Origin of the sequence: Comamonas sp. UBA7528, from assembly GCF_002479375.1 — a bacterium.
Taxonomy (GTDB): domain Bacteria; phylum Pseudomonadota; class Gammaproteobacteria; order Burkholderiales; family Burkholderiaceae_C; genus Comamonas.
The window spans coordinates 57,672-115,078 of record NZ_DLMU01000006.1 but is presented as its reverse complement, the minus strand read 5'-3'; the positions used below and the strand labels follow the sequence as shown (position 1 = coordinate 115,078).

General features: G+C 66.1%; 52 protein-coding genes (2 of these 52 cut by a window edge). 40 read left to right on the top strand and 12 right to left on the bottom strand.

The genetic code is table 11. The annotated features are described in order from the left end of the window. A protein-coding gene (locus B3349_RS08505) for an O-linked N-acetylglucosamine transferase, SPINDLY family protein (RefSeq protein WP_291588234.1) crosses the window boundary here: on the bottom strand, positions 1-1,333 show its 5' portion. The gene continues 326 nt to the left of window position 1, outside the view; 1,333 of the gene's 1,659 nt are visible here — the first part of the coding sequence; it begins with the start codon at positions 1,331-1,333; its stop codon lies beyond the left edge, outside the window. Positions 1,334-1,494: 161 nt separating this feature from the next. On the opposite strand from B3349_RS08505, the gene motA reads away from it, so the two are divergent. The 9 genes from motA to B3349_RS08460 all read left to right on the top strand — a co-directional run bounded on the left by motA (position 1,495) and on the right by B3349_RS08460 (position 10,985). Then, complete coding sequence (gene motA / locus B3349_RS08500; protein ID WP_291588233.1) at positions 1,495-2,355, top strand: flagellar motor stator protein MotA; 861 nt, start codon at positions 1,495-1,497, stop codon at positions 2,353-2,355. A 32-nt stretch (positions 2,356-2,387) separates the two neighbouring features. Next, positions 2,388-3,326: a flagellar motor protein MotB gene (motB, locus tag B3349_RS08495; protein ID WP_291588232.1), complete on the top strand. Its 939-nt coding sequence runs from the start codon at positions 2,388-2,390 to the stop codon at positions 3,324-3,326. A gap of 71 nt (positions 3,327-3,397) precedes the next feature. After that, positions 3,398-3,784, top strand: coding sequence for a chemotaxis response regulator CheY (gene cheY, locus B3349_RS08490; protein ID WP_066541731.1), 387 nt, complete (start codon positions 3,398-3,400; stop codon positions 3,782-3,784). A 4-nt stretch (positions 3,785-3,788) separates the two neighbouring features. Continuing rightward, entirely contained in the window at positions 3,789-4,481 is a 693-nt protein-coding gene (locus B3349_RS08485; RefSeq protein WP_291588231.1) for a protein phosphatase CheZ, read from the top strand. 291 nt (positions 4,482-4,772) lie between these two features. Then, positions 4,773-5,945 (top strand): flagellar biosynthesis protein FlhB, encoded by a 1,173-nt coding sequence (gene flhB, locus B3349_RS08480; protein WP_291588230.1) that lies wholly within the window; start codon positions 4,773-4,775, stop codon positions 5,943-5,945. Further along, positions 5,942-8,050 carry a flagellar biosynthesis protein FlhA gene (gene flhA, locus B3349_RS08475; RefSeq protein WP_291588229.1) on the top strand — a complete coding sequence of 703 codons (2,109 nt, stop codon included), beginning with the start codon at positions 5,942-5,944 and terminating at the stop codon, positions 8,048-8,050. Before flhB ends, flhA begins: the two co-directional genes overlap by 4 nt. Continuing rightward, a complete protein-coding gene (flhF, locus tag B3349_RS08470) occupies positions 8,047-9,516 on the top strand; it encodes a flagellar biosynthesis GTPase FlhF (RefSeq protein WP_291588228.1) in 1,470 nt (489 codons plus the stop codon). Before flhA ends, flhF begins: the two co-directional genes overlap by 4 nt. Further along, positions 9,509-10,264, top strand: a complete 756-nt coding sequence (locus B3349_RS08465; RefSeq protein WP_066541724.1) for a hypothetical protein — start codon at positions 9,509-9,511, stop codon at positions 10,262-10,264. The genes flhF and B3349_RS08465 overlap by 8 nt, the downstream gene beginning before the upstream one ends. Before the next feature lie 4 nt (positions 10,265-10,268). Next, positions 10,269-10,985: an RNA polymerase sigma factor FliA gene (locus B3349_RS08460; protein WP_066541721.1), complete on the top strand. Its 717-nt coding sequence runs from the start codon at positions 10,269-10,271 to the stop codon at positions 10,983-10,985. Positions 10,986-11,134: 149 nt separating this feature from the next. Here B3349_RS08460 and B3349_RS08455 read toward each other — a convergent pair whose 3' ends face one another. The 3 genes from B3349_RS08455 to flgA all read right to left on the bottom strand — a co-directional run bounded on the left by B3349_RS08455 (position 11,135) and on the right by flgA (position 12,806). Then, entirely contained in the window at positions 11,135-11,515 is a 381-nt protein-coding gene (locus B3349_RS08455) for a hypothetical protein (RefSeq protein ID WP_066541719.1), read from the bottom strand. A gap of 141 nt (positions 11,516-11,656) precedes the next feature. Next, a complete protein-coding gene (flgM, locus tag B3349_RS08450; protein WP_066541717.1) occupies positions 11,657-11,977 on the bottom strand; it encodes a flagellar biosynthesis anti-sigma factor FlgM in 321 nt (106 codons plus the stop codon). A gap of 91 nt (positions 11,978-12,068) precedes the next feature. After that, positions 12,069-12,806, bottom strand: coding sequence for a flagellar basal body P-ring formation chaperone FlgA (gene flgA, locus B3349_RS08445; protein WP_291588227.1), 738 nt, complete (start codon positions 12,804-12,806; stop codon positions 12,069-12,071). Between the two features lie 210 nt (positions 12,807-13,016). Between flgA and flgB the strand changes: the two genes are divergently transcribed. The 18 genes from flgB (at position 13,017) to B3349_RS08355 (ending at position 31,692) form a co-directional block, all read left to right on the top strand. Beyond that, on the top strand, positions 13,017-13,442 hold the full coding sequence (gene flgB, locus B3349_RS08440) for a flagellar basal body rod protein FlgB (RefSeq protein ID WP_291588226.1): 426 nt from the start codon (positions 13,017-13,019) through the stop codon (positions 13,440-13,442). Between the two features lie 30 nt (positions 13,443-13,472). Then, positions 13,473-13,877: a flagellar basal body rod protein FlgC gene (gene flgC / locus B3349_RS08435; protein ID WP_291588225.1), complete on the top strand. Its 405-nt coding sequence runs from the start codon at positions 13,473-13,475 to the stop codon at positions 13,875-13,877. Between the two features lie 29 nt (positions 13,878-13,906). Continuing rightward, a complete protein-coding gene (locus B3349_RS08430) occupies positions 13,907-14,554 on the top strand; it encodes a flagellar hook assembly protein FlgD (protein WP_291588224.1) in 648 nt (215 codons plus the stop codon). 35 nt (positions 14,555-14,589) lie between these two features. Then, entirely contained in the window at positions 14,590-15,834 is a 1,245-nt protein-coding gene (flgE, locus tag B3349_RS08425) for a flagellar hook protein FlgE (protein ID WP_291588223.1), read from the top strand. Positions 15,835-15,867: 33 nt separating this feature from the next. Next, on the top strand, positions 15,868-16,605 hold the full coding sequence (gene flgF, locus B3349_RS08420; RefSeq protein ID WP_291588222.1) for a flagellar basal-body rod protein FlgF: 738 nt from the start codon (positions 15,868-15,870) through the stop codon (positions 16,603-16,605). Between the two features lie 43 nt (positions 16,606-16,648). Further along, complete coding sequence (flgG, locus tag B3349_RS08415) at positions 16,649-17,431, top strand: flagellar basal-body rod protein FlgG (RefSeq protein ID WP_291588221.1); 783 nt, start codon at positions 16,649-16,651, stop codon at positions 17,429-17,431. 126 nt (positions 17,432-17,557) lie between these two features. Then, the gene (locus tag B3349_RS08410; protein ID WP_291588220.1) at positions 17,558-18,301 is read left to right on the top strand and encodes a flagellar basal body L-ring protein FlgH; all 744 of its coding nucleotides are present in this window, start codon (positions 17,558-17,560) and stop codon (positions 18,299-18,301) included. Between the two features lie 21 nt (positions 18,302-18,322). Next, positions 18,323-19,468: a flagellar basal body P-ring protein FlgI gene (locus tag B3349_RS08405; protein ID WP_291588219.1), complete on the top strand. Its 1,146-nt coding sequence runs from the start codon at positions 18,323-18,325 to the stop codon at positions 19,466-19,468. Next, on the top strand, positions 19,465-20,448 hold the full coding sequence (gene flgJ / locus B3349_RS08400; protein ID WP_291588218.1) for a flagellar assembly peptidoglycan hydrolase FlgJ: 984 nt from the start codon (positions 19,465-19,467) through the stop codon (positions 20,446-20,448). The genes B3349_RS08405 and flgJ overlap by 4 nt, the downstream gene beginning before the upstream one ends. Positions 20,449-20,460: 12 nt before the next feature. Next, positions 20,461-22,443 (top strand): flagellar hook-associated protein FlgK, encoded by a 1,983-nt coding sequence (gene flgK, locus B3349_RS08395; RefSeq protein WP_291588217.1) that lies wholly within the window; start codon positions 20,461-20,463, stop codon positions 22,441-22,443. Between the two features lie 17 nt (positions 22,444-22,460). Then, positions 22,461-23,744: a flagellar hook-associated protein FlgL gene (gene flgL / locus B3349_RS08390; RefSeq protein WP_283339808.1), complete on the top strand. Its 1,284-nt coding sequence runs from the start codon at positions 22,461-22,463 to the stop codon at positions 23,742-23,744. 29 nt (positions 23,745-23,773) lie between these two features. Then, a complete protein-coding gene (locus B3349_RS08385; protein WP_291588216.1) occupies positions 23,774-24,997 on the top strand; it encodes an HDOD domain-containing protein in 1,224 nt (407 codons plus the stop codon). Positions 24,998-25,262: 265 nt separating this feature from the next. Continuing rightward, entirely contained in the window at positions 25,263-25,862 is a 600-nt protein-coding gene (locus B3349_RS08380; RefSeq protein ID WP_291588215.1) for a LysE family translocator, read from the top strand. Between the two features lie 283 nt (positions 25,863-26,145). Then, complete coding sequence (locus tag B3349_RS08375; protein WP_291588214.1) at positions 26,146-27,330, top strand: aminotransferase-like domain-containing protein; 1,185 nt, start codon at positions 26,146-26,148, stop codon at positions 27,328-27,330. 115 nt (positions 27,331-27,445) lie between these two features. Continuing rightward, positions 27,446-28,396, top strand: a complete 951-nt coding sequence (locus B3349_RS08370) for a PhzF family protein (protein WP_291588213.1) — start codon at positions 27,446-27,448, stop codon at positions 28,394-28,396. 127 nt (positions 28,397-28,523) lie between these two features. Continuing rightward, positions 28,524-29,195, top strand: a complete 672-nt coding sequence (locus tag B3349_RS08365; protein ID WP_280012813.1) for a histidine phosphatase family protein — start codon at positions 28,524-28,526, stop codon at positions 29,193-29,195. A 115-nt stretch (positions 29,196-29,310) separates the two neighbouring features. Further along, positions 29,311-29,949: a hypothetical protein gene (locus tag B3349_RS08360; RefSeq protein WP_291588212.1), complete on the top strand. Its 639-nt coding sequence runs from the start codon at positions 29,311-29,313 to the stop codon at positions 29,947-29,949. A gap of 120 nt (positions 29,950-30,069) precedes the next feature. Further along, positions 30,070-31,692, top strand: coding sequence for an alkaline phosphatase D family protein (locus B3349_RS08355; RefSeq protein WP_291588211.1), 1,623 nt, complete (start codon positions 30,070-30,072; stop codon positions 31,690-31,692). Between the two features lie 225 nt (positions 31,693-31,917). On the opposite strand, the gene B3349_RS08350 is transcribed toward B3349_RS08355, so the two are convergent. Further along, the gene (locus B3349_RS08350) at positions 31,918-32,805 is read right to left on the bottom strand and encodes a creatininase family protein (RefSeq protein WP_291588210.1); all 888 of its coding nucleotides are present in this window, start codon (positions 32,803-32,805) and stop codon (positions 31,918-31,920) included. A gap of 202 nt (positions 32,806-33,007) precedes the next feature. Here B3349_RS08350 and B3349_RS08345 point away from each other — a divergent pair, with 202 nt between their 5' ends. From B3349_RS08345 to B3349_RS08330, 4 genes are all read left to right on the top strand, one after another. Continuing rightward, positions 33,008-34,489, top strand: coding sequence for an MATE family efflux transporter (locus B3349_RS08345; protein ID WP_291588209.1), 1,482 nt, complete (start codon positions 33,008-33,010; stop codon positions 34,487-34,489). A 137-nt stretch (positions 34,490-34,626) separates the two neighbouring features. Further along, on the top strand, positions 34,627-36,915 hold the full coding sequence (locus tag B3349_RS08340) for a protein-disulfide reductase DsbD family protein (protein ID WP_414646864.1): 2,289 nt from the start codon (positions 34,627-34,629) through the stop codon (positions 36,913-36,915). Positions 36,916-37,223: 308 nt separating this feature from the next. Continuing rightward, complete coding sequence (locus B3349_RS08335; protein ID WP_291588208.1) at positions 37,224-37,769, top strand: hypothetical protein; 546 nt, start codon at positions 37,224-37,226, stop codon at positions 37,767-37,769. 100 nt (positions 37,770-37,869) lie between these two features. Then, positions 37,870-38,325 (top strand): CoA-binding protein, encoded by a 456-nt coding sequence (locus B3349_RS08330; RefSeq protein ID WP_291588207.1) that lies wholly within the window; start codon positions 37,870-37,872, stop codon positions 38,323-38,325. Positions 38,326-38,436: 111 nt separating this feature from the next. Here the strand turns inward: B3349_RS08330 and B3349_RS08325 are convergent, their stop codons facing one another. Together B3349_RS08325 and gltS are read right to left on the bottom strand one after the other, a co-directional pair. Then, the gene (locus B3349_RS08325; protein ID WP_291588206.1) at positions 38,437-39,273 is read right to left on the bottom strand and encodes a GNAT family N-acetyltransferase; all 837 of its coding nucleotides are present in this window, start codon (positions 39,271-39,273) and stop codon (positions 38,437-38,439) included. A gap of 184 nt (positions 39,274-39,457) precedes the next feature. Beyond that, entirely contained in the window at positions 39,458-40,687 is a 1,230-nt protein-coding gene (gltS, locus tag B3349_RS08320; protein ID WP_291588205.1) for a sodium/glutamate symporter, read from the bottom strand. 293 nt (positions 40,688-40,980) lie between these two features. On the opposite strand from gltS, the gene hemE reads away from it, so the two are divergent. From hemE to B3349_RS08305, 3 genes are all read left to right on the top strand, one after another. Further along, positions 40,981-42,093 carry a uroporphyrinogen decarboxylase gene (gene hemE, locus B3349_RS08315; RefSeq protein ID WP_291588204.1) on the top strand — a complete coding sequence of 371 codons (1,113 nt, stop codon included), beginning with the start codon at positions 40,981-40,983 and terminating at the stop codon, positions 42,091-42,093. Positions 42,094-42,542: 449 nt separating this feature from the next. Further along, a complete protein-coding gene (priA, locus tag B3349_RS08310) occupies positions 42,543-44,762 on the top strand; it encodes a replication restart helicase PriA (RefSeq protein WP_291588203.1) in 2,220 nt (739 codons plus the stop codon). A gap of 422 nt (positions 44,763-45,184) precedes the next feature. Continuing rightward, complete coding sequence (locus B3349_RS08305) at positions 45,185-46,249, top strand: type II asparaginase (RefSeq protein WP_083520660.1); 1,065 nt, start codon at positions 45,185-45,187, stop codon at positions 46,247-46,249. Between the two features lie 201 nt (positions 46,250-46,450). On the opposite strand, the gene B3349_RS08300 is transcribed toward B3349_RS08305, so the two are convergent. After that, a complete protein-coding gene (locus tag B3349_RS08300; protein ID WP_291588201.1) occupies positions 46,451-47,407 on the bottom strand; it encodes an AEC family transporter in 957 nt (318 codons plus the stop codon). A 421-nt stretch (positions 47,408-47,828) separates the two neighbouring features. Between B3349_RS08300 and B3349_RS08295 the strand changes: the two genes are divergently transcribed. The 4 genes from B3349_RS08295 to B3349_RS08280 all read left to right on the top strand — a co-directional run bounded on the left by B3349_RS08295 (position 47,829) and on the right by B3349_RS08280 (position 52,244). Next, complete coding sequence (locus B3349_RS08295; RefSeq protein WP_291588200.1) at positions 47,829-49,895, top strand: ATP-dependent helicase; 2,067 nt, start codon at positions 47,829-47,831, stop codon at positions 49,893-49,895. Between the two features lie 17 nt (positions 49,896-49,912). Beyond that, a complete protein-coding gene (locus B3349_RS08290) occupies positions 49,913-50,365 on the top strand; it encodes a hypothetical protein (protein ID WP_291588199.1) in 453 nt (150 codons plus the stop codon). A gap of 18 nt (positions 50,366-50,383) precedes the next feature. After that, positions 50,384-51,607 (top strand): phospholipase A, encoded by a 1,224-nt coding sequence (locus tag B3349_RS08285; protein WP_291588198.1) that lies wholly within the window; start codon positions 50,384-50,386, stop codon positions 51,605-51,607. Positions 51,608-51,845: 238 nt separating this feature from the next. Beyond that, positions 51,846-52,244 (top strand): hypothetical protein, encoded by a 399-nt coding sequence (locus B3349_RS08280; protein WP_291588197.1) that lies wholly within the window; start codon positions 51,846-51,848, stop codon positions 52,242-52,244. Between the two features lie 75 nt (positions 52,245-52,319). On the opposite strand, the gene B3349_RS08275 is transcribed toward B3349_RS08280, so the two are convergent. After that, the gene (locus B3349_RS08275; protein ID WP_291588196.1) at positions 52,320-52,835 is read right to left on the bottom strand and encodes a universal stress protein; all 516 of its coding nucleotides are present in this window, start codon (positions 52,833-52,835) and stop codon (positions 52,320-52,322) included. A 121-nt stretch (positions 52,836-52,956) separates the two neighbouring features. Between B3349_RS08275 and tgt the strand changes: the two genes are divergently transcribed. Then, on the top strand, positions 52,957-54,129 hold the full coding sequence (gene tgt, locus B3349_RS08270) for a tRNA guanosine(34) transglycosylase Tgt (RefSeq protein ID WP_291588195.1): 1,173 nt from the start codon (positions 52,957-52,959) through the stop codon (positions 54,127-54,129). 118 nt (positions 54,130-54,247) lie between these two features. On the opposite strand, the gene B3349_RS08265 is transcribed toward tgt, so the two are convergent. The 3 genes from B3349_RS08265 to B3349_RS08255 all read right to left on the bottom strand — a co-directional run bounded on the left by B3349_RS08265 (position 54,248) and on the right by B3349_RS08255 (position 56,683). After that, a complete protein-coding gene (locus B3349_RS08265) occupies positions 54,248-55,354 on the bottom strand; it encodes a serine endopeptidase (protein WP_291588194.1) in 1,107 nt (368 codons plus the stop codon). Positions 55,355-55,422: 68 nt separating this feature from the next. After that, a complete protein-coding gene (locus B3349_RS08260; RefSeq protein ID WP_291588193.1) occupies positions 55,423-56,238 on the bottom strand; it encodes a DUF2145 domain-containing protein in 816 nt (271 codons plus the stop codon). A gap of 31 nt (positions 56,239-56,269) precedes the next feature. Continuing rightward, on the bottom strand, positions 56,270-56,683 hold the full coding sequence (locus B3349_RS08255; RefSeq protein ID WP_291588257.1) for a hypothetical protein: 414 nt from the start codon (positions 56,681-56,683) through the stop codon (positions 56,270-56,272). 358 nt (positions 56,684-57,041) lie between these two features. Between B3349_RS08255 and B3349_RS08250 the strand changes: the two genes are divergently transcribed. Next, positions 57,042-57,407: the start of a DUF3047 domain-containing protein gene (locus tag B3349_RS08250; RefSeq protein WP_291588192.1), read on the top strand. 375 nt of this gene lie beyond the right edge of the window; 366 of the gene's 741 nt are visible here — the first part of the coding sequence; it begins with the start codon at positions 57,042-57,044; the stop codon falls past the right edge of the window.

Genomic DNA, 57,407 nt, shown 5'->3' with positions numbered 1-57,407 from the left:
ACGTAACAACAGGCATGCCCATCCACAAGGAATGCAAAGTTGTCGTACCTCCTGATATAGGAGCCGTATCCAGCATGATGTCGGCGATATGCCCCACTTCCATGAAATGGTTAAGTGGTTGTTGGTGCATCACCGATACCCGGTCCAGCGGAAATCCTGCCGCTTCCACACGCGGCTGCATATCGGCCTGGGCGGCATCGGCATCCCCCTCCTTCACCATGATGATGAGCCGCGCATCCGTGCGCTCATGGAGAATACGGGCCCACAACCGCAACATCTGATCGGTGATCTTGGCCGAGCTATTGGGCGACACCAGCGTCGGATAGCCATTGCGCACCATCGGCGGGACTTCGCACAAGGGTGCGTAAGCGGGAGGCTCATAGCAAGCCGACGCCTGCAACTGGAAAAGTGCTTCGGAAAAGTACGGAGCCAAAGAAGGAGGCACTAAACCTGGAGCCACTAGCCGGTAGTCCATCGCCTTCATGCCCAATGGCTGGATATAACCCACCCATGTCGCCTGCACAGGCGCCGCCCTCTGTGCAAAAACCCCCAATCTGTGACCCTGCGTATATCCAGACAAATCGACCAGCACATCGATTCCATCATCCCGAATCTTCTGCGTGAGCTCCTTGTCGGACAGCTCCATCACATCGTCCCAATGCTGAACATGCATCCGCAGCTTCGGCGTGAAGTGATCCCATGGCCCGTTGGAGTACACATGAATTTCATACTCCTCATGGTTATGAAATTTCAGTACGGGCTCCATGAAAAATGCCACCGAATGCTCTCGAAAATCGGCCGTGACGTAACCGATCTTTAACTTCTTCCGTGGACTGCGATCCCGCACCACCAGCGGCTTGGCCTTGCGTGTGAGCGGATCGGCAAAACGGCGCCCCCAGTCCTGTGCGACCTTCAGCGCCACCTCCGAACTGCGGGAGGAATGTGCATGGATGTACGCACGTAGCATCCACGCGTTGTTTTCCTTAGAGCGCTTGCACGCCTCATCCACCATCTGGCAGGCTTGCTCCCGCCGACCGATGCTGAACACCGCCAGCGCCAGCAATGGGTGAGCGCCCTGCACCCGTTCATCCAGTGCAATGGCTGTTTCCAACGCCCCGATGGCGGCCGTCCAGTACGACATCCGCGCGTACACCACACCGATCACTAACCATAAGTTAGCGCTCGTCACATGGTCCTTGGTCAGGCACATGAGCTCGGTCAGCGCCGGCAAGAACTTGTTCTTCCCGATCAGCCTGACATTGATGTCATTCAGCACATGGGAGAGGGCCGGCACCGGCTCGGAAGCAACCACAGCTTGGTCAAGCGTTGTCATATAGCAAGTGATGAAAGAAATCGAAATATCTGTTGACCAGAATACACTTCTAGCCTAGCCAAGTCTCCCTCGATAAGATCCTCCCCAAGCGCCGAAGATGCGCATTTTTCCGCCGCTTCTTCCCCCCTTAGCTCGGCCTGCTGACTGACAGAATCCTCCTCATGCTTGTCCTCATCGGTTACCTCGTGGCCTTCGGCTGCATCTTCGGCGTCTACGCTCTGCACGGTGGCAACATGTCCGTGCTGGGCAAGGCACTGCCTTTTGAAATGGCCACCATTGGTGGCGGGGCGTTTGGCGCCTTCATCGTGAGCAATCAGCCCAAGGTGCTGAAGGCCACAGCAGCTGCCATTCCGCTGGCCATCAAAGGCTCCAAGTACACCAAAGCCCGGTTCATGAGCCTGCTGGCCCTGCTGTACGACCTGCTGCAGAAGGCCCGCAAGGAAGGCCTGATGGCCATCGAGTCGGACGTGGAAGAGCCCAACGAATCGCCGTTGTTCCAGAAGTACCCTGACATCCTGGCCGACCACCATCTGGTGGAATTCATCACCGACTACCTGCGGATGATGGTCTCCGGCAATCTCAATTCGCACGAAATTGAGACGCTGATGGAGAACGAAATCGAAGCCCACCACCAGGAAACCCACCGCCCTGTTGCGGCCTTGCAACGTTTGGCTGGGGCGCTGCCCGCCTTCGGTATCGTGGCCGCGGTGCTGGGGGTGGTGAACACCATGGGCTCCGTGGGCCAGCCTCCGTCCGTGTTGGGCGGCATGATCGCGTCCGCCCTGGTGGGGACGTTCCTCGGCATCTTGCTGGCCTATGGGCTGGTGGAGCCGCTGGCCGGCGTGATCGAACAGATTTTCCAGGACGGCTCCAAGGAGCTGGAATGTGTGAAGTGCACGCTGATCGCCAGCATGCAGGGCTACAACCCGCCCACAGCCATTGAATTCGGCCGCAAGGTGCTGTTCTCGACCGAGCGTCCCGGCTTTGTGGAGCTGGAAGAGCACGTCAAGGGCCAGAAGTAAGCCTCCAGCGGTAAAGAAGAAGGCCCACGCACATGGCGACCGAAAAAAAACTCCAGCCCATCATCATCAAGCGCGTCAAGAAAGCCGCCCACGGCGCGCATGGCGGAGCCTGGAAGATTGCCTACGCTGACTTCATGACGGCCATGATGGCCTTCTTCCTGCTGATGTGGCTGCTGGGCTCCACCGCCAAAGGCGATCTGCAGGGGATTGCGGCCTATTTCAATTCGCCGCTGAAGGTCTCGATGGCCGGCGGCGATGGCTCGGGCAACAGCTCCAGCATCATTCCCGGCGGCGGCAATGACCTGGCCAAGGTGCACGGTCAGATCCGCCGCTCCGACGCGGACGAAAACAACGACCGCCGCAAGATGGACAGCACATCGCGCCAGATCCGCGCGCAGCAGGATGCCCAGCGCATCAAATCCCTGCGCGCCAAGATCGACGCCATGATCAGCAGCAATGCCACGCTGAACGAATACAAGTCGCAGATCCGCATCGATGTCACCCCTGACGGCCTCCAGATCCAGATCGTGGACGAACAGAACCGCCCCATGTTCGACATCGGCAGCGCCATCCTCAAGCCCTATATGCGCGACATCCTGCGCGAAGTGGGGACCGCCATGGGCGGGGTGGAAAACCGCATCAGCCTGGCCGGCCACACCGACTCGGCCCCCTATGGCAATGGCCAGCGGGGCTACAGCAACTGGGAGCTCTCCTCCGACCGCGCCAATGCCTCGCGCCGCGAATTGGTGTCATCCGGCATGCCTGACGACAAATTGGCCCGCGTGGTGGGCCTGGCTGCCAGTGATCTGCTGTACCCGGACCAACCGCGCGCGCCCCAGAACCGCCGCATCACCATCACCGTACTGACCCATGAGGCCGAAGAACGGCTGCTGGGCAAACATGCGGTCAAGGAACCTATTGAACCTGCCGATAAGCAGGACAATCCTGTACCGAGCGCGCCATCTTTGTGACAATTTGTCGCTTAGTATGCGCACCGGCACATCATTGATAACAGAGCTATTTCGACCGAAAGGGTCCTCACGTGGCCAATCCCCTTCGCTTTTTGATCGTTGACGACTTCTCCACCATGCGCCGTATCGTGCGCAATCTGCTCAAGGAAAGCGGCTTCACCGAAGCCGATGAGGCCGAAGATGGCGTGGTAGCCCTGCACAAGCTGCGCAACAGCAAGTTCGACTTCGTGGTGACCGACATCAACATGCCCAATATGAACGGGTTCCAGTTGCTGACCGAAATCAAGGCCGACGAGAAGCTCAAGCACCTGCCGGTGCTGATGGTGACCGCCGAAGCCCGCAAGGAAGACATCGTGGCGGCCGCCCAGGGTGGCGCTGCAGGTTACATCGTCAAGCCTTTCACCAAGGCCACGCTGGAAGAAAAAGTCAATCTGGTGCTGAAAAAGATGGGGATGTAAGCCCATGGATGAAGCGCCGAATACACCTCTCCCCGGGGGTTACGACCAGGGAGATGTGCACAACAAGCTGGGCCTGCTGACCCGGCAGTTGCACGATTCGCTGCGAGAACTCGGCTACGCCGACCGTCTCCAGGGCTCCGTGAATGCCCTGCCGGATGCCCAAAGCCGCCTGACCTACATCGCCCGCCTGACCGGCGAAGCAGCGGAAAAGGTGCTGGGCATTGTGGATACGGCCAAGGACGAACACAGCCAGATCGTGGAGCAGACGCAGAAAATGCGTGAGGCCCTGGTGGCCGATCCCGTGGCGGCCGTGGCCAAAGGCCATGTGATGAACCACCTGGAAGCCATGGACGCGGCCAACGCCCGCCTGGACAGCCGCCTGACCGAAATCATGATGGCCCAGGACTTCCATGACCTGACCGGCCAGGTGATCGCCAAGGTGGTCAAGCTGACGTCCAGCCTGGAAGAGCAGCTGGTCGAACTGCTGCTGCAGACGGCACCCGTGCACAGCGCACCGGCAGCGGCAGCGGTGCTGGCGACCGTCCCGGAGGTGGAGCCTGCTGCTGCACCGGCTGCCGAGTTCACGGCCGACGGCCACCCGGCGCTGCAAGGCCCGGTGGTGGACCCGGACAACACGCCCAACGTGGTCACCTCCCAGTCGGAAGTGGACGACCTGCTGGCCAGCCTGGGTTTCTGAGCTGCGGCGGCACTGCCGCCCGGCTTGCGCCTCCCCCGACTGGGCTCGGCCCTGCGCCACCGGTGTCCGCACCGCGAAGCACCCGTCGCGCTCACCCGGATGACGGGGTGCAGCGACGCGCAAAGCGCCCGTTAGGGGAGCCATCAGCAGGCTCATGTCTGCCGACGCTAGCAGACTCCAGCGGTTTTTCGGCGTCCGCTATCCGGGAATAACGCACCCCCGACCCCGCTTTTCACGGCATCGCCGCAGACACCGCTGCGGACAATGGCATGGACATTCCCCCATGCCGCCATGGAATCCAGCCAAGACAAAAACCTACCCGCTACCGAGCGAAAACTGCAGAAGACCCGCAAAGACGGTCAGGCTGCACGCTCCCGCGACCTCGGTCACCTGACGGTGATGGGCGTCGGCGCGCTGGCGGTCCTGGCTGGCGGCCCTTCACTGGTCGGCCACATGCACGAAGCCATGGCGCGCCAGCTGTCCTTCAACGCCAGCACCATCCTGTCGCCCCAGCTGATGGTGGAACGCCTGGTGGACATGTCCATCCTGGCTCTGACGGCCGTGCTGATTCTGGGGGTGCTGATTTCGGCCGCCTCCATCATTTCTGGCGTGCTGGCCGGTGGCTGGGTGCTCAGCTTCAAACCCATCACCCCCCAATTCAACCGCATCAACCCGCTGTCAGGCATCAAGAACCTGGTGTCCATGCAGCAGTTGGTCACGGCCGCCAAGAATGTGCTGCTGACCATCGTGCTGGCCTTCGTGGGCTGGTTCTATCTGCGCTCCGGCATTCCCGAACTGGCCACCCTGCCCCTGCAGCCCAGCCGCTCGGCGCTGTCCAAGGTGGGCGACTGGATTGCCGGCGGCATGGCCTTGATGCTGGTGGTGGTCTTCATGGTCGCCATCATCGATGTGCCGCTGCAGAACTTCCTGTTCAAGCGCCGCCTGAAGATGAGCCACCAGGAAGTCAAGCAGGAACACAAGGAATCCGAAGGCAGCCCTGAAGTCAAGGGCAAGATCCGCCAGAAACAGCGTGAAATGGCACACCGCGCTTCCGTCTCCCGCGTGCCCAAGGCCGACTTCGTGGTCACCAACCCCACCCACTACGCCGTGGCCCTGCGCTACGACGAAGCCACCATGGCCGCCCCCCAGGTGATCGCCATGGGAGCCGATCTGGTGGCACTGAAGATCCGCGAAGTGGCCAAGGCCCACGACATTCCAGTGCTCGAATCGCCCATGCTGGCCCGTGCGCTCTACGCCAACGCCGAACTCGACCAAGCCATCCCGTCCACGCTGTACACCGCCGTGGCCCAGGTGCTGGCCTATGTCTACCGTCTCAAGGCCTCGCTGCGCGGCGAAGCCCCGCCCCCGGGCGAACTGGTGCAACCGCCAGTCCCGCCTGAATTGGACCCGCACACCAAGCTGCGCACCGCCCCTGAACCCACCACGGAAAGCACCGCACCATGAGCTCCGCAATGATCAAGAACATCCAGCAGATGGCAGGCAAGCATGGCAGTGCACTGCAGGGCATGTCGGCCCCGATTCTGGTCATTGCCATCCTGGCGCTGATGGTGCTGCCCATTCCACCCTGGTTGCTGGACACCTTCTTCACGCTGAACATCGCCATTGCATTGATGGTGATGATGGTGGCGGCCTACATGATCAAGCCACTGGACTTTGCTGCCTTCCCTTCGGTGCTACTGCTGACCACCCTGATGCGCCTGTCGCTGAACGTAGCCTCCACCCGGGTGGTGCTGATGGAAGGACATACCGGCCCCGGCGCGGCGGGTGCAGTGATCGAGGCCTTCGGCCACTTCCTGATCGGTGGCAACTTTGCCGTGGGTCTGATCGTGTTCGCCATCCTGGTGGTGATTAACTTCGTGGTGATCACCAAGGGTGCAGAGCGGATTGCCGAAGTCTCGGCCCGCTTCACCCTGGACGCCATGCCCGGCAAGCAGATGGCCGTGGATGCTGACTTGAATGCCGGCCTGATCGACGAAGCCGAAGCCAAGCGCCGCCGCGCCGAAGTGGGCGAAGAAGCCAATTTCTTCGGTTCAATGGACGGTGCCTCCAAGTTTGTGCGCGGCGATGCCGTGGCCGGCATCCTGATTCTGGTGATCAACATCATTGGCGGCTTCATCATCGGCATGGCCCAGCACGGCCTGTCGGCGGGCGACGCCGCCAACAGCTACATCCTGCTGGCCGTCGGTGACGCGCTGGTGGCCCAGATTCCCGGCCTGCTGATTTCCGTGGCCTCGGCGATGGTGATCTCCCGCGTGGGCAAGGACGGCGACACCGGCAAGCAGATTGCCACCCAGATGTTTGCCTCGCCCCGTGCGCTGGGCATCACTGGCGCCATTCTGGTGCTGCTGGGCCTGATCCCCAACATGCCCCACGTCGTGTTCCTGGCCATGGGTTCAGCTTTCGGCTACGCCGCCTGGCTGGCCCACCGCAAGCAACAGCAAAAGACCGAACAGGCCGCCGGTGCCACCCAGAAGCAGGCCGCCGTGGCCGCCACCCAGCAAGACAGCGAAGCCACCTGGGACGATCTGCAGCCCGTGGACCTGCTGGGCCTGGAGCTGGGCTACCGCCTGATTGCACTGGTGGACAAGAACCGCCAGGGCGACCTGCTGACCCGCATCAAGGGTGTGCGCCGCAAGTTTGCCCAGGAAGTGGGCTTCCTGCCCCCCGCCGTGCATGTGCGCGACAACCTGGAGCTCAAGCCCAGCGCCTACCGCATCACCCTGCGCGGCGTGATGGTGGGCGAAGGCGAAGCCTTCCCCGGCATGTACTTGGCCATCAACCCGGGTGGCATCAGCACGCCGCTGATCGGAACCCCCACCACCGACCCCGCTTTCGGACTGCCGGCCCACTGGATCGATGAGCGCCAGAAGGAAGCGGCGCAAATGGCTGGTTTTACGGTCGTTGATTCGGAAACTGTGATGGCGACGCATTTGTCACACTTGATGCAAGTCCAGGCTTCCAAGCTGCTCAGCCGCACTGAGGTGCAGCAGCTGGTGGAGCATGTTGCCAAGTTGGCACCCAAGCTGATCGAAGAAGTCATTCCCAAAATGGTGTCCATCACGACGTTCCAAAAAGTGCTCCAGCTGCTGCTGGAGGACTCGGTGCACATCCGTGACATCCGCACCATCATCGAAACGCTGGCCGAGCATGCAGGCTCGACCCAGGACCCCATGGAACTGGCCCGCCGCGTGCGCATTGCGCTGTCGCCCGCCATCGTCCAACAAATTTACGGCCCGACCCGCGAACTGAACGTGATCGCCATCGAGCCCGGCCTGGAACGCCTGCTGGTTCAGGCCCTGGCCAACCCCGCAGCGCCCTCGCTGGACCCCGGCGTCGCCGACGTCCTGACCCAGCGCGCCGCCGAAGTGGCCAACCGCCAGGAAGAAATGGGCATGCCCGCCTGCCTGCTGGTTCCAGACTCCATTCGCAACACCATTGCCAAGTTGGTGCGCCGTGTCGCTCCTCGACTGCAGGTGCTCGCCCACAGCGAGATCCCCGAAACGCACACCATCCGCATTGGTCCCATTCTTAAAGGTGCATCCGCATGAACATCCAACGCTTTACCGCCCCCACCTCCCGTGAGGCCCTGGCCAAAGCGCGGGCCGTCTTTGGGGAAGGCACACTGATCCTTGCCAACCGCGCCACCTCCACCGGCGTGGAAGTCATGGCCACGTCGGAAGACGGTCTGGGCAAGCTGGACCAAGGCAACCGCACCAGCAACCGCCTGCAGGCAGCCATCCAGGCGCGCGATGCCGATGAAACCCGCCCCCCCAAGGCGCTGCAGGCCTCGGCCAAGCAGTCCGTGGCAGAAGATACCGAACAGCTGAGCATGAGCACCCTGTCCTTCCAGGACTATGTGCGCGAACGCATGCTGCGCCGCCGTGGCCCCGATGCCCAGATGGAAGAAGAAGTGCCGGCACTGCCCACTTTTGCCCGCAAGAACCGTCTGGATGCCGTGCGCGACACCGCACCGCTGCCCACCACCCCCACGGTGGTCAAGCACAACCCGCTGCGCGGCATGGCCATTGAACTGCCGGTCGAGACGCGCAAGCCCGCCCCGGCCGCCCCTGCGCTGAACACCCAGGTGATGGGTGAGCTGCAGTCTATGAAGGACCTGATTGAAGAGCGCTTCAACACCCTGTCGTGGCTGAACCAGACGCGCCAGAGCCCGCTGCACTCGAACCTGATGGTCAAGCTGATCCGCGCCGGCTACTCGCCCGCGCTGGGCCGCACCCTGCTGGAGCGCATGCCCCAGAACGCCGGCCCGGCCGAAGCCCTGAAGTGGCTGATGAACGTGCTGGAGCGCAATCTGCACACCGACGCCAAGCAGGCCTCCATCTACGAAACCGGTGGCGTTTTCGCCCTGGTGGGCTCCACCGGCGTGGGCAAGACCACCACGGCCGCCAAGCTGGCCGCCCTGGCGGCCCAGGTGCACGGTGCCCACAATGTTGGCCTGATCACGCTGGACACCTACCGTGTCGGCGGCCACGAACAGCTGCGCGCCTACGGCCGCATGCTGGGTGTGGTGGCCCACCTGGCCCATGACAAGGCCGCACTGCAGGACCTGCTGAGCCTGCTGTCCGGCAAGAAAATGGTCCTGATCGACACCACCGGTGTAGCCCCGCGCGATCCGCGCAAGGACGACATCCTGGACGTGCTGGACCTGCCGGGCGTGCAACGCCTGCTGGTAGTCAACGCCGGCAGCCAGGGCGATACGCTGGACGAATCGCTGGGCGCCTTCAAGCGCAACGGCTGCAAGCAGACCATCCTGTCCAAGGTGGACGAAGCCGTGAAGCTGGGCCCGGCCCTGGACGCCCTGGTGCGCCACCAGATGCAGCTGCGCGGCATCACCAACGGCCAGCGCGTGCCCGAAGACTTCGAGCGCGCCAACGCCCAGGAACTGATCGCCTCGTCGATGCGCGCCCACACCCGTTCGGCCTTCGACCCCTCGGCCCTGGATCTGGACTTCTTCTTTGCGGAATCGCCCCGCAGCGCCGGAGGCCTGCATGCTTGAGAGCAGCAGCCACCAAGGTTCCGGCCTGCAGTGGCAGGCCGCCGCCAACCCGCTGCGCGTGCTGAGCGTGCTGCCCGGCGGTGATCTGGCAGGTACCCAGGCCCTGTGGAGCGCCTGCACCCACCTGCAACAACAGGGCTATCCGGTCATCGTGCTGGACGGCACCGAGCAGGAAACTGCCGATGCGCCGGGCCTGCAGGATCTGCTGCAGCCCCACAGCGGCAGCGGCTTTGGCGCCCTGCCCGTGGGCACCGAAGGCGCCCACAGCGTGGCTACCCTGCCGGCCGCCCGCGGCCTGCTGCAACTGGCCCACCGTGCCCGCCAGCAAGGCTGCCGCGCCCTGGACCTGCTGCACCGCCACTTGCGCAACCATGCGCTGGTCATCATCATTGCCCCGGAACAGATCCTGAGCCCGGTGCTGCACGGCGCCAGCCAGTCCCCGCTGCTGATGGTGCCCTCCCAGGGCCGCAGCGTGCTGCGCAGCTACCGCGCGCTCAAGCACATGCTGATGCACACCGGACTGACCGCCAAGCTGGTTTCCATGTCGCCGGACACGGGTTTCGCCCGCAATCTGCAGGCCGTGGTGCAGTGCGCCATGCACCACCTGCATGTCGAGCCTCTCGTCATGCAACTGAACCCTGATAACCCCCGGCAACTGCAGCGCTGGTCGCTACAATGCTTGGAGCAAGCCGAAGCGGTGGGAATGCCGCAGCAGGCCGCCGCCCAGCCTACCGATTGGAGCCATTGACCCGATGTACACCGCCCATGGCCAGCTTGATCGTGACGCGCTGATCCGCCAGCACGCCCCGCTGGTGCGTCGTATTGCGCACCATATGATCGCCAAGCTGCCTCCGAACGTGGAACTGGACGATCTGATCCAGGTGGGCATGATCGGTCTGGCCGAAGCGTTGTCGCGCTACGAAAGTGCCCAGGGCGTGCAATTCGAGACCTTTGCCAGCCAGCGCATCCGCGGCGCCATGCTCGACGAACTGCGCGAGAGCGACTGGATGAGCCGCAGCTCGCGCAAAGGGCAGAAAGACATCGAAGTCACCATCCGCCGCCTGGAGCAGCGGCTGGGCCGCACGCCCCGCGAGTCTGAAATCGCCGAAGCCATGGACCTGCCGCTGGACGAGTACCAGAGCCTGCTGGGCAAGGTGCGCGGCACGCAGCTGTTCTACCTGGAAGACCTGTCCCCCGGACAGGACGACGACGAAGGCTATCTGGACCGCTATGTGGCCGACAGCAGCAGTGACCCCATGGCCATGCTGCGCGACCACCGGCTGCGCACCGCTCTGGTGCAAGCCATCGAAGGCCTGCCGGAGCGCGAGAAGTACGTGATGGGCATGTACTACGAGCACGACATGAATCTCAAGGAGATTGCCGCCGTGCTGGAAGTCACCGAGTCCCGCGTCTGCCAGCTGCACAGCCAGGCCATTGCCCGACTGCGCACCAAGATGCGCCCCCACTGAACACCTTTGCCTTGGGGTGAACTTGCTGGCCGCATGCGGCATAGCTACCCCCCACAAAAAGCATTCCAGCCGCTGAACAGGCTGGAAATACTCCTCACAAAAAAAGCCAGCGCATGCGCTGGCTTTTTTGTTTTGAGGTGCTGAAAGCGTCAGCCGCTGATGTGATAGAGCTTGGAAACCGCCGCCCGTCCGCCTTGCGGTGCGGCCGTCGATGCCATCTCCCCATAGGTGTGGCCATCGCGCTGCTGCGGCACCAGGACCTGGGCCTGCTGTGCCGTGATGGCACCCATGCGCACCAGGTGTTCGCGCTGCAGGGCCAGGGTCTGGGAGATCACCTGCATGCGCTGGCGCAATGCCGGGGTGAACTGCTCTGGCGTGAAATTCTGCGCCAGCCCGGAAAAAGCCACCATACAGCTGCGCAAGCGCTCACTCACCACATCGGGAGCCGGCACACCTTCCTGGCCGGTCAACGAGGCGGCCATCAGCTGGACCTGGCTTTCCACGTGGTTCAAGGCTTCTTCAAGTTGCATAGCGCGATATTCCGTCCGTCAGAAAATGAGTGCATTGTGCGGCACCGGGCCAGAAATGCCAAAGCCCGCCGATGCAGGTCTGCCGAAGGTCGGAAGGCAGAACATGCAAGAGCGGGCCGCAGCCGCCGGTGGGCGAAGATCTCAGCGGGAGACAGGGCGCAGGAAGTCGCTGGCATCACCCAGCAGCTTGTCTGCCACGGCGCCGGCATTCACCGAGAACGTGCCGTTGGCAATGGCTTCACGCATGGCGCGCACCTTGGCGACATCAATGTCGCCTTGGTTTTTGGCATTCACATCGAGTGAACGCGCCGAATCCGACACCGTCACCGGCACGCCGGCCGCGGCGGTCTGGGTGGTGCGCTGCAGGGCTTCACCGGCCGTACCGGCCTTTTTGTCTGCCGCGGCTTGAATCTGTGTTTGTTGCAGCTGTGCCAGCCGCTCTGCGTTTTGTCCGACCTTCATATGTGCTCCAGTGCCCGCTTGCGGGCTTGATATCCAGTCTATCGGCGGGGCGCCGGAAAACTTGAGTGTTTCTTTTCGAAACGGCGTCCGCCTACTGGTTGACGACGACTTCCCCTCTCGCATTGACCGTACCGGAGACAATCCGGCCATTATCCATGCGAACGCGTACGGCCTGCCCCTGCCCTCCGGCAGAAAGTGCCTGGCCAGACGAAGTCACCTGAAATCCTGTGCCGCCAGCCACCACTTTGACCGGCGATCCAGCTTTGAACAGCTGCGGCGCGCGGACCATGCCTTGGCGCAGGGTCTGCCCCGAACTCAGGGACCGGGCGGCGCTCTGCCCGACCCAGTCGTCCGGCAAGGCGATCACGGCGGCCGTTTCGGCCGCCCAGTCCACTTCGGACTGCATGGCGTCCTGAGCACCCAAAACATCGCCCAGGGCGACATTGTTGGTCAGCACCCAGGCAGGGCCCCAGGCCTTGACCGTGACAGGCATGAACACATTCCACAGGCGACTGCCTTCCAGGCAGCGGATACCGATGCGGGTGCGCCCCCACAGCTTGGAGCCATTGGGCAGATAAGGCTCCATGCGGGCGCACGGCGCCAGATTCAGGCGAGGATCCAGTCTTCCCAGCTCCACCTCCAGGCGCAAAGGCATTTCCTGCGGCGAAGCACTGCCTTGCGCCAGCGCGTTGTTCAGCCATTGCTGGCTGACCTGCTCCAGACTCTGAGCCTGCACTGACACCGCTGCCAGCGCGCACGCTGCCGCCAGCACACCCTGCTTGCGGCAGAAAGTGGCGACAGAGAAGGCAACACAGCGGGCAAAAGACATCAGGAGCAGGCTTTCATATAGCAGACAGCCCCGAACCCTTTCGAGGCGATGTCAGCAATGTAGAGCCAGATGCCTGCGCGCAAACCCGGGAACTGCAGGCCCAAGCCCCAGTTCTTCGCGCTTTAGAAAAACCACCCGATTTCCATAATCAGCCCACTTCCTGCGTCCTGTCGATGCATGGATGCCATCTATTGCAAGCGAGAGGAACACATGCTCGACAAAATGACCGGCGGATTGAATTTCCACAGCAACGCACTGGTGCTGCGCGCCGAGCGTCAGCGCATGCTCTCCAGCAATATCGCCAATGCCGACACGCCGGGCTACGTGGCCCGCGACTTCGACTTTGGCAAGACCCTGCGTGAGGCCACCGAACCGCCCACCGCCCAGATGCAGCAGCAGCGCGCCGGCAGCGTCAGCCACGCCCAGCACATTCCGCTGCCTGCCGCCAAGACCGGGCATAACCAGGATTCCACGCTGGGCTACTCCATCGCCTCCCAGCCCAGCATGGACAACAACACCGTGGACCTGGACCGCGAACGCGCCAACTTCGTGGACAACTCCGTGCGCTACGAAGCCACGCTGCGTTTCCTGAACGGTTCGTCCAAGACCATGCTCAGCGCCATCACCGGCCAGTAATTCACGCACCGCCAGGAATAGGAACCCACCATGTCCATGTTCTCCATCTTCAGCGTCTCGGGCAGCGCCATCAGCGCCCAGTCGCAACGCCTCAACGTCGTGGCCTCCAACCTGGCCAACGTGGATGCCGTCGCCGGCCCCAACGGCGATGTCTACAAGGCCCGCGAAGTGGTCTTCCAGACCGCCCCCATGGGCAAGGACGGCTCGGCCGGCGTCAAGGTGGTGGGCGTGGAGGAAGACAACACCCCCGGCCGCCGCATACACAACCCCGAACACCCGCTGGCCGATGAACAGGGCTATGTGACCCACTCCAACGTCAATGCTGTGGACGAGATGGTCAACATGATTTCCGCTTCCCGTTCCTACCAGAACAACGTGGAAGTGATGAACACCGCCAAGACGCTGCTGCTCAAGACGCTGCAGCTGGGCCAGTAACCGCCCGCAGCACCAGAAAGTAGGACCCCATGATCAACGGCGTCAGCTCCAACAGCTCTTCTTCCTCTTCCAGCAGCTCCGGCGCGACCTCCGCGCAGGAAATGCAGGACAAGTTCCTGACCCTGCTGGTGGCCCAGCTGAAAAACCAGGACCCCACCAATCCCATGGACAACGCCCAGCTGACCTCGCAAATGGCGCAGATCAGCACGGTGAGCGGCATCGAAAAGCTCAACGACACCGTCTCCAGCGTGACCAGCCAGTTCAACCAGATGCAGATGCTGCAAGGCAGCAGCCTGATCGGCCACACCGTGCTGACCGAGGGCAATGGCCTGGCGGTGACCGAAGAAGGCCAGGCCACGGCCGCCTTCGAGCTGGACAGCAAGGCGGCGAACGTGACCGTGACCATCACCAACGCCTCGGGCGAGCTGGTGGATACGGTCGAGATGACCGGCCTGGATGCCGGCCGCAACTACTTCACCTGGGACGGCAGCAAATACACCGGCGACAAGTCGCAGCTGCAATACAGCGTGAAGGCCTCTAACGCGGAAAGCACCGTCAAGGTCACGCCACTGACCGCCAGCAACGTCGTCGCCGCCACGGTGAGCAACGGCAAGCTGATGCTGGAGCTGGGCAGCGGTGCCACCGTCGACTACAGCGGCGTCAAGTCGGTCTTCTAAGACCGGAAATCACATCTCTTCGAGGAGCACACACCATGGGTTTTTATCACGGCCTCTCCGGCCTGAACGCCTCCAGCAAGAACCTGGACGTCATTGGCCACAACATCGCCAACAGCAACACCACGGGCTTCAAGTCCTCGCGTGCCGAATTCAATGAAATGGTGGCCAGCGCCATGGGCGCCGCCAGCGGCAGCAACGCCGGCATCGGTGTGAGCGTGTCCGCCGTGTCGCAGCAATTCAGTCAGGGTGTGATCGTTCCGACGAACAACGGCCTGGACATGGCCATCAATGGCGACGGCTTCTTCGTGGTCAACACCTCCAGCGGCATGGCCTACACGCGCTCCGGCAACTTCCAGTTGACCAAGAGCGGCGAATTGCAGACCGTCAACGGCGACAAGGTGATGGGCTACACCGTGGACCCCATCACCGGCCTGCGCAACAGCGTGGCCTTGACCGAACTGACCTTCCCCACCGGCGCGCCCATCCCCGCCAAGCAAACCACCAGCGTGACGGGCATCCTGAACCTGGATGCACGCGCCAACCTGGCCGCGGGCGACGCCACGGCCACCCCTCCCATCGAACCCACGCCGCGTGCCACCTACGGCACCTCGCTGCAGGTCTTCGACAGCCTGGGCGTGGCCCATCCTGCATCGGTGTACTTCGAGAAGACCGGCCCCAACAGCTGGGAGGTCTATGACAGCCTGACGGCCACCGACCCCATCGGCACGCTGACCTTCAACACCGACGGCACCCTGGCCAGCGCCACGCCGGCACCGCCCGCAGCGGCCACCGACCCGTTCGAGCTGACCATCACCCCCACCACGGGTGCCGCCAGCCCCTTCGCGGTGAAGATGGACCTGACCAAGGCCACCCAGTTCGGCAGCGCCTGGTCCGTGGCCAAGCTGACGCAGGACGGCTATGCCTCCGGCGAACTGACCAGCGTCAATGTCTCCAAGGATGGCACGCTGATGGCGTCCTACTCCAATGGTGTCACCCGCGCCGAAGCCCAGATCGCCCTGGCCAAATTCACCAACTCCCAGGGTCTGATCCCCGACGGCAACAACAACTGGCTCGCCTCCAATGATTCCGGCCCCGCCGTCTATGGATCGGCAGGCAGCGGCAGTTTTGGCGACATCCAGGGCAACGCGCTGGAAGAGTCCAACGTCGACCTGACCGCCGAGCTGGTGAACATGATGACCGCGCAGCGCGCCTACCAGGCCAATGCGCAGACCATCAAGACCCAGGACCAGATCTTCTCGACCCTGGTCAACCTGCGCTAAGCGCAACCCGACACGCGCAATTAGGAGTTTGCAATGGACCGCATCATCTACACCACCATGACCGGTGCCAACGCCGCTGCCCAGCGGCAGGCGGTGCTGTCCAACAACCTGGCCAACGCCTCGACCACGGGCTTCCGCTCGGAAATGACCACATTCCGTTCGGTCCCCGTCCAAGGCCAGGGCTCCTCCACCCGCGTGTTTGCGCTGGACGCCACGTCCGGCCACCTGCAAACCCCCGGGCCCGCCATGACCACCGGCAAGAACACCGACCTCATGGCCCGTGGCAATGCCTGGTTTGCCGTGCAGGGCATGGACGGCATGGAGGCCTACACCCGCAACGGCGCACTGGAAGTGACCGAACAGGGCCAGTTGGTCACCGCCACCGGCCTGCCGGTGCTGTCCGACGGCGGCACGCCCATCGACATTCCCCAGAATGCCAAGCTCAATTTCGGGGCCGATGGCACCGTGGTGGCCACGCTGCCCAACCAGCCGCCCATGAGCATCGGCCGCCTCAAGATGGTCACGCCCACCGCCGAGCAAACCATCAAGCGCAGCGATGACGGCCTGTTCCGCGGCGTGGACGGCGACCTGCCCAACGACGGCAACGCCCGCCTGGTGGCCGGCACCCTGGAAGGCTCCAACGTGAACGCCGTCGAACAGATGGTGGGCATGATCGCCGCCTCGCGCCAGTTCGAGCAGCAGATCAAGATGCTGCAGACGGCCGAGAGCAATGACAAGACGGCCAGCCAGCTGCTGAGCATGAACGGCTGATCCGCGCGCAGCCCACACACCGAATACGGAAGGAACCCTTGCCATGATGAATTCCCTGTGGATTGCCAAGACCGGCATGCAGGCCCAGCAGACCAACATGGACGTGGTCTCGCACAATTTGTCCAACGTCTCGACCACCGGCTACAAGCGCCAGAGCGCCGTGTTCGAAGACCTGATCTACCAGAACATGCGCCAGGTCGGCTCCCAGGCCGACGAGCAAAACACGCTGCCCACCGGTATGCACCTGGGCCTGGGTGTGCGCACCGTGGCCACCACCCGCAACTTCACCCAGGGCACACCGCTGGAATCCGGCAAGGACCTGGATGTGGCCATCAGCGGCGATGGTTTCTTCCAGATCCAGATGCCCGACGGCACCACGGCCTATACCCGTGACGGCACCTTCAGCAAGAACGGCACCGGCCAGCTCGTCACCGCCGGCGGCTACCCGCTGCTGGACGGCATCACGGTGCCGGCCAACGCCACCCGCCTGAGCATCAGCAAGACCGGTCTGGTGGAAGTCACGGTGTCCGGCAGCGCCACGCCCCAGCAGATCGGCCAGTTGAACACCGCATCGTTCATCAATCCCGCCGGCCTGGAGCCTCTGGGTGAGAACCTGTTCCGTGAAACCCCGGCCTCGGGCACGCCGCAGGCGGGCACACCCGGCTCCAACAATCTGGGCACGGTGATGCAGGGCTTTCTGGAATCGTCCAATGTGAACGTGGTGGAAGAACTGGTGGCCATGATCCAGACCCAGCGCGCCTATGAAATGAATTCCAAGGCCATCTCCACCAGTGACCAGATGCTGGCCAAGCTCTCGCAGCTCTGATTTTCAAGCTCTCTTATTAAGTGAGCCGCTTCAGCGCATCCAGCAAGGTTTTCAGGTGAAGTCCACCTTGAAAACCTTGTGGTGCTTGCTCAAGCCACTCCTGATTTTGCGAATGGAATACCTGCCATGACCACGCCCTCCCGTTTTTCGCTGCTGTCGCACCGCCCGACCCCTGGCCGCCCGCCCCTGCGCACCAGCATCTGGATCGGTGCCACCCTGGTCCTGAGCGGCTGCGCCTTCAACGATCCACCGCCAGTGGAAATGGGTCTGCCCACCCAGCCGCTGACTGCGGCGGCCATCACCGCGCCAGCCCCGTCTGCGGCCACGACCGGCAGCCTGTTCCAGAGCAACCGCTACCGCCCGCCGTTTGAAAACCGCAAAGCCCGCCTGGTGGGCGATATCGTGACCATTGCCATCACGGAAAAGGTCACGGCCAGCCAGAAGCAGTCGTCCAGCGTCAACCGCAGCAACGAGATGACCTCCAGTGTCAGCGCCATTCCGTTCATGAAGCCCGGCGCCAGCATTCTGGGCAAGCTGGGCGCCGGCATGGAAAGCGACAACAAGTTCTCCGGCGCCGGCGGCACCGAAAGCGCCAACGCCTTCACCGGCTCCATTACCACCACCGTCATCGATGTGCTGCCCAACGGCCACCTGATCGTGGCGGGCGAGAAACAGATTGGCGTGAACCACAACGTCGATGTGCTGCGCTTCACCGGCACCGTGGACCCCTACATGCTGCAGCCCAACAGCGTGATTGCGTCCACCCAGGTAGCCAATGTGCGCGTGGAATCGCGCAGCCGCGGCCAGCAGGGATCAGCCCAGTCAATTGGCTGGTTGTCCTCGTTCTTTTTGAACTTTATGCCGTTCTGATCGTCTCCAGAATCGGGCAGTATGAAAGTACTGTCCACACTTCCCAAGTTCCGCACAGCTCACGGCATTTTCCTGCTCGCTGCCCTGTGCGGCAGCATGCTGGCACCGCCCGCGCAGGCCGTGCGCATCAAGGAAGTGGCTGCCGTGCAAGGCGTACGCAGCAACCAGTTGACCGGTTATGGTCTGGTGGTCGGCCTGGATGGCACGGGCGACCAGACCACGCAGATGCCCTACACCACGCAGACGCTGGCGAACTATCTGCAGCAAATGGGCATCACGCTGCCTGCGACTGCCAACATGAACAGTCTGCAGCTCAAGAACGTGGCGGCCGTGATCGTCACCGCCGAGCTCCCTCCCTTCTCCCAGCCTGGTCAGCAGATTGACGTGGTGGTGTCCTCCATGGGCAATGCCAAGTCGCTCAAGGGCGGCACGCTGATCGTCACCCCGCTGCGCGGTGCCGACGGCGAAATCTACGCGCTGGCCCAGGGCAATATGGTGGTGGGCGGTGCCGGGGCCTCCCAGGCCGGCTCCAAGGTCCAGATCAACCACCTGAGCGCCGGCCGCATTCCGCTGGGCGGCCAGGTGGAACGCGCCATTCCGACGCCGCTCAACGAAGGCAGCACCATCCGCCTGGGCTTGAACGCCTCCGATTTCCAGATGGCCAGCCAAGTGGTGAAGGCCATCAACAACCGCCATGGCGCGGGCACCGCGACGGCACTGGACGGCCGCACCGTGGAAGTGCGTGCCCCTGAATTCTCCGGCGCCCGGGTCAGCTTCATTGCCGACATCGAAGAACTGACGCTGCAAAACAGCAAGCCGGCCGCCAAAGTGGTCATCAACGCCCGTACCGGCTCCATCGTGATGAACCAGGCCGTGACCTTGGGCCCCTGCGCCATTGCCCACGGCAACCTGGCCATCACCATCAATTCCACCCCCGTCATCAGCCAGCCCGGCCCGTTCTCGCAGGGCCAGACGGTGGTGGCTGAGAAGGCCTCCATCCAGGTCTCGCAAGAGCCGGGCAAGGTCATCAACATGCCCGCCTCGCCCCAGCTGGCCGACGTGGTGCGTTCCCTCAATGCCCTGGGGGCCACTCCCCAGGATCTGCTGGCCATCCTGCAGGCCATCAAGTCCGCCGGCGCACTGAACGCCGAACTGGAGGTGATATGAGCTCCCTCTCTTTCAACGCCCAAAACGCGCTGGTCAGCGACGTACAGTCCCTCAACTCGCTCAAGACCCAGTCGAACGACCCCAAGGCCGCACGCGAAGCGGCCAAGCAGCTCGAATCGCTGTTCATGCGCGAGATGATCAAGAGCATGCGCGACGCGACCATGAAGTCGGGCCTGCTGGACAACTCGGCCACCAGCCTGGCCAACGACATGTACGACCAGCAGATGTCGGTCGCCATGTCCGGCATGCCCCGCGGCCTGAGCGATGCCATCACGGCCCAGATCTCGCGCTCCATCGGCAAGGACAACCTCGCCGCCGCCAATGTGACCGGAGAGATGGCCAGCCTGCTGGGCGATGACAACGCCCTGGCGCAGCGCAACTTCAGCATGACGTCCACCCTCAGCTTTGCCAGCCAAAGCCGGGCCGCCACCAGTCTGAGCGGCAGCAGCTGGAACAAGGGCAGCACCCCGGCGGTGGACGCCTATGCGCCGCCCCCCAAGGGACGCGACAGCTTTGTCCAGGCGCACCTGCCCTCCGCGCAGCGCGTGGCCCAGGAAAGCGGCATTCCCGCGAGCTTCATGGTGGGCCAGGCCGGCCACGAGACCGGCTGGGGCAAGAGCGCCATCCGCAACGCCGATGGCAGCAACTCCTTCAACCTGTTCGGCATCAAGGCCGGCAAGGGCTGGAGCGGCAAGGTGGCCGAAGTCACCACCACCGAATACATCGACGGTGTGCCCCGCAAGGTCAAGGCCAAGTTCCGCGCCTACGACTCGTATGAAGACTCGTTCCGCGACTACGCCCGCCTGATCACCGAGAACCCGCGCTACGAACAGGCCCAGAACGTGGCCAGCGCCGGCTCTGCCAATGCCTATGCCAAGGCCCTGCAGCAAGCGGGCTACGCCACCGATCCCCAATACGCCAACAAGCTGACCCGCGCCATCGAAAGTGCCGTGGCCGTGCAGCGCAGCAACCAAGCTTAAGGAAGCGCCAACATGAGCTTACTGAATGTCGGAGTCTCGGCCCTGACGGCCAACCAGGCTGCCCTGCAGACCATCGGCCACAACATTGCCAACGTCAACACGCCGGGCTATTCGCGCCAGACCGTGGCGCTGCAGACCGTCGCCGGCCAGAACCGGGGCAACGGCTACATCGGCAACGGGGTCTCCGTCGCCACGGTGATGCGCAACTACAGCGAGCTGCTGAACAAGCAATCCAACGCGGCCAACGCCGCCAGCGCCGCCGATGCCGCACGCTCCCAGTCGCTGACGCAGATGCAGGACGTTTACGCCGGCGGTGACGCAGGCCTGGGCGCAGCCATCACCAACATGATGAATGCGTTCGCCGACCTGGAAACCTCGCCGACCGACTCCACGGCACGCAATGTGGTGCTCACCCGCATGTCCGAGCTGGCATCGCGCTTTCGCGCTTCGTCCACGGCGCTGGAAGAGCAGGACTACGTCACCAAGCAGCAGATCGGCAACGATGTGATCGTGGTCAACAGCCTGGCCACCCAGGTCGCCACGCTCAACACCCAGATCAGCCGCGCCCTGGCCGCCGGCCACAGCCCCAACGACCTGCTGGACCAGCGCGACCAGGTGGTCCGCGAGATCAACCAGTACGTCAAGACCACCCAGGTGGCGGCCGATGACGGCAGCATCAACCTGTTTGTGGGTGGCAGCCAGGCCCTGGTGCTGGGTGCCAGCGCCGCCCAGTTGAGCGTCAGCGAATCCACCGACTACCCCGGCAGCGGCAAGCTGTCGCTGTACTTCAGCCAGCCCAGTGGCGAGAAGGTGGAACTGACGGCGGGCATGGTGGCGGGCGGCGAGATTGCAGGCCTGCTCAAGTTCAACAACGAAGACCTGGTCGAAGGCCGCAATCTGATGGGGCGCCTGGCGCTGTCCATCGGGACCGAGCTGAACAAGCAGAACCAGCTGGGTCTGACGCTCAGCGGCGTGCCCGGCACCGAATTGTTTGCCCTGCCCACCAGCATGCCGGGCTACAGCAACATCCCTGGCTATGACCTGGGGACGCCCTCGGCCTCGGTCGCGTTCACCGACACCCATGCCCTGGTGGCCTCGGACTACAAGATCATTTTCGGTGCCAGCCACCCGACCGACACCAAGATTGTGCGGCTGTCGGACGGCAAGACCCGCGCGCTGAACGACCCTGCACTGGGCTATGCCGCCGGCCCCACGGCCGGGTCGTCCACTTTCACCGTCGACGGACTGACCTTCTCGCTGGATGCCGACGCCAATGCGGGCGCACAAGGCCAGAGCATTCTGTTCAAGCCCTTCAGCTCCGCCGCCAGCGACATCAAGGCCCTGGTCTACACGCCCGAGGATCTGGCCGTTTCCAACCCCGTGTCGGCGGCCATCAGCCAGGACAACCAGGGCACCTTGCAGCTGCTGCAGCTCAAGTCCACGGGCACGGGTGTGCCCCCCATCGGCACCCCGGTGGCCATCACCTTCACGGTCGATCCCGGCACGGGCGCCATCACCTACGACTACCCCGGCAACCTGTCGGGCCCTCAGCCCTACCAGTCGGGCAAGCCCATCAACATCGACGGTTGGCAGATCACGCTGAACGGCACCCCCAAGACCGGCGACACCGTGCAGGTGAGCAATGCCCTGGAACCTGCACTGGGCGACGCCTGGAAGCGCAACTCCGGCAATGCCACGGCCTTCCTGGATCTGCGCGATGCCAAGATTTTCGACAACGGCACCACGCTGACCGACGGCTTCTCCTCTGCCATGGCCGTGGTCGGCACCCGCACCCAAAGTGCCCAGTACGCCGCCGAGCTGTCGGCCAATGTGGCTGCCAGCCTGGAAAACGAACGCACCGCGGTCTCCGGCGTGAACCAGGACGAGGAAGCGGCACGCCTGCTGCAATTCCAGCAGGCCTACCAGGCGTCGGCCAAGGTGATCCAGATCGCCCAAAGCCTTTTTGACAGCGTGCTCAACGCTGTCAACCACTGATTCTGTAGGAGCTTTCCATGGCGAACGTCAACCGTTACAGCACGGCCACCATGTACGCGAACACCGTGAACATGTTGAGCAAGCAGCAAAAAGAGCTGGCCGACCAGATCGAGCATGTCTCGGCCAAGAAAAAAGTCCTGCGCGCCAGCGACGACCCCGTCGGCGCCGCCCAGGCCGAACGTGCCCGCACCCGCCTGTCGCGCCTGGACACCGACCAGCGCGCGCTGGATGCGCAGACGGCCACCATCACCTACGGCGAATCGACCCTGGGTGAAATGGTGGACGCACTGCAGTCCTTCCGCGACCTGACGGTGCAGGCCGGCAACGGCAGCTTCACCCAGACCGAGCGCGATGCGCTGGTGCAGCAGATGGAAAGCCTGCGCAACCAGATCCTGGGCTACGCCAACCGCAAGGACAGCAACGGCCTGCCCTTGTTCCGTGGCCTGGACAGCCAGGAGCAGGTCATCTCCGGCAAGTACCAGTACGACGGCCAGGCCGGCCAGCAGTCGAGCAGCGACTACGGCATCGCCAGCACCCTGGACGGCGCCCTGGCCTTCATGAGCGGCTCCACCGGCAACGGCGTGCTGGCCGTGGAACTGGGCGTCGAAGTGACCCCGGCCACCACCCCGCCCACCTACACCCCCAACACCGGCAAGGCCTGGAGCAATGTCGGCACCATCAAGGACCCTTCGGCCGCAGCCGCCTTTGTGGGCCCGCAGACCATCCAGTTCACGGTCGATGCCAGCGGCACCACCACCTACAGCGTGGTCGACAGCGCGGGCAACCCGGTCAATGACACGGCAGGCAACCCCATGACCAACCTGGCCTACAAGTCGGGCGACGCCATCCGCGTGGGCGGCATGGACCTGACCATCACCGGCGTGCCGGCCAACGGCGACGGCTTCACCGTCAAGCAAAGCGAACGCACCGACCTGTTCTCGGTGCTGGACAGTGCCATTGCCGCCTCCCGCAACAGTGGCAAGATGGATGGCACCACCGCCTTCGGCGAACTGGCCCATGGCCTGGCCAAGGTGCAAGCCGAGATCGACACCGCCATGAACCGTGTCTCGACGGTCCGCAGCTATGCTGGCGATCTGATGCAACAGTCCGACCGCATCGGCAAGACCCTGCTGGCGCGCAACGAGCAGATGGAAGGCCAGCGCGCCGCCGCCGAAGACATGAACGATTCGGAATACATTGCAGCGCTGTCCCTGCTGCAGAACCAGCAGCTGACGGTATCAGCCGCCATGCAGTCCTACGCTTCCATCCAGAAGCTGTCGCTGTTCAATTTCATCAACTGATCGAGCGGGCTTCGGCCTAATATCGCTGCATGGTTCAGACTGCGCTCACCTCTTTGGCCCTGGGCTACCGCCCACTGTGGAATGCCGCCCGCAAACTGGCGGGTGTGCAGCTGTTCATGCACGAGGGCGGCGACGACCAGCCCGATGTCCCGCATTTCCTGCGCATGCTGCAGGAAATGGCGGCGCCCACGGCGCCCCGGCTCATCCTGTCGCCCCAATCGCGCCACCTGCTGGGTCTGCTGCTGCAGCACACCGTACGCGATGCGCAGCAGCTGATCGAAGTGCGCGGCGAATGGCTGGCCGATTCCGCACTCTACGACCTGGTGCAGCGTGCCCAGGCGCGCGGTGTGCGCATGGTATGGCGCGGCGCGCTCAACGACCTGCCCGATGCCGACAGCGCCCGCTGGTTCACCAGCAGCATGCTGCGCCTGGCACCGCAGGATGCCATCCAGCTGATGCAGCTGTCGCCCGGCGCACCGGCTCCCGAACATCTGGCGCTGCTGGACGGCCAGATGTATGAAGAGCTGCACAGCCGCGCCATCATGCACCGCTGCCTGGACCAGCACCGCGCTGCTGCCATTGTGGGCTGGCCGTCGGAAGACGTGCAGCACAAGCTGCGCGGCGAACGGGCGCTGGCCCCGAGCCACGACCATGTGATGCGCCTGCTCAAGGCCGTGGACGCCGACGAATCCTTTGAAAGCTTCGAACAGATCCTGAGCGAAGACCCCATGCTGGCCTACCGCTTCATGGTGTTCACCAACTCGGCCTCGCTGGCCCTGCGCTCAGGGGTGGACTCGCTGCGCATGGGCTTTGTGATGCTGGGCTACAGCCAGCTCAAGCAGTGGCTGGCCAACCAGTTGACCCAGGCCAGCGCCGACAAGGACCTGCAGCCCATCCGCGCCGCCACCGTGATGCGTGCCCAGCTGACCGAACGCCTGCTGGACCCCGGCGTCAGCCAGGAGCTGCGCAGCGAGGTCTATCTGTGCGGCCTGTTCTCGCGCCTGGACGAGCTGCTGGACGAGCCGCTGAGCCAGACGCTGCAGCGCCTGCCGCTGTCCGAACGCATCCACGAAGCCGCCGTGGAGGAAGACGGCCCCTACGCCCCCAGCCTGCTGCTGGCCAAGGCGCTGGAAAAGGAAGACGGCCCCGTGGTGCGCGAGCTGTGTGCGCGCTATGACATCGACCTGGAGCATGTGAACCGCACGCTGCTGCGCACCATCAGCGAATGGCCGGCCGAGCGCCTGGCGCTGTAAAAAGCGCTCTTCTGCGGCACTGCGCCGAAAATGCTACGGCCAGCGCAGCGGCACGCCCCTTGCGCCATGGCTTCGACGGGCGCGGGCGCCCAGTGCGGCGAACGGAACAGAATGGCGCCACCCGGCTCGGGCAGCCACTCCAGCAGCGCCCCTTCTGGCTTGCTGCACCGCATGCACCCACACACCAGAGGCCACACCCTAGGGATAGCGCCGTAGGCAAGCCGGGTGCGCGCGCCTACAGTGGCGCGGATTGCTTCCGTCTCCCATGCCTTTGCACGAATTCACCGCCCTGCTGGTGCTGGCCTCGGCCATGAGCTTCAGCCCCGGCCCCAACACCACCTTGTCCACCGCCCTGGCCGCCAACCTCGGCCTGCGCCGCAGCATGCGCTTTGTGCTGGCCGTGCCCTGCGGCTGGAGCCTGTTGCTGCTGCTGTGCGCTGCCGGCATCGGCGCCATGGTCACGGCCGCACCGGCGCTGCGCTGGCTGATCCAGGGCGTGGGCATTGCCTATTTGCTATGGCTGGCGTTCCGGTTGTGGAACAGCGGCCAGCTGGCCCAGGCCCGCAGCGAACAGCTGCACGTTGGCTTCTGGCAGGGCGTGGCCCTGCAGTTCGTCAACATCAAGGCCTGGCTGCTGGCGCTCACCATCGTCGCGGGCTGGGTCGCCGGCCAGCCCGATGGCCTGCAGCGCCTGGCCGTGGTGCTGCCGGTCATGGTCTGCTATGCCTTTGCCAGCAACCTGCTTTATGCCTGCATCGGTGCGCTGCTGCGCGGCTGGCTGGCCCAGGGCCGGCGGCTGCTGTGGTTCAACCGGGGCATGGCCGCGCTGCTGGTGCTGACTGCGGCGTGGATGCTGCGGGCCTGAGCCGGCCTCCTATCCTGTCCCCAATTTGGTGCCAGACACCCCCAGACTGCACACAGTTTTTTTCCCCAACTTTCCCAGCCATGCCATCCGCCCCCCCACAATAGCTCTCATCCGCAGCCTGCGTTATCCCCAAAGGCTGTGCCCCTGTTTCCTGCCGACCGTCCCTGCCTGCGCCTGCCGATGCCAGCGCTCGCACTGCTCGCCGGCACATGCTGCACAACGGCATGCTCCTTCCGCCGCAACGCGCCCGCACAGGGCGTGCGCCGATTTTTGAGATTGAGTTATGACGAACTGGACCCTGGCTGCACGTGCCGCCAAGATGAATTCCTCCGCGATCCGCGAAATTCTGAAGCTGACCGACCGCCCCGGCATCATCAGCATGGCCGGTGGCCTGCCTTCCCCCAAGGCTTTCCCCCTGGACGCGTTCACCGCCGCCTGCCAGACCGTGATGCAGCGTGACGGTGCTGCCGCCCTGCAGTACTCCACCACCGAAGGCCTGCCGGCCCTGCGCCAGGCAGTGGCCGATTTCCTGCCCTGGAATGTGGACCCCGAGCAGGTCCTGATCACCACCGGCAGCCAGCAGGCGCTGGACCTGATCGGCAAGGTGTTCCTAGACGCAGGCAGCCGCATCCTGGTCGAAAAGCCCACCTACCTGGGCGCCCTGCAGGCTTTCACCCCCATGGAGCCTGTGGCCGTGGGCGTGGACAGCGATGACGAAGGCATGCTGGTGGAAGACTTTGCCGCCCAGGTCGGCAGCGGTGCCGACAAGGCCCGCGTCGCCTACGTGCTGCCCAACTTCCAGAACCCCACCGGCCGCACCATGAGCGAAGCGCGCCGCCAGGCGCTGGTGGAAAAGGCCAAGGAACTGGACATCCCGCTGGTCGAAGACAACCCCTACGGTGACCTCTGGTACGAAGGCGAGCCCCCCCTGCCCCTGGCCGCGCGCAACCCCGAAGGCGTGATCTACATGGGCTCGTTCTCCAAGGTGCTGGCCCCCGGCCTGCGCATTGGCTTCATCGTGGCGCCCAAGTCGGTCTACGGCAAGCTGACCCAGGCCAAGCAGGCCGCCGACCTGCACACCCCCAGCTTCAACCAGCGCGTGGTGGCCGAAGTCATCAAGGATGGCTTCCTGGACCGCCACGTGCCCACCATCCGCGCCATGTACAAGGCCCAGCGCGACGTGATGCTGGCCGCGCTGGAGCGCGAAATGGCCGGCCTGGACGTGCAGTGGACCCGTCCGGTCGGCGGCATGTTCCTGTGGGTCCAGCTGCCCCAGGGCATGGACGCCCAGGCCCTGCTGGCCAAGGCCGTGGAGCGCCAGATGGCTTTTGTGCCCGGCGCCCCCTTCTACGCCGGCGACGCCCAGACCAACACCCTGCGCCTGTCCTATGTGACCGTGTCGGCCGAGCAGATCAACCAGGGCATCGCCGCCCTGGCGGACGCCATCCGCGCACAATCGCAGGCCTGACCGCCTGCTTGCCGCCACGCCCCGTGCGTGGCGCCTCCGGCGCGGTGCCGGGCTGCCTGAACCCGTTCAGCCACAGCCTGCACCGCGTTGTTCTTTTCTGCCCTTGCCTGCCGCCATGCCAGCCTCCGTCCTGCGCTCCCGCCCCTTGATGACCGTCGATGTCTTCACCGCCGTCCCCTACCTGGGCAACCCGGTGGCGGTAGTGCTGGACGCCAGCGGCCTGTCGGATGCGCAGATGCAGCAGTTCGCCTGCTGGACCAATCTGTCCGAAACCACGTTTGTGCTGCCGCCCAGTGCCGAAGCGGCGGCACAAGGGGCCGATTACCGCCTGCGCATCTTCACGCCCGAGGGCGAGCTGGCCTTTGCCGGCCACCCCACGCTGGGCAGCTGCCATGCCTGGCTGGCCCATGGCGGACAACCGCACAGCAGCACCCATGTGCTGCAGGAATGCCAGCAGGGTCTGGTGCAGATTGCCCGGCGCGACCAGCGCCTGGCGTTCTGCGCCCCGGCACTCCAGCGCCAGGCGGTGGAACCCGCCCTGCTCGCCCAGGTCACGGCGGCACTGGGCCTGGAGCCCGCCCAGGTACTGGCCGCCCAGCAGCTGTACAACGGCAGTCCCTGGATGGGTATGTTGCTGGACGATCCCGACACCCTGCTGGCCCTGGAGCCGGACTGGCCGCGCCTGGCCGCCACCGGCCAGAAGCTGGGACTGGCGGCACGCTACCCGCAGGAAGACACCGGCGCCCTGATCGGCCGCTCCAGCCGCGAAGCGCGTGCCTTTGCCGGCAGCCGCGTGGGCGAAAACGCGCCTGCCGCGGCCAGCGTGCAGCTGGAAGTGCGCGGCCTGGTCTCCTCCCTGACCATGGAAGACCCGGTCACCGGCAGCCTGAACGCAGCCCTGGCCCAGTGGCTGACCGCCGAGGGCTGGCTGCAGGCACCCTATACCGCCAACCAGGGCGTGTGCGTGGGCCGTGCGGGCGAGATCGCCATCACCCCCGATGCCACCGGCGCCCTGTGGGTGGGTGGGCACACGGTCACCTGCGTGCACGGCCAGGTCCTGCTGTAAACACAGGCTCGGCCTCCCGACGGGCGGCCCAGCTCCCCGGACGCACCGGACGCACAGGCGACAGCACACGGTTTTTGCGTCGCCCGCACGACATGTGCGCGCCAGCTGCCTGCCCACAATGCGCGGCATGGGAACCCTCTACCTTGTACGCCACGGCCAGGCATCTTTCGGGGCCGACGACTATGACCAGCTCAGCCCCCGGGGCATGGAGCAGGCTGAGTGCCTGGGCCAGTACTGGCAGGAGCGCGGTCAGCCGTTCGACGCCGTGTTCACCGGCACGCTGCGCCGCCACGCCCAGACGCTGGAAGGCATCGCCCGCCAGCTGCCGGGCCTGCCCGCCGCCGAGGCACTGCCGGCCCTCAACGAATACGACAGCCACGCGCTGATCCGCTGCATCCACCCCGAACCGCTGGGCAAGGCCGACACCCCCGAGCGCTACCGCCACCATTTCCGCCTGCTGTGCGATGCACTGGCCCAGTGGATGAGCGGTGTCATCACCCCAGCCGGCATGCCCAGCTGGGACGACTTCTCCGGCGGCATCCGCAGCACGCTGGAGCGCATCCGCCAGCAGCACGCGGGCGGCAATGTACTGGTGGTCAGCAGCGGTGGCCCCATTTCCGCCGCCGTGGCCCAGGTCCTGGGCACCACGCCCGAAGCCAGCATTGCACTGAACATGCGCATCCGCAACAGCGCGGTGACGGAGTTCAGCATCAGCCCCAAACGCATGATGCTGCAGACCTTCAACACGCTGAACCACCTGGATACGCCGCAGACCCGCGACTGGGCCACCTTCGCCTGACGCAGGCCCGGGCATGTCCCCGGGCGGATCCCCTGGCCTGCGCCCTACCCAGGTCGTAGGGCTTTGCCGATTGGCTTACAACCGGGGTTTTGCACCGCCACGGAGCCTGCGCGCCATGTCCGGAACCATTCTCCGCCCCGAACAAGACCCCTCCCTCGACCCCACGCCCACGGTCGCCACCATGCAGCAGCTGCGCGCACTGCTGGGGCCGGCGGTGCAGGCCCACGAAGCGGTGGCCCTGTTCGATGTAGGCGATTCCGCCTGCTACCTGCTGGTCAGCGAAGGCAACCAGGGCCACCCCACGCCGGTGGTGCACTACATGCACCTGGGCCTGCACATGCTGACGCAGCGCACCTTCAAGCGCGACATGCCCACGCCCGCCCAGCTGGAGGCCGGCATCATGGTGGTGGAAGACGCCGTGATGCCGCTGGCCCGCCTGGTGCCACCCCACACCGTGCTGGCCACGCGCGATCCGCTGCTGCTGCAGATCGCCCGCCTGGCCGCCGGCGATCCGGAGCTGGGCATGTTGCCGCCCGCCCCCGATTGCGCACCTCCCGCCGTCACGCGCGAGGCCATCGAGGCGCTGTTCGAGCGCCTGGTGGCCCAGTCCAGCCGCCACTACGGCGGCCTGGACCCGGATCTGCCCGGTGATCCGCACGGGGCTGCGGCCCTGCTGATCCTGCGCGAGGCGCTGCACCATTGGCAGTTCACCCACCTGCGCCTGCTGCCGCGCGGCATGGATGCGGTCGGCTGAGACCGACCACCCCGGCCCGTCGGCACACCGGTCGGCTGGCATGCGGCCCTGCCGGCCTAACGGGGCTACGGTCACCGCCATCGGAAGCGCCGCAGCTCCGGAACGCATCACCCGCCTGCCATGACCCTGCCTCTCTTTTCTCGCCAGCCGCCCACCCGCCGACAGCTGCTGCAGGCCTCCTGCCTGGGCAGCGCACTGGGGCTGCTGCCCGCCTGGGCCCGCAGTGCCCCTGCCGGCGGAATCGCCCACCCCGACCACGACCCGTTCACCCTGGGCGTGGCCAGTGGCGACCCGCAGCCCGATAACGTGCTGCTCTGGACCCGGCTGACGCCGCCCGCCCACTGGCTGGGCCAGGCGGATGCGCCGCAGTTGTCGGCGCTGACGGTGCGCTGGGAGCTGGCCCACGACCCGGGTTTTCGTCGCATCGCCGCCAGCGGCCAGGCCCAGGCACTGCCGGAATGGGGCCATGCCGTGCATGTGCAGGTCAACGGGCTGGCAGCGGGGCGCAGCTACTTCTACCGCTTCATGCAGGGCGATGCCACCAGCACCACCGGCCGCTGCTGCACCGCGCCAGCACCCGGTGCGACGGTGCAGCGGCTGCGCCTGGCCTTTGCCTCCTGCCAGCGCTGGGAGCACGGCCACTACGCCGCCTGGCGTTCCGTAGTGCAGGACCAGCCGGACCTGGTGCTGTTTCTGGGCGACTACATCTACGAGTACGCCCAGCCCGCCAAGACCGAAGGCCTGGCCCGTCCCCAGCCGCTGCCCACGGCCCGCACCCTGCAGGACTACCGCGACCGCTATGCACTGCACAAAAGCGATCCGCTGCTGCAGGCCGCCCACGCCCAGTGCAACTGGAGCGTGATCTGGGACGACCACGAGGTGGAAAACGACTATGCGGCCGACCAGGGCCTGGGCGAGGCCACCGCCTTTCTGGCCCGGCGCATGGCCGCCTGGCAGGCGTTCTATGAAAACATGCCGCTGCGCGCCGGGGCACTGCAGCGCAGCATGCAGGGGCTGCAGCTGTACCGCAGTCTGCACTGGGGATCGCTGGCCCGGTTCCATCTGCTGGATGGCCGCCAGTACCGCAGCCCGCAAGCCTGCCGCACACCGGGCAAGGCCGACAGCGGCAGCGTGCACGCGGACCGCTGCCCGAAGCTGTTCGCCCCCGCCCGCAGCTTTCTGGGCCGGGAGCAGGAAGCCTGGCTGGGCCGCCAGTTGCAGGCCGACAGCCGCCACCGCGCGGAAGCCGCCCGGTGGAGCGTGGTCGCCCAGACCACCTTGTTCACCGCCCGCCGCAGGCCCAGCGGCGCCCAGTCCACCGACAGCTGGGACGGCTACCCGGCAGCCCGCCAGCGCCTGACCCGGCAGATCGCCGACGCCGCCCCGCACAACAGCGTGCTGCTGGGCGGTGACATCCACCAGAACTATGTCTGCGCCGTCCCCACCCTGGCCGACCGCCCGCTGGACAAGGACAACCCCGTACTGGCCAGCGAGTTCTGCGGCACCTCCATCAGCTCGCGCAGCGGTACCAGCCAGGACAAGGTGGACGCCCTGCGCGCCCACAACCCCCAGGTGCTGCTGGCCCGCTGTGAAGAACGCGGCTACAGCCTGGTGGACATCACCCCCCAGACCCTGCGCACCCAATTGCGCGCCGTGGCCGACCCGCTGAGCGCCGACAGCCCGGTCTACACCCTGGCGCAGTTTGTGGTGGAGAGTGGGAAGGCAGGGCCTGTGGCGGCGTGATTCCAATAGGCTGTTTGTGCGCCGCTGTCAGACGCTCTGCTTTGAGTCGGCTGCAGTCCTCGTCGTGCGGCGTGATTCGGAGGCCGGGATTTCGCTCCGGCCTCGGCCAACAAAGCCACAGCAGAAGCTGACTAGAAACAGGTTCCAGCGCCACGTGCAAGCGCACAAGCAGCTATCCAAACAGCATCCATCACGCAGCACAAGCCAAGCTGTGCAACAGCCACCTCACCCCAGCGGCGTAGGCTCCGCCCCCACGGTGCTCGCCGGCAGCCGGTGTATCTCCTCCAGCAGCGCCGCCAGGCTCACGCCCACCGCATCTACCAGCGCCTGGCCACGCGCCGCATCGGCCGCGGCCGCGTTGCCGGCGGCCCCACAGGGGTTGTAGTCCTGCATGGCCCAGCCCAGCTTGGCGCTTTTTCCATTGCCCAGAATGGGGTAGTGCTGCGCGCGCTGCTCGGAGGTGGAGCTGAAATTCTGCGCATGCTCCATGTGCACCCGCTCGGGCGCCAGGTGCAGCAGCATGGAAGTCTCCATTTCCCCGCCGTGCACGCCAAAGCGGTGCTCATGGGCGCTGAAGGCCTGGTCGCTGCCCTGCAACGGCAGGTTGAACCAGCTGCTGTGGTAGACCAGCAGACCGCACTGCATGCGCAGCTGGCGCGCGACGATGTCCATGCTGCTGACATTGCCGCCGTGGGCGTTGAAGATCAGCAGCTTGTGCACGCCCGCCCGGGCCACACAGGCACCGATCTCGGTCCACAGCGCCAGCAGCGTGGCAGGCGACAGGCCCAAGGTGCCGGCATAGCTTTCGTGCTCCAGGCTCAGGCCGATCTGCTGCGTGGGCAGCACCAGCACCGGGGTGTCGGCTGGCAGGTGCGGCAGCGCCGCGGCCACCATGCCGTCCACCAGGGTGCTGTCCACCGACAGCGGCAGGTGCGGGCCATGCTGCTCCACCGCGCCCACGGGCAGCACGGCCACGGTGGAGGCGGCCAGACCGTTGGTCTGCGCCAGCGCAAAGTCGCGCGCCGACACCTGGGCCCAGTAGCGGGCGGGCCAGCGCGGCATCGCGGAGGAATCGGGGGCGGCAGGCTGGGGGGGGAAAGTGCGGGAGGCCATGGCCGCATCTTAGAGGCTTGGCGCCCGGATCTGGCGACAGCCCCGCAGAGGGCATGCGAAGGGCATGCAGAGGTCCAGCAGGTCACCGGAATCCGTACGGGCCCCGGTGGAAACCGTCCCTTCGCCGATGGTGCGCATCTCGCGGACAGGTCTGCGTCACATGGCGGCTGGACAGCCGGCCGCCGCCCGCCACAATGCCGACATGGCATCCACACCGCACCGCGCTCCCATCCGCGACCTGACCCAAGGCCCCATCGCCCGCACCCTGGTGGCGTTTGCGCTGCCGATTCTGGCGGGCAATGTGCTGCAGTCGCTCAACGGCTCGGTCAATGCCGTGTGGGTGGGCAAGTACCTGGGCGAGGCGGCATTGACGGCCACGGCCAATGCCAACAACATCCTGTTCCTGCTGATCGGTCTGGTGTTTGGCGTGGGCATGGCGGCCACCATCCTGGTGGCCCAGGCCATGGGGGCCAAGAACCTGGCCCAGGCCCGGGCGGTGATGGGCACCAGCGCCAGTTTCTTTGGTGCGGTGTCGGTGCTGATCGCCGTGGTGGGCTTTCCGCTGTCGCGGCTGATCCTGCAGTGGATGGACACGCCCGATGCCGCGCTGCCACTGGCGGAAAGCTATCTGCGCATCATCTTCCTGGCCATGCCGCTGCTGTATCTGTTTGCCTTTGTCTCCGCCGTGCTGCGCGGCGCAGGCGACACGCGCACGCCTTTCCTGTTCCTGCTGCTGGTGGTGGTGCTGGATGTGCTGCTGAACCCGCTGCTGATCTTTGGCTGGGGTCCGGTGCCGCGCATGGGCATCACCGGCGCCGCCACGGCCACGCTGGTGGCCAATGCCATCAGCTTTGTGGCCATGCTGCTGTGGCTGTACCGCCGCCGCCACCCGCTGTGGATAGGCCGCAGCGAGCTGCACCTGTTCCGCCCCCAGCCCACCATCGTGCGCACCCTCATCACCAAGGGGCTGCCGATGGGAGCGCAGATTGTGCTGATCTCCCTGGCCATGATCATGGTGATGCGCCTGGTCAATCTGCATGGGGTCGAGCTGTCGTCCGCCTACGGCGCGGCCTTGCAGCTGTGGACCTATGTGCAGATGCCGGCCATGGCCATCGGGGCGGCCTGCTCGTCCATGGCGGCACAGAACGTGGGCGCCCGCCGCTGGGACCGGGTGGACGGCACGGCCCGCGCCGGGGTCTGGGCCAATGTGGGCATGACCGGTCTGCTGATCGCGCTGATCGTGCTGGCCGACCGGCTGGTCCTGGGCTGGTTTCTGCCGGCCGGCAGCGCTGCGCTGGAGCCGGCGCGCCACCTGAACCACATCGCCATCGGCTCCTTTGTGTTCTTTGGCGTGACCTTTGTGCTGTCGGGTGTGGTGCGCTCCACCGGCGCGGTGATTCCGCCCCTGGTCATTCTGGGTCTGGCGCTATGGGGCGTGCGCGTGCCCGTGGCGCAGTGGATGCAGCCCTGGCTGGGGGTGGACGCCATCTGGTGGAGCTTTCCCATCAGTTCGCTGTGCGCCATGCTGCTGAGCCTGGCCTACTACCGCTGGGGCCATTGGCGCCAGGCCCATATGCTGCCCGACGGGCCCGCCACGCCCCAGGCCACACCGGCCGAGGTCGGCGGCCAGCCGCCAACCCCCGTGTGCAGCCTGGGCGGGGATGATCCTGAAGCCAACCGCTGACCGCCACCGGCGCCAACGCCCCGGTGCGCTTGCTGCTGCAACGCCAATATCAGCACGCACAGCGGTGCGGCAGGGCGGCCCGGCGACCGGTTTTCTGCGCAGGAACCAAAATGGCGTCTGCGCCTCCAACTTCCGCCATGCCCGTTTTGCCCTCCACCGCCCCGCTCCCCCGCCTTCGTCTCACTGCTTTTTTTGCGCTCCTCAGCGCACTGACATTGGCGTGTCTGCTCCTTTTTTCGGGTAGCGCGCAGGCACAGATCCAGCTCAAGCTGGGATCGGCCCAGGCCGCCACGGCAGCCCCCGGCGCATCGGCGACGGTGGAAACCCCGCGCGTGCGGGCCGAGCTGGTGGCCCTGGCCCCCGAGGGCATTGCTCCTGGTCAGCCCCTGACCCTGGGGCTGCGCATCCACCACCAGCCCGGCTGGCACACCTACTGGAAGAACGCCGGCGATTCCGGCCTGGCCACCCAGCTGAGCTGGCAACTGCCGGCCGGCATCACCGCTGGCGACATTGCCTGGCCCATGCCCCAGCAGATCCGGGTCGGCGATCTGCTGAACTACGGCTATGAAGGCACCGTGCTGCTGCCCGTGCCCGCCACCATCGCGGCCGGCTTTGCACCGGACGCCCAGGGCATGGTCCGCATCCAGCTGCAGGCCAGCTGGCTGGTGTGCCGGGTGGAATGCATTCCCGAGGACGGCAGCTTCACGCTGGACCTTCCCGCACAAGGCAGCGTGGCCATGGCGGCCGCCGACTTTGCGGCGGCCGCCCGGCTGGCCCCCCAGGCCTTGCAAGGCGACGCGCGCTTTACCGTGCTGCCCGGCGGCGAGCGCCTGCAACTGCAGGTGAACGGCCTGCCCGCCGCCGCCCAGGGCCAGACCCTGGCCTTCTACCCGGAATCCAGCGACACCTTCCGCCATGCCGCCGAACTGGGCAAGGACTGGACCCAGGCCTGGAAGGGCAGCACCTGGACGGCCGAGCTGCCGCTGTCCGAGATGCGCGGCGACACGCCCGCCCGCCTGCCGGTCGTGCTGGGCCTGCCCACCGCGGGCAGCGATGTGGTCCATGCCCCGCCTGCCCAGGCCTGGCGCATGGAGGCGCCGGTCGAAGGCCAGTGGAAAGCCGTGCAGCTGGCCACCGTCTCCCCGGCGCTGGCGGCGGCACTGGAGGCCAACCGCAATGCCGCCACGCCCGCGCCACCGGCCCCCGGCGCCAGCGCTTCCAGCCTGTGGCTGGCGGTGCTGGGCGGTCTGATCGGCGGCCTGATCCTGAATCTGATGCCCTGCGTCTTCCCCGTGCTGGCCATCAAGCTGCTGGCCCTGGCCCAACCGGACACCGCCCCGGCCGCACGCCGTACCGCCGGCCTGGCCTATGGCGCGGGCGTGGTGCTGAGCTTTCTGGCCCTGGGCGGCCTGCTGCTGGGCCTGCGCGCGGCAGGGGAACAACTGGGCTGGGGTTTCCAGCTGCAGTCCCCGGCCGTGGTGGCCCTGCTGGCCGCGCTGTTCACGCTGATCGGCCTGAACCTGGCGGGCCTGTTCGAGCTGCGCATGCTGCTGCCCAGCCGCTGGGCCAGCGCCCAGGCCCGCCACCCGGTGGTGGATGCGCTCCTGTCAGGCGTGCTGGCCGTGGCCATCGCCTCCCCCTGCACCGCGCCCTTCATGGGGGCGTCGCTGGGCTTTGCCGTGGGCATGCCGGCCGTGCAGGCGCTGACGGTGTTTGCCGCCCTGGGCGTGGGCATGGCCCTGCCTTTTGTCGTCGTGGGCTGGGTGCCGGCCCTGCTGCGCTGGCTGCCCCGCCCCGGCGCGTGGATGGACACCTTCCGCCGCGCCATGGCTTTTCCCATGTTCGCCACCGTGGTCTGGCTGGTCTGGGTGCTGGGCCAGCAAAGCGGTATCGACGGCAGCGCCGCACTGCTGGGCCTGCTGCTGCTGCTGGCCGCCCTGGTGTGGGCGCTGACGCTGCAGGGACGCAGCCGCTGGGCGCTGGGCGCCCTGGTGCTGGCCCTGGCCGTGTGGCTGCTGCCCACGGCAGGCCGCCTGGTGGTGCAACCGGTGGAGGCCGCCACATCGGCTTCCGCAGGCCACAGCACCGCACTGTGGCAGCCCTGGAGCGCCGAGCGGGTCGCCAGCCTGCAGGCCGCCGGCCAGCCCGTGTTTGTGGATTTCACCGCGGCCTGGTGCGTGACCTGCCAGTTCAACAAGAAAACCACGCTGTCCGACACGGACGTGCTGGCCGACTTTGCCGCGCGCCAGGTGGCCCTGCTGCGTGCCGACTGGACACGGCGCGACCCGGCCATCACCGCCGAACTGGCGCGCCTGGGCCGCAGCGGCGTGCCGGTCTATGTGCTCTACGCGCCGGGCAAGGCCCCGCAGGTGCTGACCGAGCTGCTGTCCACCACCGAAGTGCGCCAGGCCCTGGCAGCGCTGTAAACGCGTCACCGCTCCTGCCCGGGCGGAGAAGCCCGCCGCCGCCTGGGCCCATGCCACATGCACTGCGCAACGACGTGAGTGCCTCCTTGCGGCCAGGGGACAACAACTTGCGCCGTGGATCAGGCCGCCCGTCGCCGCCGCAGGGGACTGCGCCCTCGAAGACCAAGGGTTAACACCTAATCAATCCGCCCAACGGACCCACTTGGCCTACACGCAGCAGCAGGCCAAGCCCCCTAGACTGGCTCCAGACAGTGCGCAGGCGCAGTGGCGGCATCCCCCGCCGTACGTCCCGCCGCGAGGAGATTGCCATGGCCAGCATCCAGCTTTCCGTCCTGATCCCCACTCCCCGGCGCACGCCGCGCCAGCGCGTGCTGCTGTGCGGCGCCGCCGTGTTCGGCCTGCTGGCCAGTGTGGCGGTGCTGCCCACGGTGTGGAACCTGCTGACCTTGCTGCACACGCTGCCGCACTGGGACCTGCTGGAACGCATGCTGGCCCATTCCCCGATGACCGCCTGGCTGCTGATGCTGGCCTGGGGTGCGGCGGTGCCGCTGTGCCTGCTGGCCACGCTGTTCGGCGGCCTGCACTGGCGCGGTGCCCTGCTCACGGTAGGGGCCCTGCTGCTGGCCGTGGTCTGGTACATGCACATGCCGGCGCTGCAGCAGTGCAGCCTGTTGTCCGGCCTGGGCGATGCCTGCCGCCTGCTGCAGGCTGTCTACCCGCTGAGCCTAGGCCTGGCGGTGGCGGTCTACCTGTTCGGTCTGGTGGTGCTGCTGCTCAGCGGCCTGGGCCTGGTGAGCCTGGCGCCCGCCGATGAAGACCCACTGAACCGCGACCGCTACCACTACGGGGTCTGAGTTCGGCAGACAGATCGCGTGGGAGCATGCGGCAAGCGCCTCCCGGGCACTGCGTCCGCGGGTGACAGACGGGCAGTGCCAGATGCCGCACACTGTGCCCATGATCACCACCGCATCCGACACCGCCCTGCGGGACCTGCTGCAGGCCGCCCCCACCATCGTCGTCGTGGGTCTCTCACCCCAGGCCGATCGCCCCAGCCACGAAGTGGCCGCCTACCTGCAGCAGCATGGGCTGCGCACGATTCCCGTCAACCCGGTGGTCGCCGCCGCAGGCGGCCAGATTCTGGGCGAGCGCGTCTACGCCAGCGTGACGGAGGCCGCCGCCGGCCTGGCCGCCGAAGGGCTGGAGGTGGATATCGTGGATTGCTTCCGCAAGAGCGAGGCCATCGGCCCCATCGCCCAGGAAGCCGTGGTCGTGGGCGCGCGCTGCCTGTGGCTGCAGCAGGGCGTGGTCAACGCCGAAGCCGCAACCCTGGCCGCGCAGGCCGGGCTGATGGTGGTGCAGGACGCCTGCATCAAGCTGGAACACCGCCGTCTGCTGGACGCTGCGGCCTGAGACAGAGGCACCTGGCACTGCGCTGCAACCCAAGGGATGCGGAGCACCCGATGGGTTCCAAACGCAGAAGGGGCGCCCCGCGGAAGCGCCCCAACCATCAGCCAAGGGGATTCAGCAGCCCAGCATGCGCCGGTAGCGCGCAGGAAGATCCGCAATCTGCAGCATGATGGGCAGATCGGCCGTCTGGAAATCGGGGTCCCACGCCGGAGCCCCCAGCACCCGGGCCCCCATGCGCAGATAGCCGTGCACCAGCGGCGGCAGCTCCACCACCGGCTGGGGCTGGGCCGCAATCTCGGCTTCGCGCAGGGGCAGCGGCAGCAGCGGGCGCACATGCCACTGCGGCTGGCAATGGCTTTTGGCCGGCAGCTGCGCCCAGATGCGCGCGGCGCCTTCGCCATAGGTCAGCCCGGGGTGGTGCAGCGGCAGGCTGGCACAGCCCACCATGGACTGCAGCCGGTTGCGCTGCATGAAGTCGGCCAACGCGCCCCACAGCGCCAAGATGGCGGCACCGCTGCGGTAGTCCTGGTGCACGCAGCTGCGGCCCAGCTCCACCATGTCGTTGCGCAAGGGCGCCAGCGCGCTGCAGTCAAACTCGCCTTCGGAGTACAGGCCGCCGGCGCGGCGGGCCTGGCTGGGGGTCAGCAGGCGGTAGGTGCCCACCACCTTCTGCGTGACCTGGTCTCGCACCAGCAGGTGTTCACAGAAATCGTCGAAATGGTCCACATCGTGGCCCGGCAGGCTGTGGGGCTGGTCGGTGGGCAGTTTGGCACCCAGTTCGCCGGCAAAGATCTGGTGGCGCAGGCGCTGGGCGGCACGCACCTCGTCCAGATGGCGGGCCCAGCCTACACTCAGTGCCGGGCTGGCGGCGCCGCGACTCTGGGGAACAGGGGTGGACGACAGCGGGCTGCTGCCCAGTGCGCCCACGTCGGGAATGCTGATGCTGTCCATGCGGCCTCCACCCCCTGCGGGGAATTCGTGTGAGTCCGAAGCCGGGTCTGTCACGGCAGTGGTTGTCCGCACTGCCGTCCCTGTTGGCTCGCTCCGTCTCACAGCACGCAGTGTGCGTGCCGCATATGTCACCCCCGTGATGGTCGCGTGACAGCGGCATGTCACTGCCGCCCTTCGCGCCCGCTCAGCGTGCCATGAACTGCACCACCAGGGCGTTGATGATGTCCACAAAGAAGCCGCAGACCAGCGGCACCACGATGAAGGCCCGGTGCGCCGCGCCATGGCTGCGTGCCACGGCCGTCATGTTCGCCACGGCCGTGGCCGTGGAGCCCAGCGTGATGCCGCCAAAGCCCGCGCAGATCACCACCGCCTCGTAGTCACGCCCCATGGCGCGGAACACCACGAAGGCGGTGAAGACAATGGCCATCAGCACCTGCAGTACCAGCACCGTCAGCACAAAGCCCAGAGATCCCTGCAGCACCCACAGCTGCAGACCCATCAGCGCCATGGTCAGGAACAGGCCCAGACAGATGTCCGAAATCATGGCCAGGCCCTGGCGCATGCTCTGCCAATGGAACTGGCCCAGCTTGTGCTGCTTGCGGCCCAACATCCAGCGCCCGGCGGTGTTGCGCAGCACGATGCCGCCGATCAGGCAGCCCACGAACATGGGCAGCTGCAGGCCCATTTCCTGAAACAGCGGGGTCAGCACACCGCCGATCATCAGCGCCATGTTCAGCCACAGCCAGGCGCGCAGCACGCCGTAGTAGTCCAGCGTGACCGCCGCCTGCTTGTTGGACACGCCCACATCCAGCGGCCGGGCATCGCTGCCGTGGATGGCATGGCGGCGCATCAGCCAGCCGGCGATGGGGCCGCCAATGCTGCAGGCGGCAATCAGCCCCACCATATTGGTGGCCATGCCCAGTTCCATGGCATTGGCGATCTGCAGTTGGTCCACGAAGTGCGGTGCCCAGGTCAGCGTGGTGGCCACGCCACCGGTCAGGGCGATGGAGCCGGTCATCAGCCCGGCACGCGGGTCCAGCCCGAACAGTCCGGCAAGTCCCATGCCCAGCACATTCTGCAGCACGATGAAGCCCGATGCCAGCACCAGCAGGATGGCCAGCGGCTTGCCGCCTTCCTTGAGCGTCTTGAGGTCGGACTTCAGACCGATGCCGGCAAAGAAGTACAGCAGCAACTGGTCACGCACCTGCAGATCGAACTCGATGCGCAGCCCCAGCACGCCATAGGCCAGCCCCACCACGCAGGCGCACAGGAAACCACCTACCACCGGCTCGGGGATGTTGTAGCGGCGCAGCGGCTCCCAGGCGGCCGCCAGCTTCTGCCCCACGAAGAACAGCAGGATGGCCAGCGTGAAGCTCTGGAAGGCAGGAATGTGCAAGGTCTCGGGCAAGGTCACGGTACGGAGGCTCTTTCGTCACAAAGCAGCGCATCCTACCCAAGCCCGCCGCCGCGCGCACCCCTCCCCCTGCTGCCGGCGCCCCCGCACCCCGCGGTTTGCGCTGCGTCAGCTTCGGCGCGGGAACCCCGCTGCCACAGTGCGGCATGCCGGTGCGTGCAAAAGGCATCCGGTACACTGCCCGCTCCCCCCGTATACCTGCCTTGCCGGGCGCTGCCAGCGCGCTGCCCGGCCCCGGCACGCTGGTGTGCGCCTTTGCTGCCGCATGCCAACCCACCCGTGTGAGCCTTTTCATGTCTTTTGCCCCCCTTCAGAACGACACCTTTCTGCGCGCCTGCCGCCGCCAGGCCACCGATTACACGCCGCTGTGGCTGATGCGCCAGGCCGGCCGCTACCTGCCCGAATACCGCGCCACCCGCGCCCAGGCCGGCAGCTTCATGGGCCTGGCCACCAACGTGGACTACGCCACCGAGGTCACGCTGCAGCCGCTGGAACGCTTTCCGCTGGATGCGGCCATCCTGTTCAGCGACATCCTCACCGTGCCTGACGCCATGGGCCTGGGCCTGACCTTCGCCCAGGGTGAGGGGCCCAAGTTCGCCAAGGTGGTGCGCGATGAAGCGGCCGTGGCCCAGTTGGCCGTGCCCGATATGGACAAGCTGCGCTATGTGTTCGATGCCGTCACCAGCATCCGCAAGGCGCTGAACGGCCGCGTGCCGCTGATTGGGTTCTCCGGCAGCCCCTGGACGCTGGCTTGCTACATGGTGGAAGGCGGCGGCAGCGACGACTACCGCCTGGTCAAGAGCCTGATGTACGCCCGCCCGGACCTGATGCACCGCATCCTGGAAGTGAATGCCGACAGCGTGGCCGTGTACCTGAATGCCCAGATCGACGCCGGCGCCCAGGCAGTGATGATTTTTGACAGCTGGGGCGGCGTGCTGGCCGACGGCATGTTCCAGCAGTTCAGCCTGGCCTACACCAAGCGCGTGCTCAGCCAGCTCAAGCGCACCGGCGTGGATGGCCAGGACGTGCCGCGCATTGTCTTCACCAAGGGCGGTGGCATCTGGCTGGACCAGATGAACGCGCTGGACTGCGAAGTGCTGGGCCTGGACTGGACCGCCAACCTGGGCCAGGCCCGTGCCATCGTCGGCGGCGCCGTCGGCGGCCCTGGCAAGGCGCTGCAAGGCAATATCGATCCGAACGTGCTGTTTGCCCCGCCCGAGCAGGTGGCCGCCCAGGCGCGTGCCGTGCTGGACAGCTTTGGCAAGCCCCATACCGACAAGACCACCACCGGCCCCACCCACATCTTCAACCTGGGCCATGGCATCAGCCAATTCACCCCGCCCGAACATGTGTCCGCGCTGGTGGAAGCGGTGCACAGCCACTCGCGCACGCTGCGCCAAGGCTGAGCCTCTACCCCTGTGGGGGTGCCATCCGGCCGTGGTGACCCCACGGCTTTTTTGTCGCCGAGTGTCAGAAAATGTTTACAACAGCGGACAAATTGCAAGTACCCACTTGCATTACCCGCCAATGGCCACGAAGACGCACCCTGGCACGTGCCGGCGGCGTTGTTTTTCGCTCTTTGGCAAGCCCTTGACGGATTTGCACATCCCACTTATGCACAGAAGCGGGCAGGCAGACATGGGCTGGCCTGCTCTGCTTTTGCTGAGCGCCACATGACGCAAAGTCGTTATAAGCCATTGTTTTTGTTTAAATATAAATTTTTTCTATGCTTACGTGGTAACCGCAGCCTGTTCCACATCGACGGGCTGCCACTGCGTTCCAGCCGATAATCCCCACAAAGTTATCCACAGAAACCCGCATCACACCGGGCGTGCCCTGTGGAAATCCTTGCTGCATGCCGCTTCCGCCCGATTCCGCCTCTCCATCCCCTGATTCCGCCCCCGTGTTCCGGGTCCAGGTGGCCGTGCACACGCCGGTACACAGCGGTGTGGGCGGGCTGTTGACCTACACGCACACCACAGCCCTGCCCCCCGGCACGCTGGTGCGGGTGCCGCTGGGCAACCGGGAGCTGCTGGGCGTGGTCTGGGACAGCCCGGCCGATGCCGAGCCGGTGCCGCAGGCCCAGCTCAAGCCCGTGCGCAGCGTGCTCGACGGCCTGCCCCCGCTGGATGCCCGCTGGCGCCGCCTGGTGGCGTTCGCCGCCCAGTACTACCAGCGCAGCCTGGGTGAGATTGCGCTGACCGGCCTGCCCCCGGCCCTCAAGGACATGACGGCCGAGCAGCTGGCCCGCCGGCTGACCCCCAAATCGAAAAAGCTCAGCAAAAAAGCCCAGGCGGCGCTGGATGCCCAGGCGGTGGCCGACGCTGCAGCGCCGGTCACGGCGCCCGCCTTGCCTCCCTCGATTGCGCTCAGCACCGAGCAGCAGGGCGTGTGCGCCCAGATGGACCAGCACACCGGCCCCTTTCTGCTGTACGGGGCTACCGGCAGTGGCAAGACCGAGGTCTATATGCAGCGCGTGCAACAGGCGCTGCAGGCCGGCACCGACGCAGACTTTCCGACCCAGGCGCTGGTGATGGTGCCGGAAATCAACCTCACGCCCCAGCTGCTGGAGCGCTTCACCGCCCGCTTTGCCCCGCAGTTCGGCCCACAGGCCGTGGTCAGCATGCACAGCGGCATGACCAACCCGCAGCGCCTGAAAAGCTGGCTGGCGGCCCACACCGGCCAGGCCCGCGTGCTGCTGGGCACGCGCATGGCGGTGTTCGCCAGCCTGCCGGGGCTCCAGGTCATCGTGGTCGACGAAGAGCACGACCCCAGCTACAAGCAGCAGGAGGGGGCACGCTATTCCGCCCGCGACCTGGCCGTGTGGCGGGCCCGTTCCCAGAGCGCCCAGGTGATTCTGGGCAGTGCCACCCCGTCGCTGGAGAGCTGGCACGCCAGCGAGCCCGCAGATAGCGGCGGACCGGGCCGCTATCTGCGGCTGCACATGCCCAGCCGCATTGGCGCGGCCGAGCTGCCGCGCGTGCGCCTGGTGGACATGCGCCAGCAGCCCCGCAAAGCCGTGTTCTCCCCGCCGCTGATCGCGGCCATCACCGAACGCGTGCAACGCGGCGAGCAGGCGCTGGTGTTGCTCAACCGCCGGGGCTTTGCGCCGGTGCTGTTCTGCGCCGACTGCAACTGGAAGAGCGACTGCCCCCATTGCAGCGCCCACCAGGTGTTCCACAAGGGCGATCGCACGCTGCGCTGCCACCACTGCGGCTTTACCCAGCGCGTGCCGCATGCCTGCCCTGAATGCGGCAACCCCGACATCCTGCCGCTGGGCAAGGGCACGGAGCAGCTGGAGGAGGAGCTGGAGCGGCTGCTGCGCAATGTGCAGCGCCCCGACGGCAACCCGGCCCGCGTGGGCCGTATCGACGCCGACACCACCCGGCTCAAGGGCGCGCTGGAGCAGCAGCTGGACCAGGTGCACAGCGGCGAGATCGATGTGCTGGTGGGCACGCAGATGGTCGCCAAGGGCCACGACTTCCGCCGCATCACGCTGGTGGCCGCCGTGCAGCCCGACGGGGCCTTGTTCAGCAGCGATTTCCGTGCGCCGGAGCGCCTGTTCTGCCTGCTGATGCAGGCCGCCGGCCGCGCGGGGCGCGACGGCTCGTATGTCGCCGCCCAGGACAGCCGGCCCGAGATGTGGGTGCAGACCCACGACCCGGAGCACATGGTGTTCCAGGCGCTGCGCCAGCACGACTACCCGCGCTTTGCCCAGCGCCAGCTGCGCGAGCGCGAGGATGCGGGCATGCCGCCTTTCGCCTTCCAGGCCCTGGTGCGCGCCGACGCCCGGACCCAGGAGGCCGCCCAGGACTTTCTACGCGCCGCCAGCGATGCCGCACGCCAGGGCGAGCTGCCCCATCTGGACGATGTGTTTCTGTACCCCCCCATCCCCATGGCCATGCAGCGCGTGGCCGATGTCGAACGAGCGCAGATGCTGATCGAAGCCACCGACCGCCGTGCGCTGCAGCGCTTCTTGCATGCCTGGCAGCCCTGGCTGCACTGGGTGCGCGGCCAGCCTCAGCACAAAAGCCTGGTGCGCTGGCTGGTGGATGTGGACCCGCAAAGCCTGTAACGCCCCGCCGGGCACCACCGCCCCCTGCGCCAGGGAACCCGGACCGCAGCCGCCCGGTGCAGGGACGATGCGGCAAACGCTCCTGAATTGCTAGCTTCAGACGCAATCACGGCAATCTTCAAAGGCAGATTTCATCCCTCTATCCCATCCCCCCGGCACAGAACGTGCAGAGGGTACACACACCGTGTGCGCGCCGCACCATGGCTGTGCGGCGCCGCTGGCAAGTCCGGATTAGCCCCATTGCTGCCCGGCGGCGGCGCGCGCAAGGTGTGCAACCACTTACCACAACCCAGGGATTGTCCATGCGTCTTGCTCCCCGTACTGCCCGCTTCACCCTGCACCGTCTGGCCGCCGCCTCCGTGGTCACGGCTTCACTGTTGCTGGCCGGATGCGCCACCCAGTCCAACTCCACCGCGGCCCCCATGGCTGCAGCCCCGGCTGCCGCACCGGCCCCCGCTGCTCCGGCGGCGCCTGCGACCCAGCCCGTTGCGGCCGGTCCCAAGGCCAATGTCGTGGTGCTGGCCACCGGCGGCACCATTGCCGGTGCCGGCGCCTCCACAATCAACAGCGCCACCTACACGGCCGCCAAGGTGCCGGTAGACAAGCTGCTGGCCGGCCTGCCCGAACTGGCCCAGGTGGCCAATGTGCGCGGTGAACAGGTCTTCCAGATCGCTTCCGAAAGCTTCACCAACGACAACCTGCTGGCCCTGGCCAAGCGCGTATCGGCCTTGTCCAAGCAGGGCGATGTGGACGGCATCGTGGTCACCCACGGCACCGACACCCTGGCCGAGACCGCCTATTTCCTGAGCCTGGTGGTGCACACCGACAAGCCGATCGCCGTGGTCGGCAGCATGCGGCCCGGCACGGCCCTGTCCGCCGACGGCGCGCTGAACCTGGTCAACGCCGTCAGCGTGGCGGCGTCCAAGGACGCACGCGGCAAGGGCGTGCTCGTCACGATGAACGACGAGCTGAACACTGCCCGCGATGTGAACAAGGACATCAACATCCAGACCGGTGCCTTCAAGAGCCAGTGGGGCCCGCTGGGCATGGTGGTGGAAGGCAAGAACTACTGGTTCCGCGCCCCCGTGAAGCGCCACACCAACCAGTCCGAGTTCAACATCGACAACATCACGCAGCTGCCCCAGGTGGACATCGTCTACGCCTACGGCACCGTCCAGCCCACGGCCGTGAATGCGCTGGTGGCCGGTGGCGCCAAGGCCATCATCCATGCCGGCACCGGCAACGGCTCGGTGGCCGACCGCATGGTCAAGCCGCTGCAGGATGCACGCGCCAAGGGCACCATCATCGTGCGCTCCTCCCGCGTGCCCTACGGCTTCGTGCTGCGCAACGCCGAGCAGCCCGACGACAAGTACGACTGGGTCGTCGCCCACGACATGCGCCCTGAAAAGGCCCGCATCCTGACCATGCTGGCCTTGACACGGGGCGCCGACACCAAGACGCTGCAACGGATGTTCTGGGAGTATTGAGCGGCGCCAAGGCCCGCAGACCGGACCGCTCTCGGGCACTGCCGCAGAGAAGGTCCGGGCTCCAGGCCCTGCCAGCGGGGCCGCCTCCATCGGCCGCTGTTTTTTCACCGCGTTCCATCGCGCCCCAGGGCCCCAAAAAACGAGGTCCCCTCACGCCCAAAGCGCGGCGAGACGGACCATGCTGCTGCGGCCTGGTCGCGCTTACGCGGCCGGCGCCAGCCAAGTCACTGCCGCCGAGAACGTGACAAACGCCAGCGCGGTGCTGACCAGGATGATGCGCGCCACGCGCCCGCCGTGGGCACCAAAACGCTCGGTCAGCAGCGACACATTGCTGGCACTGGGCAGGGCCGACACCAGCACCAGCGCCACCATGGCATCGGTCGACAGCGGCAGGCCCAAGGCCACAGCCGCCTGGCAGGCGGACCACACCAGCAGCGGGTGCACCAGCAGCTTGGCCAGTGCAATCGGCACATAGTCGCGCGGAGCCAGCTGTTCGTGCAGATTCATCTGCGAACGCGCCAGGACCGCCCCGATGGTGAACAGCGCCACCGGCGAGGCAGCGCCCGCCAGCATGGCCACGGTTTTGTCGATGGGCCCGGGCAGCTCGAACGCCAGGGCCGATGCCACTGCCCCCAGCGCAATCGACCAGGGCATGGGGTTGGACAGCATGCCCCTGAGCGCCTTGCGCAGCGCCTGCACGGCCCCGCCCTCCCCCTCGCCCAGCCGCGACAGCGCAATGCACAGCGAGGTGGTGATGACCATGTCCAGCGCCATGGTCAGAATCACCGGGCCGGCGCTGCCCTCACCCAGCAGCGCCACCAACAGCGGCACGCCCATGAAGCCGGAATTGGGAAAAGCAGCCACCAGTGCACCAAAGGCGGCATCGTTCCAGCCCCAGCGCCGCAACGTCAGCGCCAAGGTGGCGGCCACCAGCGCCAGCCCGCACAGCAGGTACACCCCTGCCACCACCGGATCCAGCAGTTGGGCAATCGGGGTTTGCGCCCCGAAGCGGTAGAGCATGCACGGCAGGGCGAAGAACAGCACAAAGGTGTTCAGGCCCGAAATGGCCGACAGCGGCAGCACGCCGCCCCGCGTGGCGATATAGCCACACAGCACCAGCGCGAAGAAGGGAAAGGTAACGATCAGAACGGACAGCACAGGCCAGGATTGTCGCTGCAGCGCAGCACGATGCAGCCCCGGAAAAATCCGGTGTCCCGCAAAGCACAAGGCCGTACGGCGTGCCGAGGGCGCTGCAACGGTGCCGGTAACAGACGGCACTCCAGGCGGGAAGCGCCCCGCCCGCCGATCGGCAGCCATGGTGAAAAACCTTGCACAAGATATCTGTTGGCAAAGCCGGCACAGCGTCCGCAGCACGCCCTGCCCGTGGCTCCAGGGAGGCCGGCCCCGTGGCTACCGCCTTCCCCGGTACTGCATGCATTTACAGACGAATACCTTGATTAACACTGATCCACAGGAGAAATCCGGAAAGCCGCGCCATGCTCTCGCACCCAACTCCGTATCATTTGCGTCCAACCACCTTTAATGATTCCGCCCGCCAGGGCGACGTCGTTCTGCATTCATGTCCGCTGGTCTGAACCTGGCCCAACTCCAAGCCGTCCACTACACCGAAGGGCCCTGCCTTGTGCTGGCTGGTGCCGGCTCGGGCAAAACACGGGTGATCACGCACAAGATTGCCAAGCTGATCGAGAACGGCATGGCCCCGCGGCGCATTGCGGCCATCACCTTCACCAACAAGGCTGCGGCCGAAATGCGCGAGCGCGCGGCCGGGCTGATCGGCCGCCAGGCCAAGGATGTGCTGGTCTGCACCTTCCACGCCCTGGGCGTGCGCATGGTGCGCGAAGACGGCCATGCACTCGGGCTCAAGCCCAGCTTCAGCATCCTGGATGCCGACGATGTGACCGGCATCCTCAAGGACTGCGCCGGCGGCACCACCGATGTGGCCACCGCCCGCCAGTGGCAATGGACCATCAGCAACTGGAAAAACGCCGGCTGGGACAGCCGCAAGGCCCTGGCCCTGGCCCAGGACGACCACCAGCGCAGCATCGCGCTGATCATGCAGCGCTACGAAGAGCGCCTGACCGCCTACCAGAGCGTGGACTTTGACGACCTGATCGGCATGCCCATGCGCCTGCTGCGCGGCCACCCCGAGGTGCGCGAGAAATGGCAGCGCATCCTGGGCCATGTGCTGGTCGACGAGTACCAGGACACCAATGCCACGCAGTACGAGCTGCTGAAGATGCTGGTGGGCGAGCGCGCGCACTTCACGGCCGTGGGGGATGACGACCAGTCCATCTACGGCTGGCGCGGCGCCACGCTGGACAACTTGAAGAAGCTGCCCATCGACTACCCCCACCTCAAGCTCATCAAGCTGGAGCAGAACTACCGCTCCACCTCGGCCATCCTGCGTGCTGCCAACAATGTGATCGGGCCCAACCCCAAATTGTTTCCCAAGACCCTGTTCTCGGAGCTGGGCGAGGGCGAGCCGGTGCGCGTGGTCGACTGCGACACCGAAGAACACGAGGCCGAACGCGCCGTGGCCCGCATCCAGGGCCTGCGCGCGGGCGCCAACCCACAGCCGGCGTGGAAGGATTTCGCCATCCTCTACCGCGCCAACCACCAGGCCAAGCCGTTTGAAAAGGCGCTGCGCAAGGCCAACATCCCGTACAAGGTCTCGGGCGGCACCAGCTTCTTCGACCGTGCCGAAATCAAGGACCTGTGCGCCTGGTTCCGCCTGTGGATCAACAACGACGACGATCCGGCCTTCCTGCGCGCCATCACCACGCCGCGCCGCGGTATCGGCCACACCACGCTGGGCAAGCTGGGCGAATTCTCCGGCCAGCACAAGCTGTCGATGTTCGGTGCACTGTTCAGCCACATGCTCGAAGCCGTGGTGCCGAAGAAGGCGCACGAAAGCCTGCTCGAGTTCGGCCGCTACCTCAACGACCTGGAATACCGGGCCCGCCACACGCTAGGCGCCGAGGCCAGCCGGACCTTCATGCTCGACTGGCTCAAGGAGATCGGCTACGAACAGCACCTGTACGACAGCGAGGACAGCGAGTCCGTGGCCGCCGCCCGCTGGAGCAATGTGCTGGAATTCTGTGACTGGATGAGCCAGCGCGCCGGCGGCCAGATCGAAGATGCGGCCGGCACCACCACCCAGACCGAAGTCAAGAGCCTGCTGGAAGTGGCCCAGAACATTGCCCTGCTCTCCACCATCAGCGAACGCGAGAAGGAGCAGGACATGGTGGTCCTGTCCACGCTGCACGCCTCCAAGGGTCTGGAATGGCCCCATGTGGTGCTGGTCGGCGTGACCGAAGGCATGCTGCCCTTCAAGCTGGACGACGACAACGGCAAGCAGGAAAAAGTGAGCGACGACATTGCCGCCCGCCTGCAGGAAGAACGCCGCCTGATGTACGTGGGCATCACCCGCGCCCAACGGACGCTGGCCGTCAGCTGGACCAAGCGGCGCAAGAAGGGCCGCGACATGGTGCAGTGCCAGCCCAGCCGTTTCATCAAGGAAATGAACCTGGATGCGGCCACTGCAAAGGAAGACCCGCGCGAAAAACTGCGCAAGCTGCGTGCGGAATTTGCTGCCCGCTCCTCCGTGCAGCAACCTGCGGAATGAACCCGCCCTGTGAACCCATGCCCCTGATTCCGTTTGTGACCCCGCGCCTGCGCGCCCTTGCTTGCATCGCTGCGTGCACGCTGGCCTCCAGCGTACAGGCCCAGGATGGCGCCTCCGCTGCGGCCGGCTGCCCGGACGCCTGGGACATGGGTGCCCCGCAGCTGCAAGGCGAATGGACGGCCACCGTGGCCGGCCAGGCCGATGCCGCCCTGCTGCAGCTGGGGCCCCATCCCGAATGGAAAGGCACGGTCAAGGGCACGGTCGAGCGCGCCGGCACCCGCCATGCCATGGTGGGCGATGTGAACCGTGGCGCCGTGACGCTGGAGGAGTCGGCCAACGGCATCAACATCAGCGGCACCTGGCTGGGCGAGGTGAGCGACGACAGCTGTGCCCGCGAAATTCGCGGCGATTACCAAGCCGGCGATGATGCCCCGACCCAGCCTTTTGTGCTGCGCAAGCGCTCGCCCTGAACCCTGGACATATTTACCATGCAGGCAACCCCAACCACTCTTTCCCGCGCGCTGCCTGGCGCCACGGCCCTGGCCACCTTGGCCATCTGCGGGGCCTGGGGCATGCCCGCTCCGGCCCAGGCCGCAGAGCCGCTGACCGGCGATGCCTGGCGCCAATGCGCCGCCACCACCGACAACCAGGCCCGTCTGGCCTGCTTTGACGGCTGGGCACGGCAGCAGCAACCGCTGACCCCGCCCCCCGCCACCACGTTCCATGCCCCGGCGGCCAGTGCCCAGGAACAAATGGCGGCGCCGCAGCCAAGCGTCCAGCAGACCGTGCAGCAGGCGGCCCAGGAACCGATGGTGGTGGCCGATGTCTCCGGCCAAGGCCTGCAGCCCACCAATGGCGGCTGCCGCGATCCACGCTACAGCGAAATGTCGCGCTTCTTCGAGCTGGAACCCGGCTCGGACTGCGGCACCTTCAGCTTCCGCGGCTACCGCCCCATGTCGGTGTCGCTGACCACCGCCAACCACGTGAACGAGCAGCCAAGCTCGCCCGGCAAGACCCCTTCGGCCGCGCAGCCCTACAAGACCGAGGAAATGCGCATCCAGCTGTCGGCCCGCACCAAGATCGCTTCGGGCCTGCTGACCGACTCCAGCACGGGCCGCAAGGACTCGCTGTGGGTGGGCTACACCCAGCAGTCCTACTGGCAGGTGTTCAACGGCGACATTTCCCGCCCGTTCCGCACCACCGACCACGAACCGGAAATCTTCTACGTCTACCCCACCGACGCCCAGTTGCCGTTTGGCTGGCGCTGGCGTTACAGCGGCGTGGGGCTGGTGCACCAGTCCAACGGCCAGAGCGAGCCACTGTCGCGCAGCTGGAACCGCTGGTACCTGATGACCGGTGCCGAGCTGGGGAACCGCTGGCAGGCGCATGCCCGTCTGTGGAAGCGCATTCCCGAAGGCTCGGGCGATGACGACAATCCGGGCATCCAGAATTACATCGGCCGGGGCGAAATCAAGCTGGGCTGGAATATCAATGACCAGAACTATCTGGGCGTGACCGCGCGCGGCTCGCTGGGCAAGGGCAAGGGGTCCGGTCGCGTGGAATGGCTGCGGACCCTGGGCGAAGGCTGGAACGGTGGCAAGAGCAATCTGCGCCTGCATGTGCAGCTGTTCAGCGGCTATGGTGACAGCCTGATCGACTACAACTACAAGCGGACCATGCTCAGCGTGGGCCTGAGCCTGCTGGACTTCTAAGCCTCCCGGGCCAGGGCACCGGGTGCCACTGGTCCTGGTCCTGGTCCTGACCGGGACACAGACTGTTTCCGACTTCTCTGGGTGAACGTTCTTGCATAGCAGCATGTCTGCCCATCAGAATGCGCCACATGCACAAGTGCAATGCACTGGGCATATTCGATTAAAGGCATCAATCCCTGTTTCATCGCAGGTTCTGCTGCCGGTGTTTCGCTGACAATGCGCTTCCCAGAGGACCACCATGGATCTGCAATATCAGCTCAAGGCAGGCAACTACTACCTGTATGACATGCGCGAAAAGCCCAGCGCAGTCACGGGTGAGCGCCGCTTCAAGCTGAAAACGGCAGATGTGGCCATTGCCTTCGACCTGCATACCGGCGAAGTGCACCAGCACGGCAACCCGCTGCGCATCCATTCCTGGGCACTGACCATGCGGCGGCGCCTGCGCTCGGCAGGCTTCTGGGACGAAGCCGACGACATCATCGTGATCTCCGGCCCCTTGCCGGTGGACGAAATCAACAAATGCCTGTGGATACGCGGCTACTGCCGCCGCATGTTCCAGCGCCTGGCCACCCTGCCCCACGGCAAGCTGCAACCCGGCCGCCAGGGCGCCAACCCCTTCCGGCGCCAGGCAGCCTGAGGCGCAGGCCCTGAAAAACAAAAACGGGACCGCGGTCCCGTTTTTGCTGGGCGGGCGGATGCCCGGTTCGGCCAGTTACAGGCCGGCCTGGATGGACAGCGGCGTCACGCCGTCGGCCATGAGCTGGGCGCCTTCTTCGCCCAGCACGTCCCGCGCCTCATCCACGCGCGGCTTCACCACGGTGACCGGCATCGGGCTGTGCTTGAGCACATACTGCGACACGGAGCCCATCAGCGCCCCGCGCAACGCCCCCATGCCCCGCGCACCGATCACGATCTGGTCGCACTGCAGGCGCTCGGCCATGTCCACCAGGGTGGGGGCGGGTTCGCCCAGCGCCACTTCCACTTCGTGGGGCACATCCGCCAGTTGCAGCTCCACCACCGCCGGCGCCGCCAGATGGGCACCGGCTTCCATGGCCGCATTGGCAATCGCATCCCCGTCCTGGGTGGCCAGCTCCAGGAACGAAGCCTCCTCCTGCACCTGGGCCAGTACCACCGTGGCGCGCAAACCGCTGCGCGCCAGCGCGACCGTATGGCGCACAGCTTCCAGCGCATAAGGGGAGCCATCCACAGCCACCAATATTCTTGTCATTGCACTACCTCCTTGTCGATCGATTGATCATCTTTCCCCACTATAGACACCCTGCAGATTCCGGCACAACCCATGCCAGAGCAAACACCGGTGTCATCCATCTGGGACAATGCGCGCCATCATGCTGCAGTTTGACCTTCTCAAGACCGATCCGACCAGCCACGCACGCCGTGGCACCGTGACCCTGAACCACGGCAAGGTCCAGACCCCCATCTTCATGCCCGTGGGCACCTATGGCACCGTCAAGGGCGTGATGCCGCGCAGCCTGGAAGAAATGGGCGCACAGATCATCCTGGGCAACACCTTCCACCTGTGGATGCGCCCGGGCCTGGACATCATGAAGTCCTTCGGCGGTCTGCACGGCTTCGAGAAGTGGGACAAGCCCATCCTGACCGATTCGGGCGGTTTCCAGGTCTGGTCGCTGGGCTCCATGCGCAAGATCACCGAAGAAGGCGTGCACTTCCAGAGCCCCGTCAACGGCGACAAGCTCTTCATGTCGCCCGAAGTCAGCATGCAGATCCAGACGATCCTGAATTCGGACATCGTCATGCAGCTGGACGAATGCACGCCATACGAGACCAACGGCAAGAAGACCACCGAGGCCGAAGCGCGCAAATCCATGGAGATGAGCCGCCGCTGGGCCCTGCGCTCCAAGGAGGAGTTCGAGCGCCTGGGCAACCCCAACGCCCTGTTCGGCATCGTGCAGGGCGGCATGTACACCAATCTGCGCGAGGAATCGCTGCAGGCGCTGGTCGAGATGGATTTTCCCGGCTACGCCGTGGGCGGCGTCTCCGTGGGCGAGCCCAAGGACGAGATGCTGGAGATCATGGCCCACACCCCCCACCTGTTGCCGGCCCACAAGCCGCGCTACCTGATGGGCGTGGGCACTCCGGAAGACCTGGTGCAGGGCGTGGCCGATGGCGTGGACATGTTCGACTGCGTGATGCCCACCCGCAATGCGCGCAACGGCACCATCTTCACGCGCTATGGCGACCTGAAGCTGCGCAACGCCCGCCACAAGGTGGCCCACCAGCCCATCGACACCACCTGCACCTGCCACGCCTGCGCAGGTACCAGCGGCGTGAGCTGGGATGACGGCGGCCGCGATGGCTTCAGCCGCGCCTATCTGCACCACCTGGACCGCTGCGGCGAAATGCTCGGCCCGATGCTGACCACCATTCACAACCTGCACTACTACCTGAACCTGATGCAGGAAGTGCGCGATGCGCTGGACGCCGGCACCTTCGCTGCCTTCCGCCAGAAATTCGCCCAGGACCGCAGCCGCGGCGTCTGACTCTGGGGGCTCTGTCCCAGTGGAAAAAGCATGGCGCGCGCCACACGCGCCACACGCGCCATGCCGCAGCCGCGTCCGGGCAGCCGGACCGCCGGGCCGCCAACCAGGCGGCAGGTGATCAGGGGCTGGACGGCGGCGCGCTGCGGCCCGGCTCTGCCATCCCGGCAGGTACGCCCACCGCCGCAGACGTTTCCTTCGCCGGCGTGCCACAGGCATGGCAGTAGCGGCTGAACGCACTCTTGCGGGTGTTGCAGTGGCCGCAGTGGTCAAACAGGCCGATGCCGCAGTGGGGGCAGAAGTCGATCTCGGTGTTCTTCAGGTCCACCGGCCGCTCGCAGCCCGGGCACACGCTTTTGGCCAACCGCCCCAGCGCCACGTCATAGCCCAGCTCCACGCGGCGCTGCACTTCGGGCAGGGCCTCCTGGAGCTTCTGCTTTTCCAGGTAGCGGTTCAACGCCAGGATGGCATAGCGCCCCAGCAGCACCGTGACCACAATGCCCACGATGTAGCGCACATAGCCGCCGTAGTCGGGCAGGTAGGGCACCAGCTCCACAAAGAAGGCAAACAGCGCAAAGAAGATGAAGCCCCAGACGAAAGGCCACCAGGTGCTCTTGCGCTGCCTGGCAAACAACCAGCCGGCTGCCACCAGCAACGGCAAGGTGATGGCCAGGCGATACAGGAACACGCGCAGCTCCACCTCCCGCTGCCGGGCCTGCCAGGCCGGATAGGCGGCATCGTGCAGATCCCGCCACTCGCTTTCCGCGGCGGACACCTTCTGCGAGGCCGCCAGACTGGTCTGCTCCACCTGCTCCAGCAGCAGGCGGGCCTGGTTTTCCGCCTGCTTGATCTTGTCGAGCGCCTGGGTGCGGGCAATCAGCTCGCTGTCCTGCTCAGGGCGTTCGGTCGCCCGGCGCGTGGCCACCCAGTTGTCGAAGGACTCGCGGGCCGACTGGTAGCGGGCCTTCTCGGCATCGTATTTCAGCCGCGCCGTGTCGCGCGCCTTGTCCGCCTGGCGCTCCACCGTCTGGGCCTGGCGCAACGCCGCCCGCACCCGCTGGGCATCGGCCGGGGGAATGAAGTCTTCCACCTCCTGCACGCGCTCCGCCTGCGGCAGATTGCCCACCACCAGCCCGCCCAGGCCGATCAGAAAAGAGGCAAACACCACCGCCACCAGCCACAGGCCGCGGCGGAACCATTTCTCGGGCAAACGCAAAGACTTGCTCATGAAAACTCCTGATTCAATAGCTGCTTGTGCGCACTGCAGCGGTGCGAAACACCAGTTTAATCACCAATCTACTGGACCACGCGCAGGGCCCCTGCCAGCTCGGCGCGCTGCAGCCACTGGGTGACGGAGTCCACCGTCACGGTCTGGATGCGGCTGGTGAACCGCTGGTCGTTCGGGTGGTCATCAAAGGCGATGTTCGCCGCCGACATGCGCCCTCCCAGGCGCGTCCAGGAACGGATGGTCAGCGTGCTGGGCTCGTAGCCCTTGAACTTCAGCCAGGCCTGGGCCTGGCTGCGTTGCTGCACGGTGGCCGGCTCCATCGCGGCCGCCAGGCTTTCGATGGCCCACTGGTTGGACTGCTGGTACTTCTGCCCCCAGGCGTAGCTGACCATGCTGTAGGGCTGGTGCTGCATGCGCAGCACGGTCTGCGGCGCGGTCAGGTAGCTCCACAGCGCCTGCTGGACGGCCGGGGTGGGCACCTGCACGGCGGCCACATAGCGCCACAGATCGTCGAGAAAGAACTCGCCCAGTCCCTGGCGGTAGACCCAGCCATCGGCCGTGCCGCAGATATTGAGCTTGTGCACCACCCGCCACGGCCCTTCCGGCGTGCGGTAGGCCCAGCCGAAGTGGGAGTACTGCAGCTGGTAGTTGGACAGGTCCTGGCCTGCACGGGCCAGCAGCAGCACCTTGCTGCCGTTCTTCTGGTACTCCGCTTCCAGCACCTGCGCCGTGCGCTGCGCCAGATTCAGGCCCTGCGTCAGGGTCTCCACGTTCAGCGGCTTGGCGTCGCAGTTGCGGCCGGCATGGGCGTTGCCCGCCAGGGTGGCCAGCGCCAGGCACAGCAGGCTGACCAGGCGGGGAAGGGAAAAGTGCAGTGGATGCATGGCAGAAACTCCGGCTCGGTCGATGGCTGGCTTACAGACGCTCGTTGTGCAGCAGCGCCTTGCCCACCGCGTTGGGGATGAAGGCCAGCACCTTGCCGGCGGCCGACAGCACCACGCCCGCGCCAATGGCGCTGCTCTGGATCACCGTGCCCACGCCCACCGAGGCGGCCCCCACCGCATTGCCCGACACCTCCAGCACCGCCGAGGCGCCGGTGGCCACGTTCTTGACCACGTAGACCACGCCATGGGCCGATGCCTCCACCCCTTCCACCAGCAGCGAGGCACCGACACCCGACACCAGCAGCGGCGCGGCCAGCACTTCTTCGGACGCGCCGCCTTGGGAAGCCACGGCCACCATCGACGCCAGCGGCAGGGCCGACAGCACCAGCGAGGTATCGCTCTGGGCATGGGCGGCACCCGCGCCACCCCACAGTGCGCCGGCCATGCCCAGTGCACACAGGCTGTGGCGCAGGCCACGGCCCCAGGCAGCAGTGATACGGCGGGTGAAAGCGGTTGGGATGTTCACGAAAGTCTCCTTGGAAGTGGTCTGCATGCAAAGGCTGCTGCAGTGCGGCGAATCATCGCCACAGCGCGCCTGCGGCACGCCGTATTTGTGGCCACAGCGCACGGTATGCCTCTTCGGGTACTTCATGGCGATACTTTCAGCAACGTTTTTGCGGCACAGCGCCGCCTCGAAATACCTAAAATCCGCTTTTGCATCGCTTAAGCTGTCTGCCATGTCTCCGTCAGGCCCCTGCATTTCCTTGTCTGTGCGACTGCGCTTGCTGCATGGCAGCAGGCGCATGCCGTCCTGGGCGCCGATGGTACTAGTACTGGTAATGGGCCTGGGGATGGCCGCCCACAGCCGGGCGCAGAGCACGCCGCCGGTGGTGCCCGCGTTCTCGGCCATGGCCGCAGGCGCGGTGCCGGCCCCCTGGCATTTCGCCAGCCTGCCGCGCAAGAAGCCCACGGAATTCAGTGTGGCGCCGCTGGACGGCCAGCAGGTGCTGCGGGTGCACACCCAGGACGCCTATGGCAACCTGGTGTTGGCTATCGGCAGCCCGGCCAGCTCCGCCCGCCAGCTGCACTGGCGCTGGCGCGTGGACCAGCCGGTGCAGGGCGCCGACCTGCGCCAGCGCGCCGGGGACGATGCGGCGCTCAAGCTCTGC

Excerpts from the sequence above, each read along its gene's own strand:
- motB (WP_291588232.1), top strand. The coding sequence starts at position 2,388 with ATGGCGACCGAAAAAAAACTCCAGCCCATCATCATCAAGCGCGTCAAG.
- B3349_RS08485 (WP_291588231.1), top strand. The coding sequence starts at position 3,789 with ATGGATGAAGCGCCGAATACACCTCTCCCCGGGGGTTACGACCAGGGA.
- B3349_RS08330 (WP_291588207.1), top strand. The coding sequence starts at position 37,870 with ATGATCACCACCGCATCCGACACCGCCCTGCGGGACCTGCTGCAGGCC.
- B3349_RS08465 (WP_066541724.1), top strand. The coding sequence starts at position 9,509 with ATGCTTGAGAGCAGCAGCCACCAAGGTTCCGGCCTGCAGTGGCAGGCC.
- flgJ (WP_291588218.1), top strand. The coding sequence starts at position 19,465 with ATGAGCTCCCTCTCTTTCAACGCCCAAAACGCGCTGGTCAGCGACGTA.
- B3349_RS08410 (WP_291588220.1), top strand. The coding sequence starts at position 17,558 with ATGACCACGCCCTCCCGTTTTTCGCTGCTGTCGCACCGCCCGACCCCT.
- B3349_RS08430 (WP_291588224.1), top strand. The coding sequence starts at position 13,907 with ATGATCAACGGCGTCAGCTCCAACAGCTCTTCTTCCTCTTCCAGCAGC.
- B3349_RS08290 (WP_291588199.1), top strand. The coding sequence starts at position 49,913 with ATGCCCCTGATTCCGTTTGTGACCCCGCGCCTGCGCGCCCTTGCTTGC.
- B3349_RS08405 (WP_291588219.1), top strand. The coding sequence starts at position 18,323 with ATGAAAGTACTGTCCACACTTCCCAAGTTCCGCACAGCTCACGGCATT.
- B3349_RS08370 (WP_291588213.1), top strand. The coding sequence starts at position 27,446 with ATGCCAGCCTCCGTCCTGCGCTCCCGCCCCTTGATGACCGTCGATGTC.
- flgB (WP_291588226.1), top strand. The coding sequence starts at position 13,017 with ATGCTCGACAAAATGACCGGCGGATTGAATTTCCACAGCAACGCACTG.
- flgC (WP_291588225.1), top strand. The coding sequence starts at position 13,473 with ATGTCCATGTTCTCCATCTTCAGCGTCTCGGGCAGCGCCATCAGCGCC.
- B3349_RS08340 (WP_414646864.1), top strand. The coding sequence starts at position 34,627 with ATGCCCGTTTTGCCCTCCACCGCCCCGCTCCCCCGCCTTCGTCTCACT.
- B3349_RS08305 (WP_083520660.1), top strand. The coding sequence starts at position 45,185 with ATGGCTGCAGCCCCGGCTGCCGCACCGGCCCCCGCTGCTCCGGCGGCG.
- B3349_RS08375 (WP_291588214.1), top strand. The coding sequence starts at position 26,146 with ATGACGAACTGGACCCTGGCTGCACGTGCCGCCAAGATGAATTCCTCC.
- flgM (WP_066541717.1), bottom strand. The coding sequence starts at position 11,977 with ATGAAGGTCGGACAAAACGCAGAGCGGCTGGCACAGCTGCAACAAACA.
- tgt (WP_291588195.1), top strand. The coding sequence starts at position 52,957 with ATGCTGCAGTTTGACCTTCTCAAGACCGATCCGACCAGCCACGCACGC.
- flhB (WP_291588230.1), top strand. The coding sequence starts at position 4,773 with ATGGAATCCAGCCAAGACAAAAACCTACCCGCTACCGAGCGAAAACTG.
- B3349_RS08455 (WP_066541719.1), bottom strand. The coding sequence starts at position 11,515 with ATGCAACTTGAAGAAGCCTTGAACCACGTGGAAAGCCAGGTCCAGCTG.
- flgA (WP_291588227.1), bottom strand. The coding sequence starts at position 12,806 with ATGTCTTTTGCCCGCTGTGTTGCCTTCTCTGTCGCCACTTTCTGCCGC.
- B3349_RS08365 (WP_280012813.1), top strand. The coding sequence starts at position 28,524 with ATGGGAACCCTCTACCTTGTACGCCACGGCCAGGCATCTTTCGGGGCC.
- B3349_RS08280 (WP_291588197.1), top strand. The coding sequence starts at position 51,846 with ATGGATCTGCAATATCAGCTCAAGGCAGGCAACTACTACCTGTATGAC.
- priA (WP_291588203.1), top strand. The coding sequence starts at position 42,543 with ATGCCGCTTCCGCCCGATTCCGCCTCTCCATCCCCTGATTCCGCCCCC.
- B3349_RS08355 (WP_291588211.1), top strand. The coding sequence starts at position 30,070 with ATGACCCTGCCTCTCTTTTCTCGCCAGCCGCCCACCCGCCGACAGCTG.
- B3349_RS08385 (WP_291588216.1), top strand. The coding sequence starts at position 23,774 with ATGGTTCAGACTGCGCTCACCTCTTTGGCCCTGGGCTACCGCCCACTG.
- B3349_RS08380 (WP_291588215.1), top strand. The coding sequence starts at position 25,263 with ATGCCTTTGCACGAATTCACCGCCCTGCTGGTGCTGGCCTCGGCCATG.
- hemE (WP_291588204.1), top strand. The coding sequence starts at position 40,981 with ATGTCTTTTGCCCCCCTTCAGAACGACACCTTTCTGCGCGCCTGCCGC.
- B3349_RS08360 (WP_291588212.1), top strand. The coding sequence starts at position 29,311 with ATGTCCGGAACCATTCTCCGCCCCGAACAAGACCCCTCCCTCGACCCC.
- B3349_RS08285 (WP_291588198.1), top strand. The coding sequence starts at position 50,384 with ATGCAGGCAACCCCAACCACTCTTTCCCGCGCGCTGCCTGGCGCCACG.
- B3349_RS08255 (WP_291588257.1), bottom strand. The coding sequence starts at position 56,683 with ATGGCCGGCGCACTGTGGGGTGGCGCGGGTGCCGCCCATGCCCAGAGC.
- flhA (WP_291588229.1), top strand. The coding sequence starts at position 5,942 with ATGAGCTCCGCAATGATCAAGAACATCCAGCAGATGGCAGGCAAGCAT.
- B3349_RS08265 (WP_291588194.1), bottom strand. The coding sequence starts at position 55,354 with ATGAGCAAGTCTTTGCGTTTGCCCGAGAAATGGTTCCGCCGCGGCCTG.
- flgK (WP_291588217.1), top strand. The coding sequence starts at position 20,461 with ATGAGCTTACTGAATGTCGGAGTCTCGGCCCTGACGGCCAACCAGGCT.
- B3349_RS08275 (WP_291588196.1), bottom strand. The coding sequence starts at position 52,835 with ATGACAAGAATATTGGTGGCTGTGGATGGCTCCCCTTATGCGCTGGAA.
- B3349_RS08325 (WP_291588206.1), bottom strand. The coding sequence starts at position 39,273 with ATGGACAGCATCAGCATTCCCGACGTGGGCGCACTGGGCAGCAGCCCG.
- motA (WP_291588233.1), top strand. The coding sequence starts at position 1,495 with ATGCTTGTCCTCATCGGTTACCTCGTGGCCTTCGGCTGCATCTTCGGC.
- flgL (WP_283339808.1), top strand. The coding sequence starts at position 22,461 with ATGGCGAACGTCAACCGTTACAGCACGGCCACCATGTACGCGAACACC.
- B3349_RS08460 (WP_066541721.1), top strand. The coding sequence starts at position 10,269 with ATGTACACCGCCCATGGCCAGCTTGATCGTGACGCGCTGATCCGCCAG.
- flgG (WP_291588221.1), top strand. The coding sequence starts at position 16,649 with ATGATGAATTCCCTGTGGATTGCCAAGACCGGCATGCAGGCCCAGCAG.
- flhF (WP_291588228.1), top strand. The coding sequence starts at position 8,047 with ATGAACATCCAACGCTTTACCGCCCCCACCTCCCGTGAGGCCCTGGCC.
- flgE (WP_291588223.1), top strand. The coding sequence starts at position 14,590 with ATGGGTTTTTATCACGGCCTCTCCGGCCTGAACGCCTCCAGCAAGAAC.
- B3349_RS08345 (WP_291588209.1), top strand. The coding sequence starts at position 33,008 with ATGGCATCCACACCGCACCGCGCTCCCATCCGCGACCTGACCCAAGGC.
- B3349_RS08295 (WP_291588200.1), top strand. The coding sequence starts at position 47,829 with ATGTCCGCTGGTCTGAACCTGGCCCAACTCCAAGCCGTCCACTACACC.
- flgF (WP_291588222.1), top strand. The coding sequence starts at position 15,868 with ATGGACCGCATCATCTACACCACCATGACCGGTGCCAACGCCGCTGCC.
- B3349_RS08335 (WP_291588208.1), top strand. The coding sequence starts at position 37,224 with ATGGCCAGCATCCAGCTTTCCGTCCTGATCCCCACTCCCCGGCGCACG.
- B3349_RS08350 (WP_291588210.1), bottom strand. The coding sequence starts at position 32,805 with ATGGCCTCCCGCACTTTCCCCCCCCAGCCTGCCGCCCCCGATTCCTCC.
- B3349_RS08260 (WP_291588193.1), bottom strand. The coding sequence starts at position 56,238 with ATGCATCCACTGCACTTTTCCCTTCCCCGCCTGGTCAGCCTGCTGTGC.